Here is a 56,465-nt window from a genome sequence, read left to right as displayed (position 1 = left end):
GTGAAGGTTCGGACATCACTGACGTGGTGGAAGAACATTTCGGTATCAAGGCGGGTGCACTGATCACCTTGCTGTACTTCTTCGCCATCTTTCCGATCCTGTTGATCTACAGCGTGGCGCTGACCAACACGGTCAGCAGCTTCATGGAACACCAACTGCACCTCCTGCCGCCGCCACGGGCGATCCTGTCGTTTGTGTTGATCCTTGGCCTGCTGGCCGTGGTGCGTTGCGGTGAGCAGGTGATCGTCAAGGCCATGAGCCTGATGGTGTACCCGTTTATCGTCGCCTTGCTGTTCCTCGCGGTGTACCTGATCCCACACTGGAACGGCGGCATCCTCAGCACCGCCAGTGTGGTCCCGGCGCCGTCTGCGTTGCTCAATACCCTGTGGCTGGCGATTCCGGTGATGGTGTTCTCCTTCAACCATTCGCCGATCATCTCGGCCTTCGCGGTTGACCAGAAACGCCAGTATGGCGCCCATGCCGATGAGCGCAGCTCGCAGATCCTGTCCCGCGCGCACCTGTTGATGGTGGTAATGGTGCTGTTCTTCGTCTTCAGCTGCGTGCTGACCCTGTCGCCGGCGCAACTGGCTGAGGCGAAGGCGCAGAACCTGTCGATCCTGTCGTACCTGGCCAACCACTTCAACAACCCGACCATCGCGTTTGCCGCGCCATTGATCGCATTCGTGGCGATTGCCAAGTCGTTCCTGGGCCACTACATCGGTGCCAGTGAAGGCCTCAAGGGCTTGGTGCTCAAGAGTGGTCGTCGTCCGGCGGACAAGACTCTGGACCGCATGACTGCTGCCTTTATGCTGGTGGTGTGCTGGATCGTTGCCACGCTGAACCCAAGCATCCTCGGCATGATCGAAACCCTCGGCGGGCCGATCATTGCGTCGATCCTGTTCCTGATGCCGATGTACGCCATCCGCAAGGTGCCGGCCATGGCCAAGTACCGTGGGCAGGCGTCCAACGTATTCGTGACGGCGGTTGGCCTGGTGGCGATTACGGCGTTGGTGTATTCGTTTATTGTTTGAGGTCTGACGCTGCTTTCAAGGGCAGCACAGGTCTAAATTTGGGAGGGGGCTTGCCCCCGATAGCGGTGTATCAGCCCCCCCATGAGTTGGCTGACCCACTGCCATCGGGGGCAAGCCCCCTCCCACATTTGCCTTTCAGTGTTATGAAGATCGTATTCCAGGCATAAAAAAACGCCTTAGGTTTGGCCTGGTGGCGATTACGGCGTTGGTGTATTCGTTTATTGCTTGAGGTCTGACGCTGCTTTCAAGGGCAGCACAGGTCTAAATGTGGGAAGGGGCTTGCCCCCGATAGCGGTGTATCAGCCACCCATGAATTGGCTGACCCACTGCCATCGGGGGCAAGCCCCCTCCCACATTTGCTTTTCAGTGTTATGAAGATCGTATTCCAGGCATAAAAAAACGCCGCGTACCTTGCGATACGCGGCGTTTTTTCACATCAACACCTTAGGCTTGAATCACCGGTATGTTGGCGCTTGCTGCGATCTTGCGGAACTCAGCGATCTGGTCGAAGTTCAGGTAGCGGTAGACGTCACTGGCCATGGTGTCCAGTTTCGCCGCGTAGCCCATGTACTCTTCGACGGTCGGCAGGCGACCCAGGGTAGAGGCCACTGCCGCCAGCTCAGCCGAGGCCAGGTAGACGTTCGCGCCATCACCCAGACGGTTCGGGAAGTTACGGGTCGAGGTCGACACAACGGTCGAGTTCGGTTCTACACGTGCCTGGTTACCCATGCACAGCGAGCAGCCCGGCATTTCCATGCGCGCGCCAGCCTTGCCGTAGATACCGTAGTAGCCTTCTTCGGTCAGTTGGTGAGCGTCCATCTTGGTCGGCGGCGACAGCCACAGACGGGTTGGCAGCTGCCCCTTGACCTGTTCCAGCAACTTGCCGGCAGCGCGGAAGTGACCGATGTTGGTCATGCACGAACCGATGAACACTTCGTCGATCTTCTCGCCAGCAACACTCGACAGCAGACGAGCATCGTCCGGGTCGTTCGGTGCGCAGAGGATCGGCTCGTTGATTTCGGCCAGGTCGATCTCGATGATTTCGGCGTATTCCGCGTCGGCATCGGCTTCCATCAGCTCTGGGTTGGCAACCCAGGCTTCCATCGCTTGGGCACGACGTTCCAGGGTACGTGGATCACCGTAGCCTTCGCCGATCATCCAGCGCAGCAGGGTGATGTTGGAGTTCAGGTACTCGGTGACGGACTCTTTCGACAGCTTGATGGTGCAACCGGCAGCCGAACGTTCGGCCGAGGCGTCGGACAGCTCGAAAGCCTGCTCCAGCGTCAGGTCGTTCAGGCCTTCGATTTCCAGGATGCGGCCCGAGAAGGCGTTTTTCTTGCCTTTCTTCTCGACGGTCAGCAGACCGGACTGGATCGCGTAGTAAGGAATGGCATGAACCAGGTCACGTAGGGTGATGCCAGGTTTCATTTTGCCTTTGAAGCGCACCAGGATCGATTCCGGCATGTCCAGTGGCATTACGCCAGTGGCTGCGGCGAAGGCGACCAGGCCGGAACCGGCCGGGAACGAGATGCCCATCGGGAAACGGGTGTGGGAGTCACCACCGGTACCGACGGTATCCGGCAGCAGCATGCGGTTCAGCCAGCTGTGGATGATGCCGTCGCCTGGGCGCAGCGATACGCCGCCACGGGTCATGATGAAGTCAGGCAGGGTGTGGTGGGTGGTCACGTCGATCGGCTTTGGATAGGCCGCGGTGTGGCAGAAGGACTGCATCACCAGGTCGGTCGAGAAGCCCAGGCACGCCAGGTCTTTCAGTTCGTCACGGGTCATCGGACCGGTGGTGTCCTGGGAACCCACGGTGGTCATCTTCGGTTCGCAGTACGTACCTGGACGAACGCCTTTGCCTTCCGGCAGGCCGCAGGCCTTGCCGACCATTTTCTGCGCCAGGGTGAAACCCTTGCCGGTGTCGACAGGCGCTTCAGGCAGCTTGAACAGGTCGGTAGGGCCCAGGCCGAGTTCGGCGCGAGCCTTGTCGGTCAGGCCACGGCCGATGATCAGCGGGATACGGCCGCCGGCGCGGACTTCGTCCAACAATACCGGGGTCTTCATTTCGAAGGTGGTCAGGACTTCGTCGGTGCCGTGTTTACAGACTTTGCCAGCATGGGGGTACAGGTCGATCACGTCGCCCATGTTCATGTTGGTAACGTCGAATTCGATCGGCAGTGCGCCGGCATCTTCCATGGTGTTGTAGAAGATCGGAGCGATCTTGCTGCCGAAGCAGAAGCCGCCGGCGCGCTTGTTCGGCACGTAAGGAACGTCGTCGCCGAAGAACCACAATACCGAGTTGGTCGCCGATTTACGCGACGAACCGGTACCGACCACGTCACCGACGTAGGCGATCGGGAAGCCTTGGCCACGCATCTCTTCGATCTGCTTCATCGGGCCAGTCTTGCCTTGCTCGTCCGGCACGATGCCTTCGCGAGCCATTTTCAGCATGGCCAGGGCGTGCAGCGGGATATCTGGACGGGACCAGGCATCAGGCGCAGGGGACAGGTCGTCGGTGTTGGTTTCGCCGGTGACCTTGAACACGCGCAGGCTGATCTTGTCGGCCAGGGTAGGGCGGTTGCGGAACCATTCGCCGTCAGCCCAGGACTGGATCACGCCTTTGGCGTGCTCGTTGCCGTTCTTGGCTTTTTCGGCCACGTCGTGGAACGCATCGAACATCAGCAGGGTGTGCTTGAGTTGGGCGGCAGCGACAGGCGCAAGCGTGGCGTCGTCCAGCAGCTCGACCAACGTCACGATGTTGTAGCCGCCTTGCATGGTGCCAAGCAGTTCAACAGCGCGTTTCTTGTCGATCAGGGGGGAAGTGGCTTCGCCCTTGGCCAGGGCAGACAGGAAACCGGCCTTGACGTAGGCAGCTTCGTCAACACCTGGTGGAATGCGGTTGGTGATCAGGTCAACGAGGAATTCTTCTTCGCCAGCCGGAGGATTTTTCAGCAGCTCGACCAGGCCTGCGGTTTGTTCGGCGTTAAGCGGCTGGGGAACAATACCCAGGGCTGCACGCTCTTCGATATGTTTGCGGTAGGCTTCAAGCACAGTTATTACCCTCATCAGTGGTCCCACGGGACGCTCATCCAGAAATGAACGGCACGCATGCGCTCGGGGGCTTTTTGGGCCGCAAAGCCAGCGCTGCCGGCATTCCTCACAGAAGCTGCTTTCAAAGTTTTACGCCTGCAGAACGGAGCTGATGAGGGTTGGCGCGGTTTTTGACCTACCGGGGTCAAACCCGCGCCAACACCGTTCTGAAGGAACGACTGTGCTCGTGACGCTTTGAAAACAGCTTCCAGCGGATTATTGGCGCCTTACAAGGCCGGATGATTCTACGGCAAAAAATTTCTAAAGGTAAGTTGCCATGGCAAGTTTGCTGGGTGATCAACCTTAGACAAAGGGCTAACATGGCGCACTGTTTCGCTGATTTGTGTGTTGTTGCCCATGCCCAACCAAACCATCAAGACCCCCTGCGTCGGCCTGTGCTCCACGGTTTACGGCGACCTGGTGTGCCGTGGCTGCAAGCGCTTCCACCACGAAGTGATCCTGTGGAATGGCTACAACGAAGAGCAAAAACGTGCGGTTTGGCTGCGTCTGGAGCAACTGCTGGTGCAGGTGATGGCCGGCAAACTGGAGATTTTCGACCCCAAGACCCTGCGCGGTCAGTTGGAACAGCGCAAGATCCGCTTCGTGCCGCACCAGTCCGAGTACTGCTGGGCTTATCAGTTGATTGCCCGTGGCGCGCGGGTCATCAATAACCTGGAGGCGTACGGCATGGTGCTGTTGCCGGAGTTTCGTGATTGGGCCTTGCCGGACCTGCGCGATGCGATTGACCGTGAGTTCTTTATCCTTTCCGAGGCGCATTACCAGCGCTATATCGCGCCGGGTTTCCTGAAAGATGCGCTCGCTGACTGACAGCAGATATCCAATATGTGGGAGAGGGCTGGCCCCCTTCCACATTGAGTTCTTCATTGTTCTTCAGGGTTTGGTCGCAAGCTCTTGGAGGTGATCCATTAAAGTCTGCGGCTTGAGCACCAACACATCACTTTCTACAGCATCCAGTATCACCTCTGCCGTATTGCCGATCAGTGCACCGGAAATGCCGGTGCGCGCTACGGTGCCGATGATGGTCACGGCCGCCTGCAGTGTGTGGGCAAAATGTGGAATCAATACGTCGGCCGGGCCTTCCTCGATATGCAGGTGTTTGTCATCGACATCGAACTCGGCCTGAAATGCCCGGCACTGCTCGCGGTAGCGCGCCTCGATGGTTTCCTTGAGCTGGAAGGTCGGGTCGGCTGCCGACAGCATCGGTGACGGATGGGCGCTGATCACATGCAGTTGCGCCTTGGCCAGGCTGGCGATATCAAAGCCATGGTCGATGATCGCGTTGTGCAACGAGCGATGCTCACCATCGTTATTTCCCACATCGATGGCCGCCAGAATCACCTTGCCGGCCCACGGTGCAGCGGTCTTGACCAACAGTACCGGCGTCGGGCAGTACCGCAGCAGCTTCCAGTCCCCCGGCGTCAACAGCGCCTTTTTCAGCGGGCTGTCGGGAAAGTGTTGCTTGACCACCAGGCCGCAGCCCTCGGCCTGCTGCACGTCGATAATGGTTTCATGCAGGCTGTTATTCCAGGCCTGCTCGGTGGTGACGCTGTAGCCATCCTCCTGCAAGCCCGCCTTGAGCACACTCAGCAGCGCCGAATGCTCATGTTTCTTGTCGCAGACCAGCAAGTGCAGGTGCGCGCCGGTGACCCCGGCGATCAGCTTGGCGCGCTTGAGGGCCAGGCTCTCTGAGTGCTCGGGCTCGATGACCACCAGGATGCTGCGGATGGCTTGCATGGTGGGGAACTCCAAAAGAGTGGGCGTGGGGTAACTATAGTTGCTGCCCGGCAGCCGTCATGTTGATGCACATCAAGGCCAGTGGCTGGTGGTCTGCGGCGTGGTCGGTATAATCGCCGGCCTTTTGTGATCCTTTTGCCCGTGAGCCCGATGAACCTGCCAGAAATCCACGAATTCCTCGGTTGCCGCACCCCTGACGCCTGGGTCCAGGCCGCATTGGCCGACCAGGAAACCCTGCTGATCGACCACAAGAACTGCGAATTCAAAGCCGCGAGCACCGCCCTGAGCCTGATCGCCAAGTACCACGGCCATGTCGACCTGATCAACATGATGTCGCGCCTGGCCCGCGAAGAGCTGGTGCACCACGAGCAAGTCATGCGCCTGATGAAAAAGCGCAAGATCGAACTGCGCCAGTTGCACGCCAGCCGCTATGCCTCGGGTTTGCGCAAGGTTGTGCGCAGTCATGAGCCAGTTAAGCTGGTGGACACTCTGGTGGTCGGCGCTTTTATCGAAGCGCGCAGTTGCGAGCGATTCGAAGCGCTGGTGCCGCATTTGGACGAAGAGCTCAGCAAGTTCTACTTCGGCCTGCTGAAAAGCGAAGCGCGGCATTTCCAGGGTTACTTGAAACTGGCTTATCAGTACGGCGACGCCAAGGATATTGCCCAGGTGATCGAGCGGGTCAGAGCGGCCGAGCAGGAATTGATCGAGTCACCTGACGTCGAGTTCCGCTTTCACAGTGGCGTGCCAGCCTGACGCCACGGCCACGCCGAGCAAGGTGGTGATCGCCGTCAGTAGCAGGATCACTGTTTGCGTGCCAAGTGGCGCTGCGAGTACGGCAATCATCAGCCCTGCCAAGGGTTGCGGCAGGTTATTGAGCAAGGTGATCACGCCCACCGTCTTACCGAAGTCCTGCGCCGGAATCACCCGCTGACGGGTGCTGCGCAGGTACACGTTGAACATCTTGTCGAAACCGGTGACCAGCAGGAAACCCAAGGTGTAGCCCCACAAGGTAGGGCTGACCGCCATGATCAACGCCCCTGCGGCAATCGTTGAATACGACAGCCCGCCCATGACCTTCAGCGCCAATGACGAGCGTGCCAGGTAAGACAGGATGACGATGGTGGCGACCGCGCCGGCAGCTTGCAGCAGGGCGTAGGTATCCTTGCTGGCGGCATATTGGCCCGTAACCATTGCCGCCGATGTGGCCAGTGTCACGCCAATCAACAGGTTCACGCCGACAGCGAGGGTAATGACCCGCTTCAGTTCCGCCAGGCTGCGGATATGCCCGAAGGCAATGCGCAGCGGCTGCCACCAGATGTCACGGTGCTGTGCATGGCTTTGCAGGCTCACCGTGGTAGTGCGTTGCCAGATCAGCATGGCCAGGTCTGCCAGCACAAACAGCCCGCCGACACCCAGCACCACCCAATGCCAAGGCCATATTTCGAGCATCAGCGCTGCCACAAGCGGGCCCAGCACCAGGCCGCTCTGGTCGGCGATTTGTGAATAGGACAAGGTCTTGGTGTAGGTGTAGTGCTTGAAGATATGCGGCATCAGCACCTCACGGGCCATGATGCCTTGGGTGGTCAGCACGCCGCACAATGCAGACAGCAGCACCAGCCAGTAGATACCGTCGAATATCCCGTACAGTGCCACCGCCAGCACACACGCCAACGCCCGGTAGGCCTGGCTGATGTGCAGGATGCGTACCGGCGAATACTTGTCGCACAGGGCGCCGCACACCGGGAAGGCCAGGAAGCGAGGCAGCGATTCGATAAAAAATGCCAGGCCTGCCCACGACACGCTTCGCGTGGTCTGGAATACGATCAGCGGCACGATAAACAGCAGGATCTGGTCCGCCAGGCGCGACAGGAACAGCGAAACAAAGAACGCCAAGTAATCCTTGCGCATACAACTCCCTGTGAATGGCGTTAAAGAGTGCGGGCTATTTGTAAAAAACTCTTAATAACATGAAGCTTGCGTGGCAGCGTCCGGCTGAATGCTTCAGTTACCCAGCTTGCCACCTATAATGCGCGCTCTTCAATCCGCGTGCGCACACAGAGAACGTATGGAAAACCTGGGTCAGGGTAAGGTTCTGCTCATTGAGGACGACGAAAAGCTGGCGGGGCTGATTGCGCATTTTCTATCACAGCATGGCTTCGAGCCCCGTGTGGTGCACCGAGGCGATGAAGCCCTGGCGGCGTTCCTGGCGTTCAAGCCGAAAATCGTCGTACTCGACCTGATGCTGCCGGGCCAGAGCGGCCTGCAGGTGTGCCGCGAGATTCGTAGCGTTTCCGACACCCCCATCGTCATCCTCACTGCCAAGGAGGATGACCTGGACCATATCCTCGGCCTGGAATCCGGCGCCGATGACTACGTGATCAAACCGATCAAGCCGCCGGTGCTGCTGGCGCGCCTGCGCGCGCTGCAACGTCGCCAGCTGCCGGAGCCGACCGTGCGCGGGGCACTGGCATTCGGTCGATTGGCCATCGACCGCAGTTGCCGGATGGTCAGTCTGGGTGACGACAAGATCGACCTCACCACCATGGAATTCGAACTGCTGTGGTTGCTGGCCAGCAACGCCGGCACCATCCTTTCTCGCGATGACATTCTCAACCGCATGCGCGGCATTGCATTCGACGGCCTTAACCGCAGCGTCGACGTGTACATCAGCAAACTGCGCGGCAAGCTCAACGACAATCCCCGCGAACCGGTGTGCATCAAGACCATCTGGGGCAAGGGTTATCTGTTCAATCCGTTCGCGTGGGAGGTCTAGATGCTGCGCTTGTACATGCGCCTGTACATCATCCTGGCGCTCGGTTTGGCGGGGGCGATCTGGCTGGTCAACTACACCTTCGATGAGCTGCTGCCCGAAGCCAACGAAACCTATAACCGCGAAGCCATGCGCGGCCCGGCGTATGGCCTGGTGGAACAACTGCGCCTGCTGCCGACCGATGCTCGCCCGGCGCGGCTGGCCGAGCTGCAGCCCCATTACGGCTTGCTGCTCAAGCTGGTTCATCGTGATGAGTTGGCCCTGAGCCCCCGTGAACAACAATTGCTGGCAGACGGGCGCCTGGTGGTGCGCGGTGACTTCATGGAGTTCATTGCCCGTATCGACAGCAGCCCGCAACTGCTCGAAATCAAACTCCCCGAAGAGCCTAAATGGCTGTACCTGTGGGCCTACAGCCTGCTGGGCCTGTGCCTTGCGGTGGTGCTGTATTTCTGGGTGCGCCCGCACTGGCGTGATCTGGAGCACATCCGCCTGGCCGCGCAACGTTTTGGCGACAACGACCTCGGCTCGCGCATCCTGCTGCCGCGCCGTTCCACCGTGCGCGAACTGGCCGGGCACTTCAATCAAATGGCCGAGCGCATCGAGAGCCTGATCGCCAACCAGCGCGAACTGACCAACGCGGTGTCCCATGAGCTGCGCACGCCCATTGCGCGCTTGTCGTTCGAACTCGACCAGCTCAAGCAGCAGGCCGATCCGCGTCAACGCGGCGAGTTGATCGCCGATATGTACGCCGACCTGGGCGAACTGGAAGAAATGGTCTCCGAACTGCTGACCTACGCCAGCCTGGAGCGCGGTGCGACCCAGGTCACCCGCGAGCCCATCGAAGCCCACAGCTGGCTCGACAGCGTGATCGGCAGCGTCGCGCTGGAAGCGGAGGCGGCGGGCATCCAGTTGTCGCTGCGTGCCTGTGAGGTGGATGTGATCCAGATCGAACCGCGCTTCATGGCGCGGGCGGTGATCAACCTGCTGCGCAACGCCATCCGCTACGCCGAGCACCGCGTGGACGTGTCGCTGATCAAATTCGGCAACGGTTATGAGGTGCGGGTGTGCGACGACGGCCCCGGTGTGCCCGAGGACGGACGAGCGAAAATCTTCCAGCCGTTTATGCGCCTGGACGCCAGCCGCGACCGCCGCACCGGCGGCTTCGGCCTGGGCCTGGCGCTGGTGCAGCGAGTGTCCCAGTGGCACGGCGGGCAGGTGCACGTGGTGGATTCGCAATGGGGTGGGGCGTCGTTTCGGATGACCTGGGCGTATGCCGAATAACGTCGTCGCCCCCCGTTCTTTTTGTGCCAGGCTTTAGCGATCCAGCGTACTCAAGATCGCATGGGCCACCTTCACCCGCTCCGCATTCGGGTAGTTCTTGTTCGCCAGGATCACCACCCCCAATCCCTTGCTCGGCACGTAGGCCACATAGGCACCAAACCCGTTGGTCGAGCCGGTCTTGTTCACCAGGGTGTTGGCATGGGGCGCCAGCGCCGGCGTTAGCCAGTTGACCTTGTGCGGTTCCATGGCCATGGGTGTGGAGTTGCCGTCAATCAACGCATCGAGCGTGATGGGGTAGGGGTACATTTCCCAGCCCAGGCCCTGGGTCATGCCGTCGACGGTGTAGTAGCCGGTATGAGTGATGGCGATTGCCTGTTGCACGGCGGTTTCCAGCTTCGCGGAGCGCATGTTGGCTTGCACATAACGCAGCAGGTCCGAGGCGCTGGTCTTGATGCCGTACGCCTCGCTGTCCATGGCGCCGGGGCCGACGCGCACCGGCTTGCCATCCTTGCCGTAGCCTTGGGCGTACAGGTTCATCTGGCTTGTCGGCACTTTGACGAAGGTGTGCTTGAGCCCGAGTTTGGGCAGCAGGGTCTTTTCCATCGCCTGGTCGAACGGCTGCTTGAGGCTCTGCGCCGCGAGGTAACCGAACAGGCCCAGGCTCGGGTTGGAATACAACCGCTGGGTGCCAGGGGCGAAGTCGGGTTTCCACTGCTGGAAGTAGCTGATCATGTGCTGGTTGTTGTCCGCCTCAGGCGGAAATTGCAGGGGCAGGCCTCCGGCGGTGTAGGTGCCCAGGTTAAGCACGCTGATGTGGTCGAACTTGCCGCCGCCCAGCGCAGGCAGGTAGTCGCTGGCCGGGGCCGACAGCTTGAGTCTGCCGGTGGCTGCTGCATAACCGGCGAGGGTGGCGGTGAAGGTTTTGCTGACCGAACCGATTTCGAACAGGGTGTTTTCGTTGACGGGCTGCCGCGTCTCCCGGGACGCGACGCCATAGTTGAAATACTGCACGTTGCCGTCCTGAACCACGCCGACGACAAGTCCGGCAATGGCCTGTTGCTGCATCAGCGGCTTGACACTGGCGTCCACCACCGCTTGCAGGTCAGTGGCGGCCAGGCAGTTGCTGGCAGCGAGAAGGGCGGCTATCGCCGTGACAGTGCGCATGCCGGAGAGCATAGAGAGGGGCATGAGAGGGTTTCCATGAAAGTGATCGAAAAAAAAGACCCTGCGCGGGCGAGGCAAATATAGGCAGTTCGCCAGCGCTGGGCAAACGATGACGTCGCTTGCCTGGCTGTAGCGGAAAAGGCCAGCGTAACGACTATTTTAGAAACATAATGAAACATTCGCCGATGCGCGCCGCTCTACCGCTACACCTGTACAGAGTTATTCCATGAAAACACCGCGCCCCTCCGCTCGTATGCCTCACCTTACCCAACTGCGAAACCTGAAGATGGCGCGCTCGGCCCACGCCTATGTACGCGGCAGTACCGTGCAGTTCTACGACTGGCTGCACAGTTTGCCGGGGCGTCGTTTGCCCAACGGGCCCGCGATCTGGATCTGCGGCGATTGCCATGCCGGAAACCTGGGTCCCACCGGCGACAACGAAGGCCGCATCGATATGCATATCCGCGACCTGGACCAGGCTGTGATCGGCAACCCGGCCCACGACCTGGTGCGCCTGGCCTTGTCCCTGGCGACCGCCGCGCGAGGCTCGGACCTCCCTGGTGTGACCACCGCACGCATGCTCGAAGAAATGATGCTGGGCTACGAACAGGCCTTCAAAGATAAGCCCGACGAAGCACCGCCACGCCCGTCCCAGGTCAAGGCTGGCATGCGCAGCGCGGTGGCGCGCACCTGGAAGCACCTGGCGCGTGAACGCATCGAAAGCGCCCGGCCGACCATCCCGCTGGGCAAGCATTTCTGGGCGTTGTCGCGGGCTGAAAAAAGCGCGCTGGAAGGCGTCTGTGCGTCGGATGAGATCCACCAATTGGTCACCTCGCTCAAAGGTCGGCCCAAGGACGCCAAGGTCGAACTCCTGGATTGTGCTTACTGGGTCAAGGGCTGCAGCTCCCTGGGTCTGTTGCGTTACGCGGCCTTGCTCGGCGTGGGCGACAAGGATGATCAGGAGTATTGCCTGATCGACATCAAGGAGGCGGTCGGCGCCGCTGCGCCCCGAGCCGCACGGGCGAAGATGCCCAGGGATAATGGCCGCCGGGTGGTTGAAGCTGCGCGGCAGCTGTCACCGGGCCTGGGCGGACGCATGGTCGCGGCGCGGTTTCTGGATCACGGGTTTTTTATTCGGGAACTGCTGCCACAGGACATGAAGTTGGAACTCGATGAGTTGAGCGAGACTGACGCTATGCACGCCGCGGGTTATCTGGCGCGGGTGGTTGGCGTTGCTCATGCGCGGCAGATGGACCGAGCGACCCGCAAGGGGTGGATGGCGACGTTGCAGGAGAACCGGTCGAGGGAATTGGATGCGCCCTCATGGTTGTGGACCAGTGTGGTGCAGTTGGTGGGGAGTCATGAACAGGGGTATTTGAACCATTGTCGGCGGTATGCTTTGGAGCACTGACCCAGGGCGCTAGAGTGAACAAGATACCCCGTAGATACCGCACACATTTCTCCCTTGCGCTTGCCCGGTGAGCGTCAAGACGGTATCTACGGCGGCGGGGCAACGAGGTGGAGATGCTCATGGCCGGCGCGCCGCAACGCCGGTCATGCCAGGTATTTGCGAAACCAGCCCAGCGTTCTTTCCCACGCCAGGTTCGCCGCTGCTTCGTCATAACGCGGCGTCGAGTCGTTGTGGAAGCCGTGATTGGCACCCTTGTAGATGAACGCTTCATAGGTTGTGCCGGCCGCTTTCAAGGCTTTCTCGTACGGCGGCCAGCCTTCGTTGATGCGTGTATCCAGTTCGCCGAAGTGCAGCATGATCGGCGCCTTGATACGCGGTACGTCCTTGGCCTCAGGTTGGCGGCCGTAGAAGGAGACCGCTGCGCCCAGTTCGGGGTAGGCCACCGCTGCCGCGTTGGTCACGCCGCCGCCGTAGCAGAAGCCGGTGATGCCGACTTTGCCGGTGCTGCTGTCGTGGTGCATCAGCCATTCGATGGCGGCGAAGAAGTCGTTCATCAGTTTGGTCGGATCGACGGTCTGTTGCAGTGCCACGCCTTTTTCATCATTGCCGGGGTAGCCGCCAACGGAGGTCAGGCCATCCGGGGCCAGGGCAATAAAGCCGGCTTTGGCCAGGCGTCGGGCGACGTCTTCGATATAGGGGTTCAGGCCACGGTTTTCGTGCACTACCACCACCGCCGGCAACTTGCCCGCTGCCTTGGCCGGGCGCACTAGGTAGCCGCGTACCGTGCCGTTGCCCTTGGGCGAGGGGTAGGTGATGTAGTCGGCGACGATGTCCGGGTCGGTGAATTTCACTTGCTCGGCCAGGGCGTAATTGGGGCTTAGGGCGGCGAGCAGTGCGCCAGCGCTCATGCCTGCGAAGGTGAACAACGCCGCACGGTCGAGAAATTCACGGCGGTTGATCTTGCCGTGGGCGTAGCCGTCGTAGAGTTCCAGCAGTTCGGGGGCAAAGTCTTTCGCGGTGAGACGAGTCATCGGTGCAATCCTCGATTGGCGGTGGCAATCAATGTAGACCAGGTTCAGCCTTCACGGCCACGGGCAGCTACGCTGTCCAGCAGGACATGCGTCTGTGGGGGTACGTCCATTTTTTTTGCGGAGAATTGAATGAAGCGTCGAATGTTAGCCGTAGCCCTTGGTTTTATCGCCAGCGCCCAGGCCGTTGAGTACAAGGACGTCAACCACACCGCCAGCCAGATCAGTTTTACCTACGAGCAACTCGGGCAGCGGATGTATGGCACATTCAAGGAGTTCGAAGGCACCTTGACCTTCGATACGCAGGCGCCGGGGGCGGGGCATGCGTTGCTCAAGATCAAGCTCGCCAGCATCGACGCCGGCAGCGACGATACCAATGACACCCTGCAACGCGCGTCGTGGTTTGATACCGCGACCTACCCGGTGGGCGTGTATGAGTCCACCGGGGTCAAGGCGCTGGGGGATAACCGCTTCCAGATCAGCGGCAACCTGACTATCAAGGGCATCACGCGCCCGGTTGATGTGCAGGTGCTGCTCAAGGAGCTGGATGGCATTGGCGTGTTCGACGGCGAATTCATCCTTGATCGCGGCAATTTCAAGATCGGCGAAGGTGAATGGGCCGGCAACAGCGTGGTGTCCAACGACATCCATATCAAATTCAAAATGGTCGCGCCGCAGCGCTAGCGGGCGACCTTTTTCGCGCCGGCCACGCAGCCGATCACCGCCACTGTCACCAGTACCATGCCCAGGCTCACCTGCTCATGCAGCAGGCCCGCCGCCAGTGCCAGGCCAAAGAACGGTTGCAGCAACTGCAACTGGCCGACGGCCGCGATCCCGCCCTGAGCCAGGCCGCGATACCAGAACACAAACCCGATCAGCATGCTGAACAGCGCCACATAGCCCAGGCTCAGCCAGGCCGGGAGGCTGATGCCGGTGAAACGCGGCGGGGCAAGGATCAGGCTCAGCGGCAGCACCACCGGCAGCGACACCACCAGCGCCCAGCAGATCACCTGCCAACCGCCCAGGCTGCGCGACAGCTTCGCGCCTTCGGCGTATCCCAATCCGCATACCAGCACCGCCAGCAGCATCAGCACATCGCCCGCTGGTGACGCGCTCAAGCCTTGGGCCAAGGCATAACCCATCACCAACGCACTCCCCAGGACCGAAAACACCCAGAACACCGGCCGCGGTCGCTCGCCGCCGCGCAGTACACCAAATACCGCCGTGGCCAGGGGCAGCAGGCCGATAAACACGATTGAGTGCGCAGAGGTCACGTATTGCAGGGCCAGGGCTGTGAGCAGGGGGAAGCCGATCACCACGCCCAGTGAGACGATCACCAGAGGCACCCACTGACCGCGTGCGGGGCGTTTCGCCTTGAGCAGCCACAACAGAAGCAGCCCCAATGCGCCGGCGATGGCGGCGCGGATCATCGTCAGAAACACCGGATCGAATTCCATGACCGCCAAGCGCGTGGCGGGCAGTGAACCGCTGAAAATCACCACGCCGATAAAGCCATTGATCCAACCCTGAGTGCTGCTGTCCAGGGCGCTGAGGGGAGACGTACGTTCCATGAGGGCTGTCCGGAAAAAGAAAAGTTGCGTGGCGCCCATCCTAGGATCGAAGCTTAAGACAATCAAAAAATTGTCATGGATACACCGCCAATGCCCCGCGCCCGCTACAAGTCACTGGTCGACACGTTTGCCGAAGACATCCGCAGCGGGAAAATGCCCCCCGGCATGCGTTTGCCCACCCATCGCCAATTGGCCGCCGACCACGGCCTGGCGCTGGTCACCGCCAGCCGCGTGTACACCGAGCTGGAAGCCATGGGCCTGGTCAGTGGGGAAACCGGGCGCGGCACCTTCGTGCGGGAGATCGCGTTACCGCCAGGGCAGGGCAGTGGGCAGATGGCCATCGCGACGGGCATGCTCGACCTCAATTTCAATTACCCCTCGCTGCCCGGTCAGGCCGACTTGCTGCGCACCGCGCTGCGCCAGTTGGCGCTGTCCGGCGACCTTGAAGCGCTGCTGCGTTATCAACCCCACGCCGGTCGCCTGCATGAGCGAGCCACCATTGCCCGTCACCTGCTGAGCCGAGGGCTGACGGTGGCGGCCGAGCAGGTGCTGGTGGTCAGTGGTGCCCAACATGGGTTAGCGGTGGCGATGATGGCGTTGCTCAAGCCAGGGGATGTGATCGCGGTGGACGCATTGACCTATTCGGGGTTCAAGGTGCTGGCAGAGACCCTGCATCTTGAAATCGTCCCGATTCCCGTCACCGCCAGCGGCCCGGACCTGGCAGCGCTGCGCAACCTGTGTGGCAAGCGCCCGGTGCGTGCGGTGTACAGCATACCGACCCTGCACAATCCGCTGGGCTGGGTGATGGGCATTGAGCAGCGCGAGCAACTGGTAGCCATCGCCCGCCAGCACAACCTGATGATCATCGAAGATGCGGCCTACGCGTTTCTGGCCGAGGACGCACCGCCGCCCTTGGCCAGCCTGGCGCCGGAACGCACGGTGTATGTGGGCGGGTTGTCGAAGAGTGTCGCCACCGGGCTGCGAGTGGGGTTTGTCGCCGCGCCCGCTGCGTGGATGAAGGCGCTGGAACGCACCATCATGGCCACCACCTGGAACGTGCCCGGCGTGATGAGTGCGATCGCCGTGGCCTGGATCGAGGACGGCACCGTCGCCCAACTGGAAGCACAAAAGCGCCAGGATGCCCAGGCTCGGCAAATCTTGGCAGCGCAGGTGCTGAAGGGGCTGGCCTACACCAGCCACCCGTCATCGTATTTTCTGTGGCTGCCTTTGGCGGAAGACGCCCGCGCTGACCAAGTCGCCATGACCTTGCAGCGCGAGGGCGTCTCCGTCTCCACCGCCGAGCCGTTTGCCGTTTCAGCCCACGTGCCCCATGCGTTGCGTCTGGCATTGGGTTCGGTGGACATGCCGGCGCTGCGCGAGGCGTTGCACAAGGTGCGCAGCGTAGTGGCGTGGTGAGCCTACGCTTGCCTTCAGAATTTAAACGCCTGGCGACCGATCAATAGCCAGTGGCCTTTCTGTTTCTGCCAGACCTGGAAGTTTTCGATGTCGGTGGGTACCTCCACGCCACTGTTCACCGCCTGGGCGTGAAAGTGGTTGCGCACCAGCGCCGTGTCGCCTTGCAGGGTGATGGTCTGTTTTTGCATTTCCAGGGTCTTGAAGCCGCTGCGACCGGTCTCGATATCGGCGATGAACTCCTGTTTGTTCTGGATCTTGCCGCTGGAGTGGCCGTAGGTGAGTTGCTCGGCGGTCAGGGCTTGAAGCTGCTTGATATCTTTATGCAGCATGGCTTGGGTCAGGTGATCGACTGCTTGGGCGACGTCTTTGTCGGCAGGGGATGCGGCCACGTAGCCGCTGAACAGGCATAGAAAACCGATCAGTAGTTTGACGTTCTGCATGGATGTTTCCTTATTGTTGTTGGGGATGTTGACGACAGCTATAGTTGTCGTACAACCATGCAATATTTCCTATGGCGATGGAAAGTGAAATTTCGAAATATCCTGAAATTATTGGGTCTCTGGGATTTAGCGCTCTTATACGATGTCCCAACACCTTGAGTTCTTTGAGTTGCCTGATTTCGGCGCTTCCTAGGAAACAGGCGCATCGCTATGCTAACGCCGACACCTCACCTGCCCGAGCGAAAAAATGGATTTTGACTGGCACAGCGACCCCATCACCCGCGCCACTCCCGTGACCGCGCACTACAAAAACACCCAGAACGTGCGCCGCTTCATGTGTGAGCACTGCGGGCCGAGCTTCAAATTCGACCGACCCTTCATGGCGTGGATTCGCAACGAGACCCCCAAGACCCTGGGTGACGTGGTGGATGAGTGGCAGCGCCGGAACACTGACAAGCATCCATGAGCACGGCAATGTGCTGCCGACCTTTTAAGACAAAGCCAAGCAACTGACACGCCGAAGATCAAAATGTGGGAGGGGGCTTGCCCCCGATGGCAGTGGTTCAGTTGGAACAGCTTTGACTGACACTCCGCTATCGGGGGCAAGCCCCCTCCCACGGGGTGAGCCGTTAGTTGTCTGCCAGCGGCGGGGTACGCGGCGGAATCAGGCGCTTGCTGCCCGTTGCCTCATACGCGGCCGCAAGGCGCAACAACGCCGAGTCATCATAGGCGCGCCCGGCAAACGTCAGCCCCACCGGCATGCCGATGTCCGCCATCACGCCCATCGGCACGGTGACGGTAGGCACGCCCAGGTGGCGGATGGCGAGGTTGCCGTTGGCCACCCAGATGCCATTGCTCCAGGCGATGTCCGCGCTGGCTTCATTCACATCGGCATCGGCCGGGCCGACGTCGGCGACGGTGGGGAACAGCACGGCGTCGAGGCCGAGCTTGTCCATCCAGTCTTCCAGGTCGATGCGCCGGGTTTGCTCCAGGCCGCGCAGGCCGTCGGGCACGGTGCTGATTTCATTCCAGGGCGTGATGCCGCGCTGGGCCATGCGCACGTATTCGTCCATGCCGGCGGCGAGGTCGTCTTCACGGTTGGGCAGAGTGCCGGGGTCGTGTGGGAAAATTTTCGGGCCGTCGACATCCGCCAGGCGGTTGAGGGTTGGGTCATTGTTGGCGCGCAGGAAGTCGTCAAACGCCCAGGCGGACAGTTCCCACAACTCGTCGTGCAGGAATTCCTTGGACACCAGCCCACGGGTGAACACCGTCGGCGCGCCGGGGCGATCGCCTTCGCAGTTGGACACCAGCGGGAAATCCACCTCGATCACTTCGGCACCCGCTGCTTCCAGCGCCGTGCGGGCGTCTTTCCACAGGTCGATCACGCTGTCACGGGTGTTGATCCGTTGCCCGGTCGGGCCGCCGATGCCGGGCTTTTCGCTGGTGCCGGCGTCGGGGTCGGCATTGATGTACATGCGCGGTACGCCCAGGCGTTTGCCCGCGAGGGACTCTGCCGTCGCGGCCAGTTCAGCGTAAGACGCCGGGCGCACGTCGGTGACGCGAGGGATCGGCACCCAGGGTTGCAGGCGCCACAGGTCGCCACGGGTGTCCGGGTCTTCGACAACCACCACATCGAGCACTTCCAGCAGGTCGGCCATGGTGCGCGCATAGGGCACCACCACATCCATGGTTGGCGTCAGCGGCCAGTTGCCGCGCACCGAAATCACCCCACGGGACGGGGTGTAGGCGCACAGGCCATTGTTGGACGCCGGGCCGCGCCCGCTGGACCAGGTTTCTTCCGCCAGGCCGAATGCCGCGAAACTGGCGGCGGTGGCAGTGCCCGCGCCGTTGGACGAACCGGAGGCGAACGGCGCGGTGAGGTACTCAGCGTTATACGGGCTTTCGGCACGGCCATACACGCCACGCTGCATGCCGCCATTGGCCATCGGCGGCATATTGGTCTTGCCCAGGCAGATAGCGCCACCGGCGCGCAGGCGTTCGACGGTGAACGCATCGCGATGAGCGACGAGCTTGGCAAAGGCCGGGCTGCCCGAGGCCGCCGTCAGCCCCTTGACCAGGTAGCTGTCCTTGGCGGTATAGGGAATGCCATCCAGTGGCCCCAATGTTTCGCCTTTGGCCCGGCGCGCATCGGACGCCTCGGCTTCTTTAAGCGCTTCGGGGTTGCGCACCACCACGGCGTTCAACGCGGTAGCGGTCTGCGGGCCGTCGTAGGCCTCGATCCGGGCAAGGTAAGCCTGGACCAGTTCAACGGCAGTGGTCTGGCCGGATTCAAGCGCAGCGCGCAATTGGGCAATGGAGACTTCGGTAACTTGCATGACGTTTTCTTCGCCGCCTTAAGTTGAGGTATGGCCGCAGTCTACGTACAGATATTTCACAAAACCAGCGCCGAATAGTCCGCGAAGGCGGCGCGCATCACCTGCCAGGTCGCCTTGTCAGCGGGAATCAGATGCTCGATGCGCAGCGAGGTGAGGGTGATGTCCTGAGGCATGCCGAACGCGGTGAAGGTCGACAAAAAGGATTTTTCGTGGCCCTCGCAATGACCTCTAAGGTCATTGCGAGGGCCAAACCTTATCGCTAAGGTGGGGCTCGATCACTTCAAGGAAGACATCATGCCAAGACCCTCGATTGCCCTGGCCGCTTTGCTCGGGTTTTCCCTCTACACCCTGTTCACTTTGTTGACTGCCGAGCAATCGTTATGGGCTTTTGGGCAGCAATTGCTCTCGCGGCCGGACACCGCGCAAGTGGTGATCGACCTGTACCTGATGGCGATATTGGCGTGCGTATGGATGTATCGGGATGCGCGTGGGCGAGGGCGCTCGGTGTTGTCGGTGGTGCCGTATTTTTTGCTGACGGCGGTGTTTGTGTCGGTGGGCCCGTTGCTTTACATCGTGCTGCGGGGGAGGAGGGAGCAATGACCGTCCAAAAATTTCCAGGCTGGTATGAATATTCTGCGGCGTTCCTCTGACTTCTGTGGTGAGCGAGCTTGCCTCGCGCGGCAAGCCCGCTCACCACAAAAGCCCCTTACTGACCCAAATCTATCAAGGGTTGAGGAACGCCTGGTAGTTGTCCTTGGTGATCTGCTGGTAAGGAATGGTCAGCTCAGCCTCGTAGGGCTGTTTTTTCACCATCTTCACCGCCAGGTCAATCGAACCCACCGCTTGCCCCTTGTTGTCCTGATACGCCGTCACCAGCAACTGGCCTTTTTTGACTGCATCCAGCCCGGCTGCGCCGCCATCGCTGCCGGCGACCAATATGTCCTTGCCCGGTTGCATGCCCGCCTGGCTGATCGCCATGGCCGCGCCTATCGCCATTTCATCGGCATTCGCCGCCACCGCATCGATTTTGCGGCTCGAGACAATCCAGTTGTTCATCAGGTCAATCGCCTTGCTGCGCTGCCATTCGGCGCTCTGCTCCTCGACGATCTTGATATCGGGGTAGTCCTTGAGCACGTTCTTCACGCCCAGCGTCCGGTTGTGCGTGGCGTTGTTCGACAGCAGCCCCAGCATGATCGCCAGGTTGCCCTTGCCGCCCATTTTCTGCGCCAGATAACGCATCTGGATTTCGCCGGCCTTGATCTCATCCGAGCCCACGTACCCCACGCCCGGTGGAACCTCCTTGAACTCCGGACGACGGTTTACATACACCAGCGGGATCTTCGCCTGCTGGGCATTCACCGTCATTTTCTGGGTGGCGGCGGTGTCCACCGCGTTGACGATGATCGCGTCCATGCCCTGTGCGGTGAAGTTCTGCACCTGGTTGAGCTGGCGCACTACATCGCCCTGGGCGTCTTCGAACTGAAGGGTTACACCGGGCAGTTCCTTGGCGTGGGTCGCCATGTAGTCACGCATTTGCGCGAGGAACACATCGTCGACCTGGGCGATGCTCACGCCGATCCGTATATCGGCCAGGGCCCAAGGGCTGACAGCCAGGGTAAACAGTGCCGCAAGGAGTTGCTTCTTCATGATGGTGCTCCGCTGTTTTTGTTGTTAAAGCGATTCATGCCTGACGCTTGGCCCGCATCTGCGCCACTGCTGCGGCGAAGTCCGAATAGGGCCAGCGTTCGTTGAGAGCTTGCTGCATCAGCTGTTGCCCGGTTTGCGGGGCCAGGCCCCGCAGCGGCGGGTCGGTGTCGAGGTTGGTAGGGAAGGAATAGCCATCGGCCGTGCAGGCAATCACGGCCTGGGCGTCCAACGTTGGGTTGGCCAGCAATGCCGGATAGACCGCCAGCATCATGCGGTCACGGTCGAGGGCTTCCATCGGTTTGCCGAACGCCGAGGAGATTTGCAGCAGGTTGGCCATGCGATGGCGGTCGACGGTGCGGTTGGTGCCGGCGGCATGGAACAGCGCCGGGTTGAAGAACAGCAGGTCGCCCTTGTTCAGGGGCAGTTGCACGGCGTGCTGCTGGAAATAGTCGATGAAATCTTCGCGACGCCACGCCAAATAGCCCAAGGCGTATTGCTGGGAAAACGGCAGCAACTGGGTCGGTCCGCTTTCCAGCGGCATGTCCGTGTGGGCCACCGCGCCTTGCAACGTCAGGTATTGCGACAGCACGTGCAGCGGCAGCGGAAAGCGCTCCACCACGTCGTTGGTCTGGAAGCCCAGGTGGTAATCCCGGTGCGGCTGTTGCGCCTGCCCGCCGGGATGCACCACATTCACCTGGGCCGTGACTTGGTAACTCGGCCCCAGCCACGCTTCGGCAATCAGCCCCAGCAGCGGGTTGGCGTAATACTCGACAAAAGATTGCGGCGACTCTAACGCCGCTTTTTGCAGCGAGTTCCAGATACGCCCGTTGCTACCGGCCTTGGCAAAATGATCGGCGGCCACGCCTTGCGCGGCCTCAGTGGCGAAGATCGCCTCGAACACCTGGCTATGGCGGTCCACCACGTCCAGGTCCTCATAGGCCTGGCGCACCACCATCACCCCCGGTCCATCGCGGAACAGGCGGTGCAGTTCATCCATCACCGCGCGGCGGTCGCTGTTGCGCAGGGTGTGGGCCCGATAGATCGGCACATTGCCGACTATCTCGGCGCACAGCGGATAATCCTTGGCATGGGCCTGTTGCGAGCACAGCCGCTGGAAGTCTTCCAGGCGCACCGCTTCGGCGCTGACGAATGCCGACATCACACACCTCCCGACAGGCTCAGGGCCTGATGCGGTTGCGGGCTGCCGCCGTCGGTACAACCGACCACCCCTTGCTCCAGATCGATCACCGAGCCGGTCATCATTCCGGACTCGCGGGACAGTAAAAACGCCACGCTCTGCGCCACTTCCTCGGGCTTGAGCAAGCGCCCGAACGGTTGCGCGCTTTCGGCCTTGGCCAGCCAACCGTCCTGGGCACCGTGGTACTGGCGCTGGATATCATCCTCGTGGGGCGTGTCCATCCAGCCGATATTCAAGCCATTCACCCGGATGCGGTTGCGCAGGGCGCTGAACGCCACGTTCTTGGTGAGGATCGCCAGGGCCCCCTTGGAAGCCGCGTAGGCACTCAAAAACGACTGCCCGCCATGCCCGGTGACGCTCTGGATATTCACCACGGCGCCTTCCACGCCGTTGCTGATCATCAGTTTGAGCGCTTCCTGCATCAGGAAAAACGGTGCCCGCACATTCACCGCAAACAGCCGCTCGAACAGCTCCGGCGAGGTGTCGAGGATGGTGCCTCGGTCCGACATCCCCGCGCAGTTCACCAGCCCATGCAAGGTGCCGAAGTGGGTGCGTGCAGCGTTGATGATCGCCCGGCAATCCTCGACTTTCTCCAGGTCCGCCTCGACAAAAATTGCCTGGCAATCCAGTTGCGCCAGTTGCCGCACTTGCTCTTCACCCTGGGCACGACGACGGCCACAGATGATCAGCCCGGCGGCGCCGCGTCGTGCCAGGGTGTGGGCCACCGCCGCGCCCAGGCCTTGGGTGCTGCCGGTGACGACAAAGTACTGGCCGCTGAACGAGGTGGCGAGATCGGTGTTGGGCATGAAGTTCTCCTGGATTTGTTGTTGTTTTCATCGCCCGGCTCGACGGCGGGCAAAACGGAGACTAGCATTGCAAGACCTCAGTAACGCCCAAATAAGACCTCAAAAACACCTCAGGCGAAACCCATGCTCGAACGTGCAAAACATTTCTCCATCAAGCAACTCGCGACGCAGGCCGGTGTGAGCAAAGCCACGGTCGACCGCGTGCTGCACCAGCGAGGCAGCGTGCATGCGCAGACCTCGCGGCGCATTGAGCAGGCGCTGGATGAGTTGGAGTCCCAGGAAAAAAACGGCCTGGCGGTGGGGCGCACGTTCCATGTCGACGTAATCATGCATACGCCCCAGCGCTTCAGCGCGGCGGTGCAGGCGGCGATCGTCGCGCAACTGGGTAGCCTGGCGCCGTTTCGTATTGCACCGCGCTTTCACCTGTTCGAAGAAATCGAGCCTCAGGCCATGCACGACCAGTTGCTGCGTTGCCTCGACACCGGCAGCCAGGGCGTGGTGCTCAAGGCCGCCGATGAGCCAGCGGTGAACCAGGCGGTCAAGCAACTGATCGCGGCGGGCATTCCCGTGGTGACCTTGGTGACGGACCTGCCGCAAAGCGAGCGCATCGGCTACGTGGGCATGGACAACCGCACCGCCGGCCAGACGGCCGCCTACCTGATGTCCCGCTGGCTGCCGGCGCAGCCCCAGGACGTGGCCGTGGTGATCGGCAGCGAACTGTTCCGTGGCGAAGAAGAGCGCGAGATGGGCTTTCGCGCCTGGTTGCGTGGCCGGGCGGCGCACTTGCGGGTGCTGGACATCAGCGGCGGCTACGGCGTGTACGACCGCACGTTCGACCGCGTGAGCCAGGCGCTAAAACAACATCCAGAACTCAAGGCGGTGTACAGCGTCGGCGGCGGCAACCGCGCAATCGTCGATGCCTTCGCCGCCCTGGAGCGCCCGCTGGAGGTGTTTATCGGCCACGACCTCGACGAAGAAAACCGCCAGTTACTACGCGAAGAAAAAGTCGCCGCGATCATCGACCACAACCTGCAGATCGATGCGCGCCATGTGTTCCTGCACATCCTGCAACACCATCGGCTATGGAAGGCCGGGCCGATTGCGCCGTCACAGGTGCAGATCGTCACACCGTTCAACCTGCCGGACTGAGTACTCCCTTTAAAAACAACATCAGGAGTTCAACCATGCTACGTATCGCTGTTCTAGGTGCCGGGCGCATCGCCAGGATCCACGCCGCCAACGTCGCCGCCCACCCCAACGCCACGCTGGTGCTGGTGGCCGACCCCTGGCGCGAAGGGGTCGATGCGCTCAGCACGCAACTGGGTTGCGAAGCGGCCTACGACTGCGCCGCCGTGCTCACCCGCAAAGACATCGACGCCGTCGTGATCGGCACCCCGACCGACACCCATATCGACCTGATGCTGGCGGCGGTGGCCGAAGGCAAAGCGGTACTCTGCGAAAAACCCATCGACCTCGACATCGCCAAGGCCCGCAGTGCCGCCCAGGCCGTGGAGCGCCAGGGTGGCAATGTCATGCTTGGCTTCAACCGTCGCTTCGACCCCGACATGCTGCGCCTGCGCCAAGCCCTCGACGCCGGCCAGATCGGCGCCGTGCGCCAAGTCATCATCACCAGCCGCGACCCCGGCCTGGCCCCGCGTGATTACCTGGCGCACTCCGGCGGCATCCTGCGCGACATGACCATCCACGACTTCGACACCGCCCGCCACCTGCTCGGCGAAGAACCCGTGGAAGTCAGCGCCATTGCCAGCCGCCTGGTCGACCCCACCCTGGAACAGATCGACGACTACGACAGCGTCATGGTCCTGCTGCGCACGGCCTCCGGCAAGCAATGCCACATCAACTGCTGCCGTCAGGCGGTGTACGGCTACGACCAACGCGTCGAAGTTTCCGGCGCCACCGGCGTCCTGCTCACCGACAACCACCGACCCAGCACCTTGCGCCACTGGGGGGCCGAGCACACTGAAGCGCTGGAACCGTTGCAGCACTTTTTCCTGGAGCGGTATGCGGATGCCTATCGCAATGAGCTGACCCAGTTCATTGACGCGCTCAAAGATGGTCGCGAACTGCCCACCAGCGTGCGGGATGGGTTGTATGCGTTGCATTTGGCGGAGTGTGCGTTGGAGTCGGTGAGGACGGGGCGGAGTGTGGGGGTTAGTTACGATCTCTAGCGCTAGGTACTGACGCCGGTCCGATCCACCAACCGAATACTGTCCCGCCCACCCCGCTTGGACTCATACAACGTCGAATCACCTTGCTCGATCAACGCCGCCAGGCTTTCCGGCGGCTGATCGAACAGGTTGGCGCCGATGCTCAGGGTCACGGGCTGCGGGGTGCTGAAGCTCTGCGCGGCCAGTTGCTGGAACTGCCCGCGCAGGCTGCTGCCCAGTTCGACGATCTGCTCGGTCGACGCCGGGTTCAGCAGGATCACAAACTCATCGCCGCCCAGCCGCGCCGCCAATGCGCCTTGGGGCACGACGGCACGGATCATTTCGCTCAGGGCAATCAGCAGGCGGTCGCCAGCCGTGTGCCCGTGGAGGTCGTTGACGCCTTTGAAGTTGTCAATGTCGATCAGCAGCAGGGCGCCGGGTTGGGTTGGGGAGACCTGGGCCAGCAGGCGCGGGGCGCGCAGGTCGAGGGCGCGGCGGTTGTAGAGGGCGGTGAGTGGGTCGCGGGCCGCGAGGCGGGCGATGTGTTGTTCGCGGCGGTAGCGTTCGGAGCCGGTCATGGACAGGGCAATCAGCATGATTGCCATGGCGCCTTCGACCAAGGAGACCTGGATGATTTCGCCCTTGAAGGCCGCGAGGTCGATCAAAGTGCCGGGGATCACCACCGACAGTGCCTTGGCCACGTAAAAGATCCCGTGGAGCAGCAGCACGAAACGCAGCTGCACCGCGCCGACGCTCAGGGACCGGCCATGGGGCCGCAGCAGGAAACTGGCGCGCAGGGTGGGCAGGGCGACCAACAGCGATTGCACCGCCAGCATGGCCTTGGACCAGGACGGGTCGGCTGGCAAGGCGAGCATGGCGAACCAGATCACGGGCATCAGGACCCAGGCACGCGACACCCGCACTTGGGTAAACCGCGCTACGCCGAGCAGAAACAGAAAGTGTGCGGTCACGAGCAGACCGTTGGCGAACCAGATACCGATGACTAAAAAGCCATTGATGCGCAGCAGGGCCAAGGTGGAGCCAATGGTGATGGTGGCGAAACCGCTGCTCCACAACAGCAGCGAGGGCTCGCGCACGCTGCGCCATTCAACCAGCAGGTAAAGGGCGGCAGCGGCTGCCAGGGCAACGGTGAGTGCCAGAATCGTGGGAGGGTCGAGCGTCATGTCTTGCAGGATCTGCCTGGTGTGCGTTTAAACCGGGATTGTAAGCGCACACGCAGGTTTTTCAGAGCTTTCTGGGTAATGGCACACAGCCAGCCGATGATCGGCCAGTCAGATCCCTTTGGTCGATGGCAACAGGACCGTCAGGATGCCCACCAGCGGCAGGAACGAGCACAGTTTGTAGACGTACTCGATGCCGTGGGTATCGGCGAGCAAACCGAGCAACGCCGCGCCAATCCCGCTGAAACCGAACATCAGGCCGAAAAATATCCCGGCGATCATGCCGACGTTGCCAGGCACCAACTCCTGGGCAAACACCACGATGGCCGAGAACGCCGAGGCCAGGATAAAACCGATTACCACGCTGAGCACGGCCGTCCAGAACAGGTCGACATAGGGCAGGGCCAGGGTGAACGGCGCGGCACCAAGGATCGAGAACCAGATGACTTTCTTGCGCCCGATCCTGTCGCCGATCGGTCCACCCGCGAAGGTGCCCACGGCCACCGCACCGAGGAACAGGAACAGGTACATCTGGGAACTCGATACCGACAGGTGGAATTTTTCAATCAGGTAAAACGTGAAGTAACTGGTCAGGCTGGTCATGTAGAAGTACTTGGAGAACACCAGCACTGCCAGCACCACCAGGGCAAACGTCACGCGGCCTTTGGACAAGCCGTGGGTGGCTTTGCCGCCTTGCTTGAGCTTGAACAGGTTGAGGTGGCTGCGGTACCAGCGGCTCAAGCCGTACAGCACCAGGATCGCGAACACGGCAAACAGCCCGAACCAGGCGATATTGCCCTGGCCGTAGGGAATGATGATCGCCGCTGCCAGCAACGGGCCCAAGGCACTGCCAGTGTTGCCGCCGACCTGGAAGGTCGACTGCGCCAGGCCGTAGCGCCCGCCGGAGGCCAGGCGCGCCACGCGGGAGGTTTCCGGGTGGAAGGTCGACGAGCCCACGCCCACCAGCCCTGCCGCCAGCAGGATCGCCGGGAAGCTGCCGACAAATGCCAGCATCAGAATACCGATCAAGGTGCACACCATGCCGGCCGGCAGCAGCCAGGGCTTGGGATGACGGTCAGTGTGGTAGCCGATCCACGGTTGCAGCAGCGAGGCGGTCAGTTGGAAGGTCAGGGTGATCAGCCCCACCTGGGCAAACGTCAGCCCGTAGTTGGCCTTGAGCATCGGGTAGATCGACGGCAGCACGGCCTGGATCAGGTCATTGATCAAGTGCGCCAGCGCACAGGCGCCGAGGATGCGCATGACCAGGGGGCTTGCTTGGGGCGCAGGGGTGGCAGTGGCGGGTGACGCGGTGAGTGTCGACATGCAGGCATTCCATACAAGGCGGTGAACAGGGGCCGCCAATACGTGGTTGGCGGTCCATTTCAAATTGTTTCGGGGTTTATGCTAGATTCAGTAAAAATGTCTGTCTCACGAAATTCGGGCGGTAACTGTCGCAAAAAGGGCTAAATGATCAAATCACTGGATAAATTCCTGCAGGAGATCGACGAAGGCGAGTGGGCCGTGATCAGTTCGGCCACCGACTATCCGGAAAACTGGGTGATCCCCGATCACAGCCACGAGAAGCATCAACTGCTCTACGCGACCGAAGGGGTCATGGTAGTGCATTCGGCGCAGAACCAGTGGACCGTGCCGCCCAATCGCGGCTTCTGGATGCCCTGCGGGCACGTGCATTCCCTGCGCTGTGTGGGCCCGCTGAAAATGCGCAGCGTGTTTGTGCGCCCCGACAGCTTCCCCAATCTGCCTACCGAAACCAAGGCGGTGAGCATCTCGCCGCTGCTGAGCGAGCTGATCAAAGCCTCGGTCAGTCTCAAGCCGCCGTATGCCGAGGATTCGCGGGATGCGCGGATCATGCACCTGATCCTCGACGAACTGGCTGACCTGCCCGCGTTGCCGTTATCCCTGCCGCAACCGGCCGACCCGCGGATCCAGCGGATTTGCCTGGCGCTGCAACAGGATCCGGGCGATGCCTCGACGGTAGCGGACTGGAGCGAGCGCCTGGGCCTGGATCAGAAGACCATCCAGCGTCTGTTCCGCAAGGAAACCGCCATGACCTTTGGCCAATGGCGTCAGCAGGCGCGGCTGCTATTGGCTCTGGAACGCATGGCGATCGGGGAGAAGATCATCGACGTGGCGCTGGAGCTGGGCTACGACAGCCCGAGCGCCTTCACCAGCATGTTCAAGAAACAGTTCGGCAAGACGCCGAGCCTGTTCTTCAAGCAGGGCCCAGCAAGCGGTTGAACGCGTCGATATCCAGGGGGCGGCTGAGGAAGTAACCCTGGCCCTCGTCACAGGCCACGGCCTTGAGCATCGCCAGGTGTTCGGCGGTTTCGATGCCTTCGGCGGTGACCGTCAGCGCCAGGGCGCGGCCCAGTCCGACGATCGCGTGGATGATGGCTTGGTCGTCCTCGCTGTCTTCCAGCCGGGTCAGGAAGCTGCGGTCGATCTTCAAACCATCGAACGGGAACGCACGCAGGTAGCTCAGCGACGAATACCCGGTGCCGAAATCGTCCATGGCAATGCGGATGCCCAGTTGCTTGAGGGCGCGCATCACGTCCAGCGCACCGCCCGCGTCTTCGAGCATGACGCTTTCGGTGATTTCCAGTTCCATCCGCGCCGGGTCGATCCCCGAGACCTGCAAGGCGTGGCGCACGCGTTCCATCAGGTTGCCGCGCTTGAACTCGGTGGGCGACAGGTTCACCGATACGAACAACCCATCCGGCCACTGCGCGGCACAGGCGCACGCGGTTTCCAGCACCCAATCGCTCAGCGACAGGATCAAACCTGACTCTTCGGCAATCGGGATAAAGGTGTCTGGCGCGATCAGGCCGCGGTCCGGGTGTTGCCAACGCACCAGCGCCTCGGCGCCGACCATCTGGCCATCGGCAATGCGATAACGCGGCTGGAAGTGCAGGCGCAATTCCCCATGCGTGATGCCGTAGCGCAGATCACTCTCCAGGCGACGACGCTCGATGATCCGCGCATTCATCTCGCCGGAGTAAAAGCGCCAGGTATTGCGCCCAGCGGACTTGGCCTCGTACAGCGCGATGTCGGCGTAGCGCAGCAGTTCGGTGACGGCGCTGGCGTCATTGGGCGCCAGGGCAATGCCGATGCTGGCGCTGATAAACACTTCCTGCTCGTCGATGCGGATGGCCCGCTCGATGGAAGCGATCAAGCGGCGGCACAGGTTTTCGACTTCGTTCAGGGTGCCGGCCTCGCTGAGGATCAGCACAAACTCATCGCCGCCAACCCGCGCCACCAGGTCGCCGTGGCGCACGCAATCGGTCAGGCGGCTCGACACTTCGTTGAGCACACGGTCGCCGGCGGCATGTCCGAGCAAGTCATTGACCGGCTTGAAGCGGTCCAGGTCCAGGCTGAGCATCACCACGGGTTGCTCAAGGGTCGGCAGTGCCTTGAGCTTGGCGTCGAGGAAGGCTTGCAGGCGCGTGCGATTGGGCAGCCCGGTCAGGGCGTCGTGCTGGGACAGGAACTCGATGCGTCTGCGTGCCTCGACCTCTTCGGTCACGTCGGTGGCCGTGCCGCGAAACCCGCCGCACGGCATTTCCCGCGCCGATAGTCGGGTGGTGCGCTCCAGTCCTTTGGCATCCACATACAGGCATAGCACGCTAAGGTCCGGGCGCCTGCCGGGCGTGCACAACCACTGTGACAACAGCCCGTCTTCGGTGCCCAGCAGGTCATTCATGGCTGCGCCGATCCATGCGTCGCGGGCCAATCCGGTCACGCTTTCGAAACGCTCCGACAGGTAGGTGAAACGCCAGGCGGCATTGATCTCCCAGACCCAGTCAGAGCTGGCTTCCACTACATCGCGAAAGCGCGCTTCGCTGGTGGCCAAGGCGCTCTGGCTGGTTTGCAATGAACTATGACTGGCATCCAGGGCCAGGGCAGCGGCGGTGCTGCGGCGCAAAATCATCCACGTCATCAGGCACACCAGCAACGCGGCCAGGCCCAGCAAGGGCAGGCCGACACCAATCAAGCGCCGGCCGGGCTGTTCCGGCTGCCAGTACAGGCTGCCGGCGCTGCCGTGGTCGCCGAGTGGCAGAAACACGCCCTTGGCGATGTCGTCAGGGCTGGCGATGTGCAGGTTTTCCACGCCAAAGTCATTGCCGATCCGGCCCAGTTTGGCGCTGTCGAGAATGTCGACGAAGATCAGCACCGAGGCTGGCCGGCCATCCGTAACCACAGTGGGGTCAGTGCCTGGGGTGATCGCGGCGGCGGCCACCAGCGCCGGGCTGCCGCGTACGTTGATGAACGTGCTCACGGGGGTTTCGTCGTCGGCACCGGCGCGGGCCTGTTCGAGAAGCTGGGTCAGGGGCTGGTCGAGCCATTCGCTGATTTCAAAGGCTTGCAGTTCGCCCTCGACCACCGCGTAGACGGTGCGGTTGGCGTCGTTGACCACAAACAGGCCTTGAAAGCCGAAATCATGGAACAGTGTCGAGCCGATATTGCCACGGGCGTAGGCCCACTCCTTGTCGACCTCGATATGCAGGTGCCTGTAGGCATCGCTCCAGAATGCGTAATCCTTGACCGTCACCCGCATGGCTTTTTCCATGGACTGCATGGCTTTGCGGGTATGGAACGCGCTTTCGGCCTGCTCGGTGTGGTCCAGCTCATGGGCAATGTAAAGCAGCGAGTAAGCCGCTGCCGCAAAGACAACGGCCAACAGGACCATGAAGTTGAATAGTGACGTGCGCGTCAGCGACAGGCTGGTACGGGTGGACAGCGAACGAACGATCGGAGCGAGAGAGTTGGGCATTATTTCGCGCAGGGCCTCGCTGCATGTCAGGGGTATGACAGCTTATCGGCGGCCCTGGAAAAAGGTTGAGCGCATCAGGCGGTGCTCAAACGCCCGGCGCGATAGCTGACCCGGCGTGCCGCCCACGCCAGCAACGCGGCCACGCACAGCAGCGTCGCACTCAACTCGAACGTCGCCTGATAACCACTGATATCAAACACCACGCCTCCCACTGTGGCACCTGAAGCAATCGCCAACTGGATGATCGCGACCATCAAGCCGCCTCCAGCCTCGGCATTGTCGGGCAGGGTGTTTGCCAGCCAGGTCCACCAGCCCACGGGGGCGGCGGTGGCGACCAGGCCCCAGAGTCCCAGCAACAGGGTCGTCATCCCGGTCGAGCTGCCGAAAGCGACCAAGGCCAGGGCGATCAACGCCATCAGCAGTGGGATAGCAATCAGCGTGGGGTACAGGCTGCGCTTCAAAAACCGTTCGATCAGGAACGTGCCCGCCAGACCGGCCAGGCCGAGTACCAGCAGCATCAGCGATAACAGGGATACGCTGACTTGAGTGACGGTTTCCAGAAACGGTCGCAGGTAGGTGAACAACATGAACTGACCCATGAAAAACACACTGACCGCCAGCATGCCCATGGCCACCGGCGGGTGCTTCATCAGGCGCAGCACATTGGTGGTCTTTGCGTCGCCGTGGGTCTTGATCGACGGCAGGCTGGTCAGCAGCCACACCACGGCAATCACTGCCACCGGCACCACGCAGAAAAACGCGCCACGCCAGCCGATCATCCCGCCGAGAAAGCTGCCGAGCGGCGCGGCAATCACCGTTGCAAGGGCGTTGCCGCCGTTGACCATGGCCAAGGCACGCGGCACTTGGGCTTCGGGCACCAGGCGCATGGCGGTGGCAGCCGACAGGGACCAAAACCCGCCAATGGCCACGCCGATCAGCGCACGCCCCAGCATGAAGATCAGGTAATTCGGCGCAAGTGCTACCACCGTCCCGGACACGATCATCAGCAGGGTCAGTGCCACCAGCAGGCGCTTGCGATCCACCCGGGCCGCCACGGCGGCAATCACCAGGCTGGTGAGCAAGGCAAACAGCCCCGACACAGAGATGCCTTGACCGGCCTGTCCCTGAGTGATGTCGAGGTCAGCCGCCAGCGGCGTCAGCAGGCTCACCGGCATAAACTCCGAGGCGACCAATGTAAAGGCCGCCAGGGACATGGCGAGCACCGCGCCCCAGCGCGGTGCAGTCGAGTGACCGGGCTTCACTTGAGGTTGTTCTTGAAGAAGGCGGTGAGCTGGGCGAACGGAATCAGGTTGACCCGGTCGTACAGATCCACATGGCCCGCATTGGGGATGACGAGCAGTTCTTTCGGTTCGGCCGCACGCTGGTAGGCGTCCTCGCTGAACTCGCGGGAGTGGGCGTTGGCACCCGTGATCAACAGCAGTGGGCGCGGGGAAATCGTCTCGATGTCGTTGAACGGGTAGAAGTTCATGAACTTCACGTTGCTGGTCAGCGTCGGCATGGTGGTGGTCTGTGGCGATGCACCGGCAGGCGTGACTTGGCCGCGTGGGGTGCGGTAGAAATCGAAGAACTCGTCACCCACCGGGTCGCCCGTCAGCGTGAGTGGCGAGCCGCTGGTGTAGAGGGTTTCGCCGCCCTGGAATTCCACGTAGCGCTGGTTCGCCGCCTGCAGCAGGATGTGCCGGCGCTGTTCCAGCGTGACGCCGTGCTTGAGCCCGTTGCGGTTGGCCGCGCCCATGTCGTACATACTGACGGTGGCGATGGCCTTGAGGCGTGGGTCGATTTTTGCGGCAGCAATGGCAACGCTGCCGCTGCCGCAGATACCGATCACGCCGATGCGCTCACGGTCGACCATCGGCCGGGTGCCGAGGAAGTCCACGGCGGCGCTGATGTCTTCGACGTAGAGGTCGGGCAGCACCGCATTGCGCGGTGCACCGGCGCTTTCGCCCCAGAACGACAGGTCCAGGGACAGTGTGACGAAGCCCTGTTCGGCCATTTTGGCGGCATACAGGTTGGCGCTCTGTTCTTTGACGGCGCCCATGGGGTGGCCGACGATGATTGCAGGGTTTTTTGCGCCAGCGGCGAGGTTTTTCGGCACGAACAGGTTGCCGGCAACCTGCAGGCCGTATTGGTTGTTGAAGGTGACCTTTTCGACTGTCACCTTGTCGCTTGTGTAGAAGTTGTCAGCACCGTTGGACATATCGGCTCCCAGAGCAGTTAACGACGTCACCAGCAAACCCAGGGCAAGCAAGAGGCGTTTCATGGGTGGATCCTTGAAGGGGTTGGTCCGTGCATTTTCCCGGTGTGTCTGTAGGTTCTGTAGTGCGTTGCGCTGGATTACTTGCCTGATGCTCTGAGTCTGTGGGTTTGCCGGGGACGCCATGGGCTGTGCGGGGTACAGTTCGTGAACCAACGAAAAAGGGCGGGTTATGAAGAACAATCTGGACGCGCTGATTCACGCCATCGCTTCGCGCATCGGCGCACCTGGGGACAGCCCCATGCCAATCCCAGGCCTGGGGTTTTATCGGCGCGAGCAGCCGTGCACGCCGGTGGTGTGCATGGTCGAACCGAGCATCGTGCTGGTCGCCCAAGGTCAGAAGCAGTTATGGGTAGGCGGCGAAGGGTATCCGTATGACACGTCGCGCTTTCTGGTGACGTCGCTGGATATACCGGCCAATTCCGAAGTGCTGCAAGCGAGCCCTGCGCGGCCGTGCCTGGGGCTGACCTTCAAGCTGGACCTGCGCATATTGGCCGAGCTTATAGCCCAGAGTGAGTTGCCGCCCAAGCGCGAGCGCTCTGCGCTGAAGGGGGTCGGCATCGGTGTGGTCACCGAGGGCATGCTGGCGTCATTTGCGCGGCTGGTGGCGTTGCTCGATGAGCCCGAAGCGATCCCGGTCCTCGCGCCGTTGATCCAGCGCGAAATCCACTACCGGCTATTGCAGAGTGACCAGTCGGATCGACTGCGCCAGATCTGTTCGGTGGACGGGCAGGGGTATCGCATCGCCAAGGCGATTGACTGGCTCAAGCTCAATTACGACGCGGCACTGCGCGTTGAAGACCTGGCGGCGCGGGTGCAGATGAGCGCGGCGACTTTCCATCATCACTTTCGCCAACTCACGGCAATGAGCCCATTGCAGTATCAGAAGTGGCTGCGCTTGAACGAGGCGCGCCGGTTGATGCTCAACGAGCATCAGGATGTGTCCAGCGCGGCGTTCAAAGTGGGCTATGAAAGCCCGTCGCAGTTCAGCCGCGAATACAGCCGGCTGTTTGGAGTGCCGCCCAAGCGCGATATCGCCGGGTTGCGCGGCAAGCCTGGATTCAGCGATCGCTCTGCGTCAGGTTAGCGAAAAAAATGCAGCCGATCAGCCGCGCAAACAGGCTCAGGGTTTCTGGCAGGTTGGGGTCGTCAAACAGCATTGCCTGTGAATCCAAGGCACACAGCGCGCCGAACAATCGGCCGTCGGGCAGGAAGATCGGCGCACCGGCGTAGCTTTCGATGGCGAACTGCTTGACCACCGGGCGGGCGGCGAAGCGGCCGTTTGCACTGACTTGCGGGATGAACAAGGTCTGGGGGTTGATGCAGAACTCGCTGCACAGGGTGGTTTCGAGGTCGAGCACGTCGTCCACATGGATCCCCATTGCCATGGGGTCGTGGACCGAGCAGACCACCCATTCCAGATCGGTGAACTTGGCGATGCCGGCAAAGCGCATGCCGGTCAGACGGGTGACCAATTGCAGGATGCTGGTGGTGGCTTCTATTTCGGCGATGGCGGCGCGTTCGTCTGCGCTGAGTAACGATTGTGCTGAGGTGACGCTGGGAAGCATGCTGAACACTCCAAAGGCGTGGTGGCCTGGGCCACCACGCACGGTCAGGGCTTAATTGATTCGCGGATGCTGTTGTACCAGATTCTGGCGCTTGGCTTCCAATGCAGCAATTTCGGCGTCGATGTCTTCGATCTTCTGCTCGATATTGTCGTGGTGTTCCTGCAGCAACTCCTTGGCTTCTTCCATGTCCGACGCCGCCGGTGCCGCGCCACGCAGGGGCTTGTTGGCGGTTTCCTTCATGGTCAGGCCGGTGATCAGGCCGACCACGGCAAACACCATCAGGTAATAGGCGGGCATGAACAGGTCATTGGTGCTTTCCACCAGCCAGGCCACGGCGGTCGGGGTCACACCGGCGATCAGCACCGAAACGTTGAACGCACTGGCCAACGCACTGTAGCGCAAGTGGGTGGGGAACATCGCCGGCAACGTCGAGGCCATCACACCGATGAAGAAGTTGAGGATCACCGCCAGGATCAGGAGACCGGCGAAGATCAGGCCGATCTTGCCGCTGGTGATCAGCATGAATGCCGGGATCGACAGGAACAGCAAGCCAACGCTACCGGCGATGATGAAGGGCTTGCGACCGATCTTGTCGCTGACAAAACCGATGAACGGCTGCACAAACAGCATGCCGACCATGATCGCGATGATGATCAGCACGCCGCTGTTTTCTTTGTAATGCAGGTTGTGGGACAGGTAGCTCGGCATGTACGTGAGCAGCATGTAGTACGTCACGTTGGTCGCCGCGACGATGCCGATGCAGGTCAGCAGGCTGCGCCAATGCTTGGTGGCGACTTCCTTGAACGAGACCTTGGGACCATGGGTCAGGCCTTCGCGGTCGCCTTGTTCGAGCTTGTCCATGTGCTGCTGGAACGCTGGGGTTTCTTCCAGCGCATGGCGCAGGTACAGGCCGATGATGCCCAGGGGCAGGGCGAGGAAGAACGGCAGGCGCCAGCCCCACGCTTCAAATTCGGCTTCGCCGAGCACGCTGGAGATCAGCACCACCACACCGGCACCCAGCACAAAACCGGCAATCGAGCCGAAGTCCAGCCAACTGCCGAGGAAACCGCGCTTGCGGTCCGGGGCGTATTCGGCGACGAAAATCGACGCGCCGGTGTATTCACCCCCCACCGAGAAACCCTGGGCCATTTTGCACAGCAGCAACAGGATCGGCGCCCAGATGCCGATGGAGGCGTAGCCGGGAATCAAGCCGATGGCGAAGGTGCTCAGGGACATGATCACGATGGTGGCGGCGAGGACTTTCTGTCGCCCGTACTTATCGCCGAGCGCGCCGAAGAACAGGCCACCCAGCGGGCGAATCAGGAATGGCACGGAGAACGTACCCAGTGCGGCGATCATTTGTACGCTGGGGGAGGCGTCCGGAAAGAACACTTTACCGAGCACATAGGCGACAAACCCGTAGACACCGAAGTCGAACCATTCCATGGCATTGCCCAGGGCGGCGGCAGTTATCGCCTTGCGCACCTTGGCATCGTCGACGATGGTGATGTCCTTCAACCCGATGGGTTTAACGCTTTTTTTACGTAATTTCATACGAACCACTCTAAAACCGAACAGGGGTGGTGCTATCACCGCGATAGCACCGCTCTGTCAGTTCAGATACAAGCGGACACGAAATAATTCACCCGCAGGTGTATTTTTTCTCAACCGGGTGCAGAACCACCTGTGGGAAGCGCAATTTTCCAGCTCCACGAGCTCCCTGATAGTGAGCTGGCTTTTGTGATGGGCGGGCTTCTGTGGTGAGCGGGCTTGTTGTGGTGAGCGGGCTTGCCCCGCGCTGGGCTGCGCAGCGGCCCCATCAGAACCACCCCCGTTTTTCCAGACAAACCGAGCTGTATGGTTTTGGGGCTGCTTCGCAGCCCAGCGCGGGGCAAGCCCGCTCACCACAACAATCCCGCTCACCACAAAAAAGAGCGGCATCTTGAGAGAGGATCAACCCAATGGCCACCGAGCGCCGCATCAACCTCGGCTACCGTTTTGCCGTGGAGGCGTGGGGGCAGGGCTATGCCACCGAACTTGCCCGCGATGCCCTGGCGTTGGCCTTTGAAAACCTGAACGTGCCCCAAGTGTTCGGGCTGGTGCGACCCGATCACGCCGCCTCGATCCGCGTGTTGGAAAAGGTTGGCATGCAGCACTTCGGCCTTCTTGACGATGTGCCTGGGCAGGCGCCCAGCCTGGTCTTGCGTATTTGTCATCCTACAACTGAGTCTCCGTGAAACTTCTCGTAACCATGTGGTACCTAGACAAACGTTAATCTTTGAGATTGACACCGCTCAGGCGTCTCGCTATAAAAGTCGCAGTTGTACGACGACATATGACGTTACATATGTCCTGACTAACAAAAATAAAAAGTGATGCCATGAATCTGAACGAGCCCATCAGCGCCCACCGCGTGGGTCAGGCGGTAGGCAACTATCGCTGGACCATCTGTGCGATGTTGTTTTTCGCCACCACCGTCAACTACCTCGACCGTCAGGTGCTCAGCCTGTTGGCACCGCAGTTGTCCACGCAATTTGGCTGGAGCAACACGGATTACGCCAACATCGCGGCGGTGTTCCAGTTCGTGTATGCGATTTCCATGCTGTTTGCCGGGCGGTTTGTCGACAAGATCGGCACCAAGGCCGCCTATGTGGTCGCGATTGCCATCTGGTCCACCGGCGCCATCATGCATGCGTTCTCGGTGCAGATGGGTGAGGGCATCGCCGCCGTCAGCGGCGCGATTGGGTTGGCGGTGATTCCGGTATCGATTGCCGGCTTCATGCTCTCCCGTGCAGTGCTGGCGATTGGCGAGGCGGGTAATTTCCCGATTGCGATCAAGGCTACCGCCGAATATTTCCCCAAGAAGGAGCGGTCCTTCGCGACCGGTATCTTCAACTCCGGTGCCAATGTCGGCGCAATCCTGGCGCCGATCTGCGTGCCGCTGATTGCCGGTATGTGGGGCTGGGAGGCCGCCTTCATGGTGATCGGCATGCTCGGGTTCCTGTGGGTGGCGGTGTGGGCGGCGGTGTATGAAAAGCCCGAGCAGCAAAAACGCCTGTCGGCCGAAGAACTGGCCTATATCCGCAGTGACCAGACCGTACAGCCACACACCAAAGCCCCGGCTGGCACGTCCGGGAAGAAAGTTTCGTGGTTCAAGCTGCTGACCTACCGCCAGACCTGGGCCTTTGCCTTCGGCAAGTTCATGACCGACGGCGTGTGGTGGTTCTTCCTGTTCTGGCTACCGACTTACCTGTCGGCGCAATACGGCATGAAAGGCGCCGATATCGTCATGCCGCTGGCGGTGCTGTACAGCATGACCATGGTCGGCAGTATCGGCGGCGGCTGGTTCCCCAGCTACTTCATGGCCCGCGGCGATGCTCCGTACGACGGCCGCATGAAAGCCATGCTGGTGATCGCGCTGTTCCCGCTGGTGGTACTGCTGGCGCAGCCCCTGGGCTATATCAGCTTCTGGGTCCCGGTATTGCTGATCGGCGTGGGTGCGTCTGCGCACCAGGCGTGGTCGTGCAACATCTTCACCACCGTGTCGGACATGTTCCCGCAGAAAACCGTGGCCTCGGTGGTCGGCATTGGCGGCATGGCCGGTGGGATCGGCGGCGTGGTGATGACCAAGATCGGCGGTTGGGTGTTCGACTACTACAAGTCGATCAACGACATCCACACTGGCTACATGATCATGTTCGCCATCTGCGCGCTGGCTTACCTGGTGGCCTGGAGCGTGATGAAAGCTTTGGTACCGCGTCACAAGGAAATCACTGACCTGTAACGCGAACTCCCTGTACGGGGTTTTCTGTAGCAGAAAACCCCGCATCTGCTGCTATTGGTTACGCGTCACTCGCCACACCGTATTGGCCAAGTCATCGGCAATGATCAGTGCACCCTTGGGGTCCACCGTCACACCCACCGGGCGGCCACGGGTCTTGCCGTCGTCGCCACGGAAGCCGGTGGCGAAATCAATCGGCTCGCCCGCCGGTTTGCCATTGCTGAACGGCACAAAGATCACCTTGTAGCCCACCGGATTCTCACGGTTCCAACTGCCGTGCTCGCCGACGAACACCCCATCGGCGAATTTCTCGCCCATGGCCGGGATGGAGAAGTCCACACCGAGCGCCGCCACATGGGAGCCCAGGCTGTAATCGGGCTTGATCGCGGCCGCGACTTTGGCCGGGTTCTGCGGTTGCGCACGCGGGTCGACGTTCTGGCCCCAGTAGCTGTAGGGCCAGCCGTAGAACGCGCCTTCACGCACCGACGTCAGGTAATCCGGCACCAGGTCGGGGCCGAGTTCGTCGCGTTCGTTGACGACTGTCCACAATTGCCCGGAGTCCGGTTGGATGGTCAGCGCCGTCGGGTTGCGCAGCCCGGTGGCATAGGGCTTGTGCGCGCCGGTGGCGGCGTCGATCTGCCAGACCATGGCGCGGTCGATTTCCACTTCCATGCCCCGTTCGGTCACGTTGCTGTTGGAGCCGATACCCACGTAGAGCTGGCGCCCGTCTGCACTCACGGCCAGGGACTTGGTCCAGTGGTGGTTGATCTGTGCCGGCAGGTCGGTGACTTTGACCGGCGCGCCACTGGCCTTGGTCTGGCCGTCGGTGTAGTCGAACCGCACCAGCGCATCCTGGTTGGCCACGTAGAGCTTGCCGTCGGCAAATGCCAGGCCGTAGGGCGCGTTGAGGTTGTCGGCGAACACGGTTTTCAGCTCGTAGGTGCCGTCACCGTCGGCGTCGCGCAGCAGGGTCAGGCGGTTGCCGCCCTTGACCTTGGTATTGCCCTCGGCCTTGATCAGGCTGGCGATCACATCCTTGGGCTTGAGCTTGGCCGCACTGCCGCCACGGCCTTCGGCGACGAGGATGTCACCGTTGGGCAGCACCAGGGTCTGGCGCGGAATCGCCAGGTCGGTGGCGATTGCGGTCACGCTGTAACCCTCGGGCACTTTGGGTTTCTGCTCGCCCCACGGCGCGGGCTCGGCGATCTTCATGCTCGGCAGCAGGCTGCTTTGCTGCTCGGGCAACTTGGGATCAGGGCCACGGGCCTGGGTTTTATCGCCTTCGCCACCACAGGCGCTCAGCAGCAGGGCGGCACTCAACAGGGTCAATGTGCTGGACGTTTTCATTTGGTAGCTCCCGAACGCAGGCCAGTCCAAGTGGCTGCCAGCGTCAGCAGCATCACGATTGCCGACAACACCAGGCCGGTCGGCATGGCGGCGTAGGCATCCTTGGCGTGTTGGAAGGCATTGACCAAGCCCAGGACCCAGGTGACCAACAGCAGCAGGACATACAGCGTGGGCTGCCCGGCCTTGCGCTCGGCGCGCAGCAGGTTGACCAGTGCAAACAGCAGCGCAAAACCACCGAATACCAAGGCACCGGCAATCAGCCAGGAGGCGAAGTTGGCCCATTGAATCTGGTAGGTCTGGGTGTAGGCAATGTCACTGAGCAGGGCGCCGAGAAACAGCGGCACGGTGCCCGCGAGCAAGGTCGCATGCAGCGGACCTGGCGTGCGGCGATAAGTGGAGAGGGTAGTCATGGTGATGGCGGCTCCTTGTCTGTTTCAACGTAGCTTTTTTTTCAACGTCGCGTTGTTTCAACGTAGCTATCCAACGCATCTGGGCGCGGCAGCGCATAGGAAGTGAGCGCGGCGCTTGTCAGAAAGTTCAGGGTGATCAGTGTCTAAATATTATGAACCCGCTGCCTGAGCCCACGCCTAACGCCGTATCATCCTGTCCTTTCCTTTCGCCGGGCGCCTCCATGACACACCCTCGCATTGGCTTTGCCTGCCAGTACAAGCATCCTGAACGCCTATTGTCGGCCAGCGCCCTCAAGCTGATCGAAGGTCCCTTCAACCCGCGCACCACCACCTTGCGCTGGATGGACGGAGTCACGCCGCAGGTCGCCCGCGACAAGCTGGTCGAAGTGGTCACCCATAACCTGGCGGCACAGTTACGCCTGCTGGCCTATGTCGCCGACCTGCCGCCGACCTTGCGCATGCTGCGCCTGAGCAGCGACCTGCTGCCGTTCTACAGCCATCCTAAAGTCGCCGACGTTTATAAAGACCCTGCCATCGAACGCCAATTGATCGAAGGTTTCGCCGCCATCGGCGAGCTGGCGCGCGCCTCGGATATTCGGCTGTCGTTCCACCCCGGCCAATACTGCGTGCTGGGTTCGGAAAACCCCGGCGTGGTGGAAAACAGCCTCGCCGAATTCGAATACCACGCCGACATGATCCGCATGATGGGCTACGGCCGGCGCTTCCAGGACCTCAAGTGCAACGTGCACATCGCCGGGCGCCTCGGCGTGGAAGGCACCCGCGCCGTGTGGTTGCGTTTGTCCGAGGTGGCGCGCAACTGCATCACCTTTGAAAACGATGAAAAGACTTATGGCCTCGACCACTGCCTGCAAGTCGCCGACCTCGCGCCGGTGGTGCTCGACATTCACCACTGCTGGATCAACGAAAACGAGTACATCGACCCCAACAGCGAACGTGTCGCTCGCGTGATCGACAGTTGGCGCGGCGTACGCCCGACGATGCATTACTCCCAACCCCAGGAAAGCCTGCAGGAGCTGGGTTTCGACGCCGAGCACAAGCTGGAAATGGACGCGCTGTTGCAGGTGGTGTCTAAGCGCGACCTGTACGGCCACAGTGCGCAAATGTGGAACCGCTGGACCAACGACTACGCGCTGCAGTTTCTGGAGCGCTTCGACATCATGCTGGAAGCCAAGGACAAGAACGTGGCGGCGCTGGCGTTTTATGAACACTGGAAGAAACAGTCATGAGCCTGTCGAACATCGACCTCAACGGTTACATCCTCAGCGTCACCGATAGCCCCGTGCAGCCTGAGTTTCAACCACTGCTTGAGGATGTCTGCGCGTCGCTGTCGCAGGATGATCTGGGGCTCGATGGGATCTATCTGTACGGCAGTGTCGCCAGGGCAGACGCCACGCTCGGGGTCTCTGACCTTGACCTCACGCTGGTGCTGCGCGAACCGCCGACTGCGCCGCTATTGGAACGCCTGGAAGCGATCCGCCAGGCGCTGGAGCAGCGCCACCCGGAGGTCATCAAGGTCGATTTCGATATTGGCAGTCTTGCGCAGGTCCTGGCGCCTGAAAACAAGCACAGCTGGGGCTTCTGGCTCAAGCACCATTGCCGCTGCCTGTGGGGCAATGACCTGTCGCAGCAGTTCGAGCGGTTTCGGCCGTCACGCGAGATCGCCGTGGCGCTGAATGCTGACTTTGAACAGGTGTTGGCGGGCTATCTCACGCGTATCGCGCAGGCCGATGCCGAGCCGCAACGCCTGCGCTTGCAGCGTGAAGCGTCGCGCAAGGCGGTGCGGGCCACGCATGTGCTGCGCTCGGAAGAGGCGACGACGTGGCCGCAGACGCTTGAAGAACATGTCGCGCTGTTCGTGCGGTGTTATCCGACGATGATCACACAGGTGGCATTCTTTCTGTTTGAAGCGCGAAATCCCGAAGCGCAAGGCGATAACTTCACCACCCGGTTGCAAACCTTTATGGCGTGGATGGCCTTGCAACGTACCGCCGCAATCGCAGCACAGGTATCCACATAGCTCCTGAAAGCTGACACATAACGTTGTAGTGAGCGGGACAAGCCCGCTCACTACAAGCCAGCGCCTACAGGTGCGCTTGCCGAAAGTCAGGACTTGAAGCGCCCCACCAACCCATTGAGCTCGCTCGACAACTCCGACAACCGCCCCGAGTCGTCCTGCGCCGAGTTGGCCAGGCTTTCCACCAGCCGCGCTTCGTCGTAGATCTGCTGGATATGCCGGTTGATCTCTTCGGCCACGCTGTGTTGTTCCTCGGCGGCGGCGGAGATTTGCAGGTTCTGGTCGCGGATCTCGTTGACCGACAACTGGATGCCTTCAAAGCTGTCCCGCGCGCTCTCGATGGACGACACACTGGCCCGTGACAGGTCCAGGCAACTGCCCATTTTTTGCGTGACTTCCTGGGTCTTGTTTTCCAGGGTGCCGAGCAGGTGTTCGATTTCGCCGGTGGAGTCCGAGGTGCGCTTGGCCAGTGCGCGCACTTCATCGGCCACCACCGCAAAACCGCGGCCCTGATCACCGGCGCGGGCGGCTTCGATGGCGGCGTTGAGCGCCAGCAGGTTGGTCTGTTCGGCAATGGCGCGGATGGTGCCGAGGATCTGGTTGATGCTGCGGCTGCCGGCTTCCAGTTCGACCATGGCCTGGGACGATTCGGTCAGGCGGCGGCCCAGGCGGTTGACGTTGTCGGTGGTCACTTCAATCTGCTGCTTGCCCTCGGCCACGCGGCGGTGGCCGTTCTCGGCGGACTCCGCCGCGCCGCTGCACGAGCGCGCCACTTCGTTGGCGGTGGCGACCATTTCGTTGAACGCGGTGGACACCAACTCCACCGCCTCACGCTGGCGCCCGGCAGCTTCGTTCATGTTGTGCGCCACTTCGCTGTTGACCTTGGAGGCGTTCTGCAAATTGGCCGAGGCTGCGCCGATGTGCTGGATCAGTTGGCGGATGGCCGCCAGAAACTTGTTGAACCAGCCCGCCAACTCGGCGGTTTCGTCCTTGCCCTGCACCTGCAGCGCGTGGCGCAGGTCGCCTTCGCCCTCGGCGATGGATTGCAAGCCGCTGCTGACCTGGCCGATGGGCTTGACGATCACCTTGGAAAACGCTGCCGCGAGCAAGCCGAAGACCAGCACCAGCACGCCGACGATGGCGGCGGTGAGGTAGGTCATGCGCGTGGCTTCGGCCATCACTTCGTTGTGTTCGATCAGCCCGATATAACGCCAGCCCAGGCCGGGGGAGGTCCACACGTTGGCCATGTAGCGCACACCGCCGATCTCTACTTCGGTGGAGCCTTGGGGCGTTTGGGCAAGGTGGGCATAGGCGTCGCCCAAATCCTTGAGCGGCTTGAAGCTGTGGCCGGCGTCACGCGGGTCCACCAGCACCACACCGTCCTCGATCAGCATCACGTAGCCGCTTTCGCCGAGCTTGATGCTCTTGACCAACTCAGTGAGGTTCTTCAGCGACACGCTGACCACGAACACGCCTTTGGCTTTGCCCGCGTTGTCCAGCAATGCCCGTGCAGTGCCCACCAGGGCCACGTCGTCTTTGTCGTAATAGTAAGCCGGGGTGCGCACGGTCTTGCCGGGGCTGGCCATCGCCGCTTTGTACCAAGGGCGCGTGCGCGGGTCGTATTTGGCCAGTTGCGGGTCATCCGGCCATTTGACGTAGGTGCCGTCTTCCAGGCCGATGGACAGGATGGCCGCCGCCGGGTGGGTGGCGCCAAAGCGGGCGAAACGGTCGATCACGGTTTGCGCGGCCGCAGGCATCGGTTGGCTGGGCGCATCCGCGGGTTGGTAATTCTTCAAGGTGTTGATAGAGGTGTATACAGGATCCGTAGCCATTTGATCGACGTTCTGCAGCGTGCCGTCGAAGAACTGGCGGATATTGCCATCGATCTGGCGGATTTCCCGGGTGCTGCCATCAATGAACTGTTCAACCGCCTGGGTTCGCGTGTTCATGACAGAGATCACGGCCACCAGGCTGACCGGGATAAACGCGACAGAGACAAATGCCAGGACAAGCTTATTTTTTATTTTCATCGAGACGACCATCAGCGCAGAGGGTGGTCAAACCGCCGTACGTTGTAATAACAGTGCGGCGATTTGCTATCAATGCTGTTTCGGCCCGTACTCAGCAAATCTTTAGGGTTTTTTGTACACAATACAATTGACGATTGTTCTGTATCCAATCAGTAGACATCACGCAAATAACGCTTCTGCTCGCTCAGTTGGCGCCAGTACTCCACGGCGTCCTCCACGCCCAGCCCACCGTGGGTGTGCGCCACTTGGCGCAACGCCTGGTCCACATCCTTGGCCATATGGCTGGCGTCGCCGCAAATGTACAGCCTGGCGCCGTCCTGCAACCAGCGCCACAGCTCGGCGCCCTGTTCGCGAATGCGGTCCTGCACGTAGATCTTCTGCGCCTGGTCACGGGAAAACGCCAGGCTCAGGTGAGTGAGCAGGCCATCACGCTGCATGCCTTGCAGTTCGTCCTGGTAGTAGAAGTCGCTGGCGGCGTACTGCTCGCCAAAAAACAGCCAGTTACGGCCCTGATGCCCCATGGCCCGACGCTCCTGCAAGAACGCGCGAAACGGCGCCACCCCAGTGCCGGGACCGATCATGATCATCGGCACGTCACCGTCCGTTGGCGTGCGAAAGTGTTTGGACGGCTGCACAAACACCGGCACTTCGCCGTCGCCGACGCGGTCGGCGAGGAAGGTCGAGGACACACCTTTGCGTTTGCCGTATCGCACCGCCGCCACGGTGAGGTGGACTTCCTGGGGATGGGCCTTGGCGCTGGAGGCAATCGAATACAGCCGCGGTTGCAGGCGCTTGAGGGTACCGAGCAATTCGTCCGCCGAGCAGTCGATGGGGTATTCCTGCAGTACATCCGTGAGCTGTCGGCCCCATAGCCAGTCTTTGAGTTCGGCCTTGTGCTCGGGTCGAAGCAGTTGCTCCAGGCCTGGATTGGCGCTGCGTTCGGCAATAAAGGCCAGGGTCTCGTTGCCGGGGCGGGCGATTTCGAAGTGCTGGGTCAGGGCGTGTTGCAGCGACACGTCACCGAACGTCTCGATGTTCACCGAAGCGCCTGCGCTCAGTTGGGTCAGCTCAAGCAGTTCGCTCACCAGGTCCGGGCAGTTGCGCGGCCGCACGCCGAGGGCATCACCGGCTTCGTAGGTCAGGCCGGAGCCCGTCAGGTCCAGGGCGAACTGGCGGGTTTCCTTGTGGGCGCTGTGGGGGTTCAGGTGCCGGTTGAGCAGCAGGCGTGACGGGTGCAGTTTGGTTTTGCCGGCCGGGGTGGCCGCCGCTGCGACGGGCTTGGCCGGGTTGAGGGTTTGCTGGAATCGGGTCAGCCAGGCATCGGCGGGTTCTTCGAATTCGGTGTCGCAGTCGACACGTTCCAGCAGGCGAGTGGCGCCCAGTTCCAGCAGGCGCTGGTCAAGCCTTTTGCCGTGCTTGCAGAACTGGTCGTAATTCGGATCGCCCAAGGCGAGCACCGCAAACCGCAGAGACTCAAGGCGCGTCTCGACGGTGCTGAGGCTGTGCCAGAACCCTTCGCCATTGTCCGGTGGATCGCCGTCGCCAAAGGTACTGCTGATCAGGGCCAGGGTCTGGACGCTGGCCAGTTTGCTTGCGGAGAAGTCCGCCATGGCGCTCAGTTCTACGCTGATGCCCGCTTCGCGCAGGCGTTTGGCAAAGCGCTCGGCGAGGGCTTCGGCATTGCCGGTCTGCGACGCCCACAACAGCGTGACGTCCGGGGCGGCTGCTGGCGCAGAGTCTGCGCGGCTGAACAAACCGCCGAGCAAGCCGTCCAGCCATAGGCGGGCATCCTTGGCCAGCGGCGCGCTCGCCGGCATTACCGGTACGCCAGCGTCCTGGCGCGCCGCACTGGCGTGCAGGCCGCTGAGGAACCCGGCGAGGTAGGTGCGTTCACTGTCGCTCAGTAACGGCGCCGGTACGTTACGGATACCGGCGAGTTCGGCGAAGGCGTCGAGGCGCGACATGCTGAAGTCCTCTCGGAGATCTTGGAGAGCGGGTTGATCAAGGAACTGATGGTCGAACAGCTCGACTCGGGCCAGCGCGACAGCGCAGCACTTGAACTCGGGCTGCAGGGAAATCGGGTCGACGGCATCGTTGGTCACCGCGTTGATCGCCAGGTGCTCGCCAAACACATCGTTCCAGTGGAAGGGCGCAAAGCAGTTGCCGGGACGCATGCGGTCGGTGATCAGCGCTGGCAGCACGGCACGCCCGCGCAGGGAGCGCACCTCCACCGGATCCTTGGCCTTGAGGCCCAGGCGCCTGGCATCGTCGGGGTGGACTTCCACGAACGGGCCGGGGTTGAGTTTGTTCAGGGTGGCGACCTTGCCGGTCTTGGTCAGGGTGTGCCACTGGTGCTGCAGGCGGCCGGTGTTGAGCACGAACGGGAAGCGCTCGTCGGGCATTTCCGCAGGCGGCATATGGGGGCGCGGGAAGAACTGGCCTTTGCCGCTGTCGGTGGCGAATGCGAGCGTGCCGGCGGTGCGGTAGCGGATCGGGTTGCGGTCCGCGCCATCGGCCGAAGCGCAGGGCCATTGCAGCGGTTGTTCACGCAGGCGTGCGTGGCTGGCGCCGCGTAGGTCGTAGCCGGTCTTGGGGTTCCAGGCGCGTTTGATTTCTTCGAATACCTCGGCGGCGCTGGCATAGGTGAAGGCGTCGGCAAAGCCCATTTCACAGGCAACCCGAGCGATGATTTGCCAGTCGGGCAAAGTGTCGCCGGGCGCCTCGACGGCTTTCTGCATCAGGGTCAGGTTGCGTTCGGAGTTGATCATCACCCCTTCAGCCTCGGCCCACAGCGCGCCGGGCAGCAGGATATCGGCATAGCGGTTGGTCTCGGTGTCGAGGTAGGCGTCCTGGGTGATCACCAGTTCGGCGGTGCGCAAACCGTCGATGGCGATCTGGCGATTGGGCACGCTGGCCACCGGGTTGGTGCAGATGATCCAACACGCCTTGATCTGCCCGGCGGCCATCTGCTCGAACATCGCCACGGTGCCGTTGCCGGCCTGGCGCGGCAGGTGGTCAGGCGGGATTTGCCAGAGGTCTTCGATAAATGCGCGGTCGGCTTCGACCAGCACCGAGCGTTGCCCCGGCAGACCTGGGCCCATGTAGCCCATCTCGCGGCCCCCCATGGCGTTGGGTTGGCCGGTGAGGGAAAACGGCCCGCTGCCGGGGCGGCAAATCGCGCCGGTGGCCAGGTGCAGGTTGCACAGGGCGTTGGTGTTCCAGGTGCCGTGGGTGCTTTGGTTGAGGCCCATGGTCCAGCAACTCATCCACTCGGCGGCTTGGCCGATCCAGTCGGCGGCTTGGCGGATATCCGCTTCGGCCAGGCCGGTGAGGGCGGCGACGTGGTCGGGCGAATAGTCCTCAAGAAAGCCAGGCATGGCCTCCCAGCCTTCGGTGAATGCGGCGATGAAGGCCGGATCGGTGTGGCCGTTTTTAACCAGCAGGTACAGCAGGCCATTGAGCAGGGCGAGGTCGGTGCCGGGCTTGATCGGCAGGTACAGGTCGGCCTTGTCGGCGGTGGCGCTGCGTCGGGGGTCGACCACGATCAGCTTCGCCCCGGCCTTGACCCGGTCCATCATGCGCAGGAACAGAATCGGGTGACAGTCGGCCATGTTGGCGCCGATCACGAAGAACAGGTCGGCGCGGTCAAAGTCTTCGTAGGACCCCGGTGGCCCATCCGAGCCCAGGGACAGCTTGTAGCCGCTGCCCGCGCTGGCCATGCACAGGCGCGAGTTGGATTCGATGTTCGGCGTGCGCACAAAGCCCTTGGCCAACTTGTTGACGAGGTACTGCGCCTCCAGGGACATTTGCCCGGACACGTAGAACGCCAGCGCATCGGGGCCATCGCGGTCGAGGATATGGCGCAGACGGCTGGCGGTTTCGCTGATGGCGGTGTCCATGGCGATGCGCACCGGGTCGTGATCGCGCTCTTCGCGCAGGTAGGCATTCTCCATGCGGCCTGACTCGGCGATGGCTTGGCCGCACGTAGTGCCTTTGGTGCACAGGCGGCCGAAGTTGGTGGGGTGGGCCTTGTCGCCGATCACCTTGACCACTTTATTGTTTTCCACTTGCATCACGATGCCGCAGCCGACGCCACAATAAGGACACACGCTGCGTACGCTTTGGTTTGCCATCCGTCACCCTCGAAACTTTTTTACCCGCCAACAAAAAAGCGCCCTGCAACCCACCGTTTGGAAACGGGGGGTGCACGGCGCCTTTGTCGTGAATGGGCAATCAGCGTTGACTGCTTGATGCAGGTGTTCCTAGCAAGTCACGCGCCAGCTTTGCATTTCAAGTGGCTTACCCACTGTGGCGAGGGAACTTGCTCCCGCTGGGCTGCGAAGCGCCCCCTAAATCCTGGGAGCGCTGCGCACTCCAGCGGGAGCAAGCTCCCTCGCCACAGAGGCGGGTATGCGCACTTATATGATGCGGGGCGCACCAGTTGGAGGCGCAATCGTGGGCGTATTGCTGGGTTGAAGGGCTGGCGTAGCCGCGACTGCGGGGTTGCGGCCAATTGGCACGCCGCCTGCAAGCTCCCCCTCAACCCCACTCGGTCAACGACGATCGACAGGCCCTTCAAGGTCATGGGCATAAAGCGATGGATCCGGCGAAGTCGTCCGAACCGATCCCGCATAAGAACAGGCAAAGACGCCTGGAACCGCAAGGTTTCAGGCGTTTTTTTTTGCTTTTTAAACCGTGATGAATGTTGTCAGGTGCTGATATGAACAAACCGATGAAAACCCTGATCGTCGTTGGCAATGGCATGGTCGGTCACCATTGCGTGGAGCAACTGATCGAGCGCGGTGCGCTGGAGCACTTCCACCTGCATGTGTTCAGTGAGGAGCCGATGCGCGCCTATGACCGTGTGCACCTCTCCGAGTATTTCACCGGCCGCGATGCCGAGTCATTGGCCCTCTGCGAAGCGTCGCTGTACCAGACGCCGGGTGTGACCTTGCACTTGGGCGTGCCGGTGCTGGAAATCGACCGCGCCCGCCGTGAGGTGATCACGGCGCAGGGCTGTGTGGGCTACGACAGCTTGGTCCTGGCGACCGGTTCCTACCCGTTTGTGCCACCGATTGAAGGCGCCGAAGGCGATTCGCGGTTGGTGTATCGCACCTTGCAAGACCTTGATGCCATTCGTGCTGCGGCAGCCAATGCCCGGCGCGGGGTAGTGGTCGGCGGTGGCTTGCTGGGCCTGGAAGCGGCGAACGCCCTGAAAAGCCTCGGCCTGGAAGCCCATGTGGTGGAGTTCGCGCCGCGCTTGATGCCAGTGCAGTTGGATGATTTTGGCGGCCTGGCGCTCAAGGCCCAGATCGAACGACTGGGCGTCGGTGTGCACCTGTCCCGTGCCACGCAGTCGATCAGCGCGGGCGAGCAGTACCGCTATCGCATGAACTTTGCCAACGACGAATTTCTAGAAACCGACCTTATCGTGTTCTCAGCCGGTATCCGCGCCCAGGATGCACTGGCGCGCCAGGCTGGCCTGGAGATCGGCCCGCGCGGCGGCGTGGTAATCAACGATGAATGCAAAAGCTGCGACCCGCACATCTACGCGATTGGCGAGTGTGCCTCGTGGAATGGCAGCCTGTTCGGCCTGGTCGCGCCGGGCTACCAGATGGCCCGTGGGGTTGCCGCGCTGTTGTGCGCGCAGGCCGCCGAGCCGTTTGTCGGCGCCGACATGTCCACCAAGCTCAAACTGCTCGGCGTGGACGTTGGCTCCATCGGCGACGCCCACGCCCACACGCCGGGTGCGCGCAGCTACCAGTTTATCGACGAGGCCAGCGCCAGCTACCGGCGCCTGGTGGTGGACGCATCGGGCAAGCATGTGATCGGTGCGGTGCTGGTGGGTGACAACAGCTACTACGACACCTTGCTGCAATACATGCAGAACGCGATTGCGCTGCCGGCGGAACCGGCCAGCCTGATCCTGCCGTCCTCCGCCGGCGCACCGACCCTCGGCCCCGGCGCGTTGCCCGAATCGGCCACCGTGTGTTCCTGCCACAACGTCACCAAAGGTGCGATCTGCTCGGCCATCGACGGCGGTTGCAGCGACCTGGGCCTGCTCAAATCCCAGACCAAGGCCTGCACCGGTTGCGGCGGTTGCGCGGGCTTGCTCAAGCAGGTGTTTGAACACGAACTGATCGCCCGTGGTGTCAGCGTCGACAAGAGCCTGTGCGAACACTTCGCCTATACCCGCCAGGAACTGTATGCCCTGGTGCGGGTGGAAGGGGTGATCACCTTCGAAGAACTGCTGGCCAAGCACGGCCGTGGCCACACCGGGTGCGACGTGTGCAAACCGGCGGTGGGTTCGATCCTGGCTTCGTGCTGGAACCAGCCGATCATGGATGCCTCGCTGGTGCCATTGCAGGACACCAACGACACGTTCATGGCCAACATGCAGAAGAACGGCACCTACTCGGTGGTGCCACGGATTCCGGGCGGCGAGATTACCGCCGACAAGCTGATCGTGATTGGCGAAGTGGCGAAGAAATACGACCTCTACACCAAGATCACCGGCGGCCAGCGCATCGACCTGTTTGGCGCGCAACTGCATGAGCTGCCGGATATCTGGGCCGAGCTGATCGCGGCCGGCTTCGAGACCGGGCACGCGTATGGCAAATCCACGCGCACGGTCAAGTCCTGCGTGGGCAGCACCTGGTGCCGCTACGGCGTGCAGGACAGCGTGAAAATGGCGCTGCTGATCGAGGACCGCTACAAGGGCCTGCGTTCGCCGCACAAGCTCAAGTTCGCGGTGTCCGGCTGCACCCGTGAATGCGCTGAAGCCCAGAGCAAAGACGTGGGCGTGATTGCCACCGAAAAGGGCTGGAACCTCTACATTGCCGGTAACGGCGGCATGCGTCCGCGCCATGCCGAACTGTTTGCCACCGACCTCGATGACGCCACGCTGATCCAGTACATCGACCGTTTCCTGATGTTCTACATCCGCACCGCCGACAAACTGCAGCGCACCTCGGTGTGGCGCGAAAGCCTGGAAGGCGGCCTGGATTTCCTCAAGGACGTGATCCTGCACGACAGCCTGGGCCTGGGCGCCGAGCTGGAAGCGCAAATGCAACTGGTGGTCGATCGCTACGAATGCGAATGGGCCAACGCCCTTAAAGACCCGGAAAAGCTCAAGCGCTTCCGCACCTTCGTCAATGACAAACGCCCGGATCCGGACATCCACTTTGTCCAGGAACGCGGCCAGCGCCGGCCGATCATGGCCGCTGAACTCAACCTGATTCCTGTCATCGAGGAGCTTGCCTGATGAGCCAGTCCACCTGGAAACGCGTGTGCAACGAGACTGACCTGGTGCGCCATTCCGGCGTGGTGGTGTGGCTGGACGGCGCGCAAGTGGCGCTGTTCTACCTGCCGGGCGCGCAGGAACAGACGCTGTTCGCCATCGACAACCATGACCCGGAGTCGGGAGCGAATGTGATTGGTCGCGGCTTGGTCGGCAGCATCAAGGGCGATCTCGTGGTGGCTGCGCCGATCTATAAGCAGCATTACCGCTTGCACGACGGCCAGTGCCTGGAGGCGCCGGATCAGCGCCTGCGGGTGTGGCCGGTGCGGTTGAATGCTGGAGTGGTGGAAGTAGGCGTGGGCTGACACACCTGAGTCTAAATGTGGGAGGGGGCTTGCCCCCGATAGCGGTGGCTCAGTTAGGAAATCCGTGACTGATACACCGCCATCGGGGGCAAGCCCCCTCCCACATTTGAAGCGTATTTCAGCCGATAAACCTCACTGCTCTTTGCTGCAGTCACGCGGTGTGATGCCTTTCTCCTTCGCATACTGCGCGGCCGACGCTTCGATGATCGGCCGCAACAGTGCGCGCCAACGGCGTCGTCAGTGTCAGGCCGGGATAAGCCCCGTGTCCCGATAACTCTGGACCAGTTCGTCGTACAAACTGAGATCGTCTCGCGTGCGGGCAATCAACTGCGCGCCGGCAATGGCGGTGTAGATGGCACGAGCGCGACGCTCGCATATCTCTGCGCTGAGAGGCTCGATCTCAGCCAGCAGCACCGCCAGCCAGGCTACGTTGGTGTCGGCAAACGCCAGTATTTCTTTCTTCACCGGCTCGGGCAGGTCCTTGTATTCGGCCGCCATAAAACTGGACAGGCACAAGCGGTTTCCGTCTTCGAGTGACTTTCGAAAGATGCCCGGATAAGCACGCAGGCACTGCAGTGGTTCCGGGTTCTCGGTGCGTATGGCCGTCAGCGTGCTGGCCGCATCTTCCCAATAGCGTCTGGCGACTGCCGCGCCGAGATCGGCTTTGCTCGGGAAGTGGTAATAGATACTGGCGTTCTTGATCCCTACCGTTTCGCCGATGCTGCGAAAGTTGATGCCACTGTAGCCGTAGTGCTGAGCCGCGAGTCTGGCAGCTTCCAGGATGGCTTCTCGAGCGTTTTCACTCACGTGTGGATTTCTCTTCAGTTGGGAGGGAGGTGAGACGGATTCTACGCCCACACGGTTTTACCTGCCAACTGGAAGGTAATGGTTGACAGCGTGGGAAAATACTTTCAATCTTTACCTACCACTTGACAGGTAGGCGAGCAAATCATGACATTCCAAGAGCTACAATCCGACGTATCCCAACCTCCGTTGATGAAGATTTACGATTGGTATAACGGGCCCTATCCGGCGCGCGTTCGTATCGCGCTGGCCGAGAAGCGCTTGTTGCCGCGCGTCGAGTTCGTGTCGGTCAACCTATGGGAAGGCGAGCACAAACAACCCGCGTTCCTTGCCCTCAACTATTCCGGGACGCTGCCAGTGCTGCAACTGGACGACGGCACGTTCATCGCTGAATGCACCGCTATCACCCAGTACCTGGACACACTTGATGGCAACCCGATCCTCACCGGCAGGACGCCGACCGAGCAAGGCGTGATCCACATGATGACCAAGCGCGCAGAAATTGAATTAATGGATGCGGTCAGCGTGTATTTCCATCATGCCACCCCTGGGCTTGGGCCTGAGGTAGAGCTTTATCAGAACGCCGAATGGGGCATGCGTATGCGGGACAAGGCGGTCAGGGGGATGCACTATTTCGATAACGTGCTCAAGACCCGCGCCTTTGTGGCAGGCGATGCATTTTCGATGGCCGATATTGCGTTACTTGGCGGGCTGATTTTCGCGGCACTGGTGCAATTGCCTGTGCCTGAAACGTGCGAAGCGCTGCGCGCCTGGCATGCCAAGGTGAACGAGCGGCCCAGCGTTCAGGCCTGGCGTGAAATGGTTGCGCAGCCGCGCTGAGGGAAAGGTTTCCTAAGGCTATTGCACAGTTGCTCGAAAACAGACCGGCTCAGGCATAAGCCAGGATTTCATCGCTCCCTGCAACCCTGGCGTAATCCATCGCCAGGTTGCTCAGTGACAGCGCATGCACATCCTCCGCTGGCCACAGGCGCCCCGACAAGTCGGTTTGGTCAAACGTGTAGCAGGCGTCGGCGGCCACGATGACATCAAAGCCCAGGTTGCCGCCTGAGCGCGCCGTGGCCTCGACGGAGTTGTTGGTGATGACCCCGACGATCACCAACTGCCTGATCGCTCGCGTGTGCAGCCAGCGTTCCAGGCCGGTATTTGTGAACGCATCCGGTACGTTTTTCTCCAGCACATGCTCATGCGCCTGGGGCTGCAGTGCGGGCTGGAATTCACAACCCGGTTGCCCCGGCCAGAACACGGAGCCCGGTGAGCGGGAGATATGCCGCACATGCACGATGGGTCTACCGGCTTGCCGCCAGGCGCTGAGCAGACGGTGCATGTGCAACTCCGCATGCGGATTGTTACGTCGCCCGAGCGCGGGTTGGTTGATGCCTTGCTGCATGTCGATGATCACCAATGCGGCGTTGTTGCTTAACGAATCCATGGCACCTCCCTTCGCGCGTGAGGCCCGCAACATAGCAGCCTACGGGCACATCCAAACAGCGATTTATGCGCGGACAACCGCTACACTGCCGCCCCCGAATTTCAGCAAGGATGCTTTGAATGCGTTCGCTTGTCAGCGCTGTGCTCCTCTCCATGGCCGTGGCGGCTCCGGTCGTGGCCGAACCCCGCTCGTTCTCGGTCAATGACCCCAGCGGCAAGTACCTGGTTGAAGTGCTGTTCCCCGAGGTGCCGCAGGACTTGCAGTACCTGGCGCGGGCACTGGTCACCCTCCGCGACGCAGCCACCCTCGAAATCCTCCAGCAATTGCAGACCCCGGAGGCCCAGGTGCCGATGGACCAGAACGGTAAAACCGTCGACTGGCGTTTGATGGGGGAGAACGGCGTGGTGTACTTCGCCGACATCAATCAGGACGGCCGCCAGGACTTGGCGATCCGTAACGGCACCGGCGCGGATAAAGATTTCCAGTCCAGTTACGACGTGTACCTGCAAGACCCGCAAAAGACGCAGTGGGTGCTGAACGGCCCCTTGACCGAGCTGGCCAACGAAACCTCCGGCGGCATGTTCTCGGTCAACCCCAAGGACGGCATTATCCATTCGCAGACCGACCGTGGCTGCTGCTGGACACGTGCGAGCCGCTGGCAAATGCGCAACGGCGAACTGGTGCGACTCAGCTCATATACCCAGCAAGAAGTGCCTGCGACAGACGATGACGCCAACACCAGCATGCCCAGCGGCTACATGCTGCGCACCACCGGCGAATGGAAGGACGGCCAATGGCTGGAAACCGCCAGGCTGGAAGGGCCGGTCAATGAAGATGCACAGCGGCTGGTGGGCACCCTGGATGGCAAAATCCCGGTAGAAATCTGGTACCAGCAACAGGGCGCGGTGATGATTGGCGAGCTGCGCTACACCCAAAGCGGCAGCGGTAAGCCGATCAAGTTGGTGGGGGATCGCGGCGAGTATGCTGATGAGTCCTTCCTTTACCTGCATGAATACACCGATGACGGCCATCAGACCGGCATTTGGCGCATCAAATCGGATTACACCGGTACCTGGGTCAGCAGCGCCAAGGGCGACCAGCGAGAGCGAGCGATCCAGTTGCACGACGAATACCGTGAGCCCGAGTACGAAAAATTCGACGAAGTCGCCCGCGATCAGCGCGACGGTCATTACCAGATGCGCAATGACTTCCTCGACCGCGACGGCGACCTGGACCTGAAAATCCTCCCCGACCGCGATGCCCAGGGCCGGGAAGTGGCAGAGTTCACCTTGACGCTCAAGGAAACCGGCACCGACAAGGTGATCGTCAGCGCGCACCACACGGTGGCGATGGAAACCGAAAACCTGATCATCGTGCGCGAGCCCTTGGCGACTCGTCGCGCCGGCCCGTATCACATTCAACTGGTGAAGAATTTCGCGGTGATCAACCACAACTCGGCGCCGGACTTTGCGGATTACTTCACGGGGATGTATCGCAAGCAGCCTCAGGGGAATCCGTAGATTGCGTCTTCACCCTCACCGGGCAAGCGCAAGCCGTAGGCACCTTGTAACAGGGTGCCCGCTTGCCTTCACTCAGCGATTGAAGCGTTCTACCAACGCATATTGAGTGGCCGCCGTATTGGTCAGCTCCTTGCTCAGGCCTGTGGATTGATGGGCTTGCATCGACGTCTGGTCGGCCAGTTCGGCGATGGTGGTGATGTTGCGGCTGATCTCCTCGGCGACCGCGCTTTGCTCCTCGGTGGCGGCGGCGATCTGGGTGGTCATGTCGGTGATGTGGGACACTGCTTCGCTGATACCGACCAATGCCTGGTCCGCTTCCAGCACCCGCGCCACGCCTTCCTGGGCCTGGCGTTGACCGTTTTCCATGCTTTGCACGGCGTTGTTGGACGACGCCTGCAACTGAGTGATCAGGGCGTGGATCTGGGTGGTGGATTGGGAGGTGCGCTGGGCCAGTTGACGCACTTCATCGGCTACCACGGCAAAGCCACGGCCCTGCTCGCCAGCGCGGGCAGCTTCAATCGCGGCGTTGAGCGCCAGCAGGTTGGTTTGATC

At 61.6% G+C, this 56,465-nt stretch carries 46 protein-coding genes and 3 pseudogenes (2 of these 49 cut by a window edge); 22 read left to right on the top strand and 27 right to left on the bottom strand.

The window, feature by feature from the left end; genetic code table 11:
• Positions 1-1,031 carry the 3' portion of a serine/threonine transporter gene (locus DNK50_RS18250; RefSeq protein ID WP_112195601.1) on the top strand. Its footprint begins 247 nt before the window's first position, so the window shows 1,031 of its 1,278 coding nt (coding positions 248-1,278); its start codon lies off the left edge, out of view; it ends in the stop codon at positions 1,029-1,031.
• Between the two features lie 444 nt (positions 1,032-1,475).
• On the opposite strand, the gene acnB is transcribed toward DNK50_RS18250, so the two are convergent.
• The gene (gene acnB / locus DNK50_RS18245; protein ID WP_099585364.1) at positions 1,476-4,085 is read right to left on the bottom strand and encodes a bifunctional aconitate hydratase 2/2-methylisocitrate dehydratase; all 2,610 of its coding nucleotides are present in this window, start codon (positions 4,083-4,085) and stop codon (positions 1,476-1,478) included.
• Between the two features lie 396 nt (positions 4,086-4,481).
• Here acnB and DNK50_RS18240 point away from each other — a divergent pair, with 396 nt between their 5' ends.
• Positions 4,482-4,952: a DUF1289 domain-containing protein gene (locus DNK50_RS18240; protein WP_112195599.1), complete on the top strand. Its 471-nt coding sequence runs from the start codon at positions 4,482-4,484 to the stop codon at positions 4,950-4,952.
• Between the two features lie 63 nt (positions 4,953-5,015).
• On the opposite strand, the gene DNK50_RS18235 is transcribed toward DNK50_RS18240, so the two are convergent.
• Complete coding sequence (locus DNK50_RS18235; RefSeq protein ID WP_112195597.1) at positions 5,016-5,879, bottom strand: universal stress protein; 864 nt, start codon at positions 5,877-5,879, stop codon at positions 5,016-5,018.
• A 150-nt stretch (positions 5,880-6,029) separates the two neighbouring features.
• Here DNK50_RS18235 and DNK50_RS18225 point away from each other — a divergent pair, with 150 nt between their 5' ends.
• Entirely contained in the window at positions 6,030-6,632 is a 603-nt protein-coding gene (locus tag DNK50_RS18225) for a tRNA-(ms[2]io[6]A)-hydroxylase (RefSeq protein WP_112195593.1), read from the top strand.
• On the opposite strand, the gene DNK50_RS18220 is transcribed toward DNK50_RS18225, so the two are convergent.
• Positions 6,588-7,787, bottom strand: a complete 1,200-nt coding sequence (locus DNK50_RS18220; RefSeq protein WP_112195591.1) for an MFS transporter — start codon at positions 7,785-7,787, stop codon at positions 6,588-6,590. The genes DNK50_RS18225 and DNK50_RS18220 overlap by 45 nt on opposite strands.
• Positions 7,788-7,944: 157 nt before the next feature.
• Here DNK50_RS18220 and DNK50_RS18215 point away from each other — a divergent pair, with 157 nt between their 5' ends.
• Both DNK50_RS18215 and DNK50_RS18210 read left to right on the top strand, forming a co-directional pair.
• Positions 7,945-8,652, top strand: coding sequence for a winged helix-turn-helix domain-containing protein (locus tag DNK50_RS18215; protein WP_112195589.1), 708 nt, complete (start codon positions 7,945-7,947; stop codon positions 8,650-8,652).
• A complete protein-coding gene (locus DNK50_RS18210; protein ID WP_099585357.1) occupies positions 8,653-9,930 on the top strand; it encodes an ATP-binding protein in 1,278 nt (425 codons plus the stop codon).
• Between the two features lie 33 nt (positions 9,931-9,963).
• Here the strand turns inward: DNK50_RS18210 and ampC are convergent, their stop codons facing one another.
• Entirely contained in the window at positions 9,964-11,094 is a 1,131-nt protein-coding gene (gene ampC, locus DNK50_RS18205; RefSeq protein WP_371929528.1) for a class C beta-lactamase, read from the bottom strand.
• A gap of 226 nt (positions 11,095-11,320) precedes the next feature.
• On the opposite strand from ampC, the gene DNK50_RS18200 reads away from it, so the two are divergent.
• Entirely contained in the window at positions 11,321-12,505 is a 1,185-nt protein-coding gene (locus DNK50_RS18200) for a DUF2252 family protein (RefSeq protein ID WP_112195585.1), read from the top strand.
• Positions 12,506-12,648: 143 nt separating this feature from the next.
• Here the strand turns inward: DNK50_RS18200 and yghX are convergent, their stop codons facing one another.
• Positions 12,649-13,536: a YghX family hydrolase gene (gene yghX, locus DNK50_RS18195; protein ID WP_099585354.1), complete on the bottom strand. Its 888-nt coding sequence runs from the start codon at positions 13,534-13,536 to the stop codon at positions 12,649-12,651.
• Positions 13,537-13,665: 129 nt separating this feature from the next.
• Here yghX and DNK50_RS18190 point away from each other — a divergent pair, with 129 nt between their 5' ends.
• A complete protein-coding gene (locus DNK50_RS18190) occupies positions 13,666-14,217 on the top strand; it encodes a YceI family protein (protein ID WP_112195583.1) in 552 nt (183 codons plus the stop codon).
• Here DNK50_RS18190 and DNK50_RS18185 read toward each other — a convergent pair.
• On the bottom strand, positions 14,214-15,104 hold the full coding sequence (locus DNK50_RS18185; RefSeq protein ID WP_112195581.1) for a DMT family transporter: 891 nt from the start codon (positions 15,102-15,104) through the stop codon (positions 14,214-14,216). The genes DNK50_RS18190 and DNK50_RS18185 overlap by 4 nt on opposite strands.
• Positions 15,105-15,194: 90 nt before the next feature.
• On the opposite strand from DNK50_RS18185, the gene DNK50_RS18180 reads away from it, so the two are divergent.
• On the top strand, positions 15,195-16,520 hold the full coding sequence (locus DNK50_RS18180) for a PLP-dependent aminotransferase family protein (protein WP_112195580.1): 1,326 nt from the start codon (positions 15,195-15,197) through the stop codon (positions 16,518-16,520).
• A gap of 14 nt (positions 16,521-16,534) precedes the next feature.
• Here the strand turns inward: DNK50_RS18180 and DNK50_RS18175 are convergent, their stop codons facing one another.
• A complete protein-coding gene (locus DNK50_RS18175; protein ID WP_099585350.1) occupies positions 16,535-16,960 on the bottom strand; it encodes a nuclear transport factor 2 family protein in 426 nt (141 codons plus the stop codon).
• A gap of 247 nt (positions 16,961-17,207) precedes the next feature.
• Here DNK50_RS18175 and DNK50_RS18170 point away from each other — a divergent pair, with 247 nt between their 5' ends.
• Entirely contained in the window at positions 17,208-17,426 is a 219-nt protein-coding gene (locus DNK50_RS18170) for a DUF6434 domain-containing protein (RefSeq protein ID WP_112195578.1), read from the top strand.
• A gap of 163 nt (positions 17,427-17,589) precedes the next feature.
• On the opposite strand, the gene DNK50_RS18165 is transcribed toward DNK50_RS18170, so the two are convergent.
• Both DNK50_RS18165 and DNK50_RS18160 read right to left on the bottom strand, forming a co-directional pair.
• On the bottom strand, positions 17,590-19,296 hold the full coding sequence (locus DNK50_RS18165) for an amidase (protein WP_112195576.1): 1,707 nt from the start codon (positions 19,294-19,296) through the stop codon (positions 17,590-17,592).
• Between the two features lie 56 nt (positions 19,297-19,352).
• A pseudogene (locus DNK50_RS18160) lies at positions 19,353-19,505 on the bottom strand (transcriptional regulator); the annotation flags it as partial.
• 85 nt (positions 19,506-19,590) lie between these two features.
• Here DNK50_RS18160 and DNK50_RS18155 point away from each other — a divergent pair.
• The gene (locus DNK50_RS18155; protein WP_099585347.1) at positions 19,591-19,896 is read left to right on the top strand and encodes a DUF2834 domain-containing protein; all 306 of its coding nucleotides are present in this window, start codon (positions 19,591-19,593) and stop codon (positions 19,894-19,896) included.
• 123 nt (positions 19,897-20,019) lie between these two features.
• On the opposite strand, the gene DNK50_RS18150 is transcribed toward DNK50_RS18155, so the two are convergent.
• The 3 genes from DNK50_RS18150 to DNK50_RS18140 are packed head-to-tail and all read right to left on the bottom strand — an operon-like array spanning position 20,020 to position 22,947.
• A complete protein-coding gene (locus DNK50_RS18150) occupies positions 20,020-20,943 on the bottom strand; it encodes a sugar ABC transporter substrate-binding protein (RefSeq protein WP_112195575.1) in 924 nt (307 codons plus the stop codon).
• Between the two features lie 34 nt (positions 20,944-20,977).
• On the bottom strand, positions 20,978-22,102 hold the full coding sequence (locus DNK50_RS18145; protein ID WP_112195572.1) for a phytanoyl-CoA dioxygenase family protein: 1,125 nt from the start codon (positions 22,100-22,102) through the stop codon (positions 20,978-20,980).
• Positions 22,102-22,947, bottom strand: a complete 846-nt coding sequence (locus tag DNK50_RS18140; RefSeq protein ID WP_112195570.1) for an SDR family oxidoreductase — start codon at positions 22,945-22,947, stop codon at positions 22,102-22,104. Before DNK50_RS18140 ends, DNK50_RS18145 begins: the two co-directional genes overlap by 1 nt.
• A gap of 123 nt (positions 22,948-23,070) precedes the next feature.
• Here DNK50_RS18140 and DNK50_RS18135 point away from each other — a divergent pair, with 123 nt between their 5' ends.
• Positions 23,071-24,096: a LacI family DNA-binding transcriptional regulator gene (locus DNK50_RS18135; protein WP_099585343.1), complete on the top strand. Its 1,026-nt coding sequence runs from the start codon at positions 23,071-23,073 to the stop codon at positions 24,094-24,096.
• A 35-nt stretch (positions 24,097-24,131) separates the two neighbouring features.
• Positions 24,132-25,136 (top strand): inositol 2-dehydrogenase, encoded by a 1,005-nt coding sequence (gene iolG / locus DNK50_RS18130; RefSeq protein WP_112195568.1) that lies wholly within the window; start codon positions 24,132-24,134, stop codon positions 25,134-25,136.
• Positions 25,137-25,138: 2 nt separating this feature from the next.
• On the opposite strand, the gene DNK50_RS18125 is transcribed toward iolG, so the two are convergent.
• Both DNK50_RS18125 and DNK50_RS18120 read right to left on the bottom strand, forming a co-directional pair.
• Entirely contained in the window at positions 25,139-26,299 is a 1,161-nt protein-coding gene (locus DNK50_RS18125; protein ID WP_112195566.1) for a GGDEF domain-containing protein, read from the bottom strand.
• Positions 26,300-26,407: 108 nt separating this feature from the next.
• On the bottom strand, positions 26,408-27,619 hold the full coding sequence (locus tag DNK50_RS18120; protein WP_099585340.1) for an MFS transporter: 1,212 nt from the start codon (positions 27,617-27,619) through the stop codon (positions 26,408-26,410).
• A gap of 144 nt (positions 27,620-27,763) precedes the next feature.
• Between DNK50_RS18120 and DNK50_RS18115 the strand changes: the two genes are divergently transcribed.
• A complete protein-coding gene (locus tag DNK50_RS18115) occupies positions 27,764-28,555 on the top strand; it encodes a helix-turn-helix domain-containing protein (RefSeq protein ID WP_099585339.1) in 792 nt (263 codons plus the stop codon).
• Here DNK50_RS18115 and DNK50_RS18110 read toward each other — a convergent pair.
• The 3 genes from DNK50_RS18110 to DNK50_RS18100 all read right to left on the bottom strand — a co-directional run bounded on the left by DNK50_RS18110 (position 28,530) and on the right by DNK50_RS18100 (position 33,369).
• Positions 28,530-31,088 carry an EAL domain-containing protein gene (locus tag DNK50_RS18110; RefSeq protein ID WP_112195564.1) on the bottom strand — a complete coding sequence of 853 codons (2,559 nt, stop codon included), beginning with the start codon at positions 31,086-31,088 and terminating at the stop codon, positions 28,530-28,532. The genes DNK50_RS18115 and DNK50_RS18110 overlap by 26 nt on opposite strands.
• A gap of 74 nt (positions 31,089-31,162) precedes the next feature.
• Positions 31,163-32,302: an MFS transporter gene (locus DNK50_RS18105; RefSeq protein WP_112196961.1), complete on the bottom strand. Its 1,140-nt coding sequence runs from the start codon at positions 32,300-32,302 to the stop codon at positions 31,163-31,165.
• 44 nt (positions 32,303-32,346) lie between these two features.
• The gene (locus DNK50_RS18100) at positions 32,347-33,369 is read right to left on the bottom strand and encodes an alpha/beta hydrolase (RefSeq protein WP_112195562.1); all 1,023 of its coding nucleotides are present in this window, start codon (positions 33,367-33,369) and stop codon (positions 32,347-32,349) included.
• A gap of 166 nt (positions 33,370-33,535) precedes the next feature.
• On the opposite strand from DNK50_RS18100, the gene DNK50_RS18095 reads away from it, so the two are divergent.
• Entirely contained in the window at positions 33,536-34,450 is a 915-nt protein-coding gene (locus tag DNK50_RS18095) for an AraC family transcriptional regulator (RefSeq protein ID WP_099585336.1), read from the top strand.
• Here the strand turns inward: DNK50_RS18095 and DNK50_RS18090 are convergent.
• Both DNK50_RS18090 and proP read right to left on the bottom strand, forming a co-directional pair.
• A complete protein-coding gene (locus DNK50_RS18090) occupies positions 34,425-34,931 on the bottom strand; it encodes a GAF domain-containing protein (RefSeq protein ID WP_099585335.1) in 507 nt (168 codons plus the stop codon). The two genes, DNK50_RS18095 and DNK50_RS18090, sit on opposite strands and share 26 nt — an antisense overlap.
• A gap of 51 nt (positions 34,932-34,982) precedes the next feature.
• Positions 34,983-36,485 (bottom strand): glycine betaine/L-proline transporter ProP, encoded by a 1,503-nt coding sequence (gene proP, locus DNK50_RS18085; protein WP_099585334.1) that lies wholly within the window; start codon positions 36,483-36,485, stop codon positions 34,983-34,985.
• Positions 36,486-36,898: 413 nt separating this feature from the next.
• Here proP and DNK50_RS18080 point away from each other — a divergent pair.
• Together DNK50_RS18080 and DNK50_RS18075 are read left to right on the top strand one after the other, a co-directional pair.
• Positions 36,899-37,168, top strand: a pseudogene (locus DNK50_RS18080) (GNAT family N-acetyltransferase); the annotation flags it as partial.
• A gap of 143 nt (positions 37,169-37,311) precedes the next feature.
• Entirely contained in the window at positions 37,312-38,715 is a 1,404-nt protein-coding gene (locus DNK50_RS18075; RefSeq protein ID WP_112195560.1) for an MFS transporter, read from the top strand.
• Between the two features lie 51 nt (positions 38,716-38,766).
• Here the strand turns inward: DNK50_RS18075 and DNK50_RS18070 are convergent, their stop codons facing one another.
• Complete coding sequence (locus tag DNK50_RS18070) at positions 38,767-40,059, bottom strand: sorbosone dehydrogenase family protein (protein ID WP_112195558.1); 1,293 nt, start codon at positions 40,057-40,059, stop codon at positions 38,767-38,769.
• Positions 40,056-40,469 carry a DUF2231 domain-containing protein gene (locus DNK50_RS18065; protein ID WP_112195556.1) on the bottom strand — a complete coding sequence of 138 codons (414 nt, stop codon included), beginning with the start codon at positions 40,467-40,469 and terminating at the stop codon, positions 40,056-40,058. Before DNK50_RS18065 ends, DNK50_RS18070 begins: the two co-directional genes overlap by 4 nt.
• A 221-nt stretch (positions 40,470-40,690) precedes the next feature.
• Between DNK50_RS18065 and DNK50_RS18060 the strand changes: the two genes are divergently transcribed.
• Both DNK50_RS18060 and DNK50_RS18055 read left to right on the top strand, forming a co-directional pair.
• Positions 40,691-41,716, top strand: coding sequence for a UV damage endonuclease UvsE (locus DNK50_RS18060; protein WP_099585330.1), 1,026 nt, complete (start codon positions 40,691-40,693; stop codon positions 41,714-41,716).
• Positions 41,713-42,507, top strand: a complete 795-nt coding sequence (locus tag DNK50_RS18055; protein WP_112195554.1) for a nucleotidyltransferase domain-containing protein — start codon at positions 41,713-41,715, stop codon at positions 42,505-42,507. The genes DNK50_RS18060 and DNK50_RS18055 overlap by 4 nt, the downstream gene beginning before the upstream one ends.
• 86 nt (positions 42,508-42,593) lie before the next feature.
• On the opposite strand, the gene DNK50_RS29600 is transcribed toward DNK50_RS18055, so the two are convergent.
• The 3 genes and pseudogenes from DNK50_RS29600 to DNK50_RS18045 all read right to left on the bottom strand — a co-directional run bounded on the left by DNK50_RS29600 (position 42,594) and on the right by DNK50_RS18045 (position 48,667).
• On the bottom strand, positions 42,594-43,298 hold the full coding sequence (locus tag DNK50_RS29600; RefSeq protein WP_371929527.1) for a methyl-accepting chemotaxis protein: 705 nt from the start codon (positions 43,296-43,298) through the stop codon (positions 42,594-42,596).
• Between the two features lie 198 nt (positions 43,299-43,496).
• A pseudogene (locus tag DNK50_RS29595) lies at positions 43,497-44,453 on the bottom strand (cache domain-containing protein); the annotation flags it as partial.
• A gap of 230 nt (positions 44,454-44,683) precedes the next feature.
• Positions 44,684-48,667 carry a bifunctional nitrate reductase/sulfite reductase flavoprotein subunit alpha gene (locus DNK50_RS18045; RefSeq protein ID WP_112195550.1) on the bottom strand — a complete coding sequence of 1,328 codons (3,984 nt, stop codon included), beginning with the start codon at positions 48,665-48,667 and terminating at the stop codon, positions 44,684-44,686.
• 587 nt (positions 48,668-49,254) lie between these two features.
• On the opposite strand from DNK50_RS18045, the gene nirB reads away from it, so the two are divergent.
• Together nirB and nirD are read left to right on the top strand one after the other, a co-directional pair.
• Positions 49,255-51,798 carry a nitrite reductase large subunit NirB gene (gene nirB / locus DNK50_RS18040; protein WP_112195548.1) on the top strand — a complete coding sequence of 848 codons (2,544 nt, stop codon included), beginning with the start codon at positions 49,255-49,257 and terminating at the stop codon, positions 51,796-51,798.
• Positions 51,798-52,139, top strand: a complete 342-nt coding sequence (nirD, locus tag DNK50_RS18035) for a nitrite reductase small subunit NirD (RefSeq protein WP_099585325.1) — start codon at positions 51,798-51,800, stop codon at positions 52,137-52,139. The genes nirB and nirD overlap by 1 nt, the downstream gene beginning before the upstream one ends.
• A gap of 243 nt (positions 52,140-52,382) precedes the next feature.
• On the opposite strand, the gene DNK50_RS18030 is transcribed toward nirD, so the two are convergent.
• Positions 52,383-52,946 (bottom strand): TetR/AcrR family transcriptional regulator, encoded by a 564-nt coding sequence (locus DNK50_RS18030; RefSeq protein WP_112195546.1) that lies wholly within the window; start codon positions 52,944-52,946, stop codon positions 52,383-52,385.
• A gap of 144 nt (positions 52,947-53,090) precedes the next feature.
• Between DNK50_RS18030 and DNK50_RS18025 the strand changes: the two genes are divergently transcribed.
• The gene (locus DNK50_RS18025; protein WP_112195544.1) at positions 53,091-53,783 is read left to right on the top strand and encodes a glutathione S-transferase; all 693 of its coding nucleotides are present in this window, start codon (positions 53,091-53,093) and stop codon (positions 53,781-53,783) included.
• Positions 53,784-53,832: 49 nt separating this feature from the next.
• Here DNK50_RS18025 and DNK50_RS18020 read toward each other — a convergent pair whose 3' ends face one another.
• Positions 53,833-54,393 carry a cysteine hydrolase family protein gene (locus tag DNK50_RS18020; protein WP_112195542.1) on the bottom strand — a complete coding sequence of 187 codons (561 nt, stop codon included), beginning with the start codon at positions 54,391-54,393 and terminating at the stop codon, positions 53,833-53,835.
• A gap of 119 nt (positions 54,394-54,512) precedes the next feature.
• On the opposite strand from DNK50_RS18020, the gene DNK50_RS18015 reads away from it, so the two are divergent.
• Positions 54,513-55,913, top strand: a complete 1,401-nt coding sequence (locus tag DNK50_RS18015; protein WP_112195540.1) for a hypothetical protein — start codon at positions 54,513-54,515, stop codon at positions 55,911-55,913.
• 72 nt (positions 55,914-55,985) lie between these two features.
• Here DNK50_RS18015 and DNK50_RS18010 read toward each other — a convergent pair whose 3' ends face one another.
• Positions 55,986-56,465, bottom strand: the 3' portion of a protein-coding gene (locus DNK50_RS18010) for a methyl-accepting chemotaxis protein (RefSeq protein WP_371929526.1). It continues 636 nt past the right edge of the window; 480 of the gene's 1,116 nt are visible here — the last part of the coding sequence; its start codon lies off the right edge, out of view; it ends in the stop codon at positions 55,986-55,988.

Source organism: Pseudomonas sp. LG1E9, assembly GCF_003290225.1.
GTDB classification, from domain to species: domain Bacteria; phylum Pseudomonadota; class Gammaproteobacteria; order Pseudomonadales; family Pseudomonadaceae; genus Aquipseudomonas; species Aquipseudomonas cyclaminis.
The sequence above is the reverse complement of the archived record's forward strand: the minus strand, read 5'-3'. Positions and strand labels throughout refer to the sequence as shown.

What these genes read in the sequence shown, in the direction of transcription:
- DNK50_RS18240 (WP_112195599.1), top strand. Translation starts at nt 4,482, where the DNA reads ATGCCCAACCAAACCATCAAGACCCCCTGCGTCGGCCTGTGCTCCACG.
- DNK50_RS18235 (WP_112195597.1), bottom strand. Translation starts at nt 5,879, where the DNA reads ATGCAAGCCATCCGCAGCATCCTGGTGGTCATCGAGCCCGAGCACTCA.
- DNK50_RS18225 (WP_112195593.1), top strand. Translation starts at nt 6,030, where the DNA reads ATGAACCTGCCAGAAATCCACGAATTCCTCGGTTGCCGCACCCCTGAC.
- DNK50_RS18220 (WP_112195591.1), bottom strand. Translation starts at nt 7,787, where the DNA reads ATGCGCAAGGATTACTTGGCGTTCTTTGTTTCGCTGTTCCTGTCGCGC.
- DNK50_RS18215 (WP_112195589.1), top strand. Translation starts at nt 7,945, where the DNA reads ATGGAAAACCTGGGTCAGGGTAAGGTTCTGCTCATTGAGGACGACGAA.
- DNK50_RS18210 (WP_099585357.1), top strand. Translation starts at nt 8,653, where the DNA reads ATGCTGCGCTTGTACATGCGCCTGTACATCATCCTGGCGCTCGGTTTG.
- ampC (WP_371929528.1), bottom strand. Translation starts at nt 11,094, where the DNA reads ATGCGCACTGTCACGGCGATAGCCGCCCTTCTCGCTGCCAGCAACTGC.
- DNK50_RS18200 (WP_112195585.1), top strand. Translation starts at nt 11,321, where the DNA reads ATGAAAACACCGCGCCCCTCCGCTCGTATGCCTCACCTTACCCAACTG.
- yghX (WP_099585354.1), bottom strand. Translation starts at nt 13,536, where the DNA reads ATGACTCGTCTCACCGCGAAAGACTTTGCCCCCGAACTGCTGGAACTC.
- DNK50_RS18190 (WP_112195583.1), top strand. Translation starts at nt 13,666, where the DNA reads ATGAAGCGTCGAATGTTAGCCGTAGCCCTTGGTTTTATCGCCAGCGCC.
- DNK50_RS18185 (WP_112195581.1), bottom strand. Translation starts at nt 15,104, where the DNA reads ATGGAACGTACGTCTCCCCTCAGCGCCCTGGACAGCAGCACTCAGGGT.
- DNK50_RS18180 (WP_112195580.1), top strand. Translation starts at nt 15,195, where the DNA reads ATGCCCCGCGCCCGCTACAAGTCACTGGTCGACACGTTTGCCGAAGAC.
- DNK50_RS18175 (WP_099585350.1), bottom strand. Translation starts at nt 16,960, where the DNA reads ATGCAGAACGTCAAACTACTGATCGGTTTTCTATGCCTGTTCAGCGGC.
- DNK50_RS18170 (WP_112195578.1), top strand. Translation starts at nt 17,208, where the DNA reads ATGGATTTTGACTGGCACAGCGACCCCATCACCCGCGCCACTCCCGTG.
- DNK50_RS18165 (WP_112195576.1), bottom strand. Translation starts at nt 19,296, where the DNA reads ATGCAAGTTACCGAAGTCTCCATTGCCCAATTGCGCGCTGCGCTTGAA.
- DNK50_RS18155 (WP_099585347.1), top strand. Translation starts at nt 19,591, where the DNA reads ATGCCAAGACCCTCGATTGCCCTGGCCGCTTTGCTCGGGTTTTCCCTC.
- DNK50_RS18150 (WP_112195575.1), bottom strand. Translation starts at nt 20,943, where the DNA reads ATGAAGAAGCAACTCCTTGCGGCACTGTTTACCCTGGCTGTCAGCCCT.
- DNK50_RS18145 (WP_112195572.1), bottom strand. Translation starts at nt 22,102, where the DNA reads ATGTCGGCATTCGTCAGCGCCGAAGCGGTGCGCCTGGAAGACTTCCAG.
- DNK50_RS18140 (WP_112195570.1), bottom strand. Translation starts at nt 22,947, where the DNA reads ATGCCCAACACCGATCTCGCCACCTCGTTCAGCGGCCAGTACTTTGTC.
- DNK50_RS18135 (WP_099585343.1), top strand. Translation starts at nt 23,071, where the DNA reads ATGCTCGAACGTGCAAAACATTTCTCCATCAAGCAACTCGCGACGCAG.
- iolG (WP_112195568.1), top strand. Translation starts at nt 24,132, where the DNA reads ATGCTACGTATCGCTGTTCTAGGTGCCGGGCGCATCGCCAGGATCCAC.
- DNK50_RS18125 (WP_112195566.1), bottom strand. Translation starts at nt 26,299, where the DNA reads ATGACGCTCGACCCTCCCACGATTCTGGCACTCACCGTTGCCCTGGCA.
- DNK50_RS18120 (WP_099585340.1), bottom strand. Translation starts at nt 27,619, where the DNA reads ATGTCGACACTCACCGCGTCACCCGCCACTGCCACCCCTGCGCCCCAA.
- DNK50_RS18115 (WP_099585339.1), top strand. Translation starts at nt 27,764, where the DNA reads ATGATCAAATCACTGGATAAATTCCTGCAGGAGATCGACGAAGGCGAG.
- DNK50_RS18110 (WP_112195564.1), bottom strand. Translation starts at nt 31,088, where the DNA reads ATGCCCAACTCTCTCGCTCCGATCGTTCGTTCGCTGTCCACCCGTACC.
- DNK50_RS18105 (WP_112196961.1), bottom strand. Translation starts at nt 32,302, where the DNA reads ATGTCCCTGGCGGCCTTTACATTGGTCGCCTCGGAGTTTATGCCGGTG.
- DNK50_RS18100 (WP_112195562.1), bottom strand. Translation starts at nt 33,369, where the DNA reads ATGAAACGCCTCTTGCTTGCCCTGGGTTTGCTGGTGACGTCGTTAACT.
- DNK50_RS18095 (WP_099585336.1), top strand. Translation starts at nt 33,536, where the DNA reads ATGAAGAACAATCTGGACGCGCTGATTCACGCCATCGCTTCGCGCATC.
- DNK50_RS18090 (WP_099585335.1), bottom strand. Translation starts at nt 34,931, where the DNA reads ATGCTTCCCAGCGTCACCTCAGCACAATCGTTACTCAGCGCAGACGAA.
- proP (WP_099585334.1), bottom strand. Translation starts at nt 36,485, where the DNA reads ATGAAATTACGTAAAAAAAGCGTTAAACCCATCGGGTTGAAGGACATC.
- DNK50_RS18075 (WP_112195560.1), top strand. Translation starts at nt 37,312, where the DNA reads ATGAATCTGAACGAGCCCATCAGCGCCCACCGCGTGGGTCAGGCGGTA.
- DNK50_RS18070 (WP_112195558.1), bottom strand. Translation starts at nt 40,059, where the DNA reads ATGAAAACGTCCAGCACATTGACCCTGTTGAGTGCCGCCCTGCTGCTG.
- DNK50_RS18065 (WP_112195556.1), bottom strand. Translation starts at nt 40,469, where the DNA reads ATGACTACCCTCTCCACTTATCGCCGCACGCCAGGTCCGCTGCATGCG.
- DNK50_RS18060 (WP_099585330.1), top strand. Translation starts at nt 40,691, where the DNA reads ATGACACACCCTCGCATTGGCTTTGCCTGCCAGTACAAGCATCCTGAA.
- DNK50_RS18055 (WP_112195554.1), top strand. Translation starts at nt 41,713, where the DNA reads ATGAGCCTGTCGAACATCGACCTCAACGGTTACATCCTCAGCGTCACC.
- DNK50_RS29600 (WP_371929527.1), bottom strand. Translation starts at nt 43,298, where the DNA reads ATGGTCGCCACCGCCAACGAAGTGGCGCGCTCGTGCAGCGGCGCGGCG.
- DNK50_RS18045 (WP_112195550.1), bottom strand. Translation starts at nt 48,667, where the DNA reads ATGGCAAACCAAAGCGTACGCAGCGTGTGTCCTTATTGTGGCGTCGGC.
- nirB (WP_112195548.1), top strand. Translation starts at nt 49,255, where the DNA reads ATGAACAAACCGATGAAAACCCTGATCGTCGTTGGCAATGGCATGGTC.
- nirD (WP_099585325.1), top strand. Translation starts at nt 51,798, where the DNA reads ATGAGCCAGTCCACCTGGAAACGCGTGTGCAACGAGACTGACCTGGTG.
- DNK50_RS18025 (WP_112195544.1), top strand. Translation starts at nt 53,091, where the DNA reads ATGACATTCCAAGAGCTACAATCCGACGTATCCCAACCTCCGTTGATG.
- DNK50_RS18020 (WP_112195542.1), bottom strand. Translation starts at nt 54,393, where the DNA reads ATGGATTCGTTAAGCAACAACGCCGCATTGGTGATCATCGACATGCAG.
- DNK50_RS18015 (WP_112195540.1), top strand. Translation starts at nt 54,513, where the DNA reads ATGCGTTCGCTTGTCAGCGCTGTGCTCCTCTCCATGGCCGTGGCGGCT.